The organism is Gordonia shandongensis DSM 45094 (assembly GCF_000423025.1).
Classification (GTDB): domain Bacteria; phylum Actinomycetota; class Actinomycetes; order Mycobacteriales; family Mycobacteriaceae; genus Gordonia; species Gordonia shandongensis.
The window spans coordinates 57672-109746 of the sequence record NZ_AUHE01000001.1 but is presented as its reverse complement, the minus strand read 5'-3'; the positions used below and the strand labels follow the sequence as shown (position 1 = coordinate 109746).

The following is a 52075-nucleotide window of genomic DNA, read 5'->3' as shown; positions in this document are numbered from 1 at the left end:
GTCGCCGCGGCGCGCCAGGATGGCGCCGCCCGCCTCTTCGACGAGACGGACGGTCTCGTCGAAGTCGTCGGGCGTCGACGGCGGATAGGTCATGTGGTCGGCGACGGGCGCGGCGATGTCCATGCCGATGACCGCCGCGCCCTCGCGTGCGAATCGCAGGGCGTGGTTACGGCCCTGGCCTCGTGCGATGCCGGTGATGTAGACGACCTGACCGTCGAACTGCCCCATGCTCGTTGCCTCTCCTCGTCGGTATGACGCGGCAACTGTAACACGTTCTAATTCGCGGTCGGGGTCGCTGCCGGGCGACCTCTCAGTCCTGCCAGACCGCGGCGGGATCGGTGGCCTCGCGGGCCGGACCGGTCGGCGTCTGCGTCGCCGACCGAGAGAAGCGAGGCGCCACCTGCGCCTGCATCACACCGTCGATCTCCACCAGCGTGCCGCGGGCGGCGAGATGCGGATCGGCCGGTGCCTCGGTGAAGTCGAGGATCGGCGACGTGCACGCGTCGGTCCCGTCGAAGATCTCGGCCCACTCGTCGCGGGTCTTGGTCTTGAAGGTCTCGGTGAAGATCGCCTTGAGTTCGCCCCACTTCGAGAAGTCGTTCTGGTGCGGCAGGGACTCCGGGTCCAGGCCCAGCCCCGAGATGAGCTCGGCGTAGAACTGCGGCTCGATCGCACCGACGGCCATCCACTTGCCGTCGGAGGTCTCGTAGACCTCGTAGTACGGGGCGCCCGTGTCGAGCAGATTGACGCCGCGACGGTCCTGCCAGAGCCCGGTGCCGCGGAAGGCCCACATCATCTGGCCGAGCGCCGAGGCGCCGTCGACCATCGCGGCGTCGATGACATCGCCCTTGCCGGACGAGGCGCGCTCGACGAGTGCGGCCAGGACCCCCATGACGAGGAACATCGAGCCGCCGCCGAAGTCGCCGACGAGGTTCAGCGGCGGGGTGGGCTTCTCATCGGCGCGACCGATGGCGTGCAGCATCCCGGTCAGCGAGATGTAGTTCATGTCGTGGCCGGCCAGCGCGGAACGCGGACCGTCCTGCCCCCACCCGGTCATCCGGCCGTACACCAGCGACGGGTTGACGGCGTGCAGGTCGTCGGGGCCGAAACCGAGGCGCTCCATGACACCGGGGCGGAAGCCCTCGATCACCACGTCGGCCTTGGCGACGAGCGCCAGGATGGTCTCCCGGTCGGCCGGGTTCTTCAGGTTGGCCTCCACGATGCGGCGACCGCGCAGCAGCGCATCGGCGGTCCGGCCGTCGGCGGTGAGCTCGCCGGGCCGCTGGATCCGCAGCACGTCGGCGCCGAGGTCGGCCAGCAGCATGGCGGCGTGCGGTCCGGGACCGATGCCGGCGAATTCGATCACGCGGACGTCGGCGAGGGGGCCGGACCGTCCCGAGGGTCGACGGGTGGGAGAACTCATGGGCGCAACTCCGATCGCGGGTCGTTAGACACATATATCGTGCTCTGTGTCACTCTCTGCCGGTAACCATACACACGCGACAGGAGGCCACTGGAGTGATGCATGGTTCGGGTCGGCCGATGTGGCCGGATCGACTTCGGGCCCAACTGTTCCGAACGACGACGCCGGCTCGGTAACGTGAGGCGAATGAGACCGGCGAGCGATGTGGCGTCCCGGGCATGGCCGGATCTGGTCGGGGAGTCCCCGACCGTCGTCGTGCCCGTCGGCGCCGTCGAACAGCACGGCCCGCACCTGCCTCTCGACACCGACGCCCGCATCGCGACCGAGGTGGTGCGCCGTGCCGCCGCCGACGCCGCGGTACTGGCGGCCCCCGCGATCGCCTACGGCGCCTCGGGCGAGCACGAGGGCTTTCCCGGCACCATCTCGATCGGGACCGACGCGTTGCACCACCTGCTCGTGGAGTTCGGACGCAGCGCCATGCGCTGGGCGGGACGGATCGTCTTCGTCAACGCGCACGGAGGCAACGCGCGTCCCCTGGCCGACGCCGTCGCACTCCTCCGCTACGAGGGCCGGGACGCGGCGTGGTTCCCGTGCACCTTCCCGTCCGCCGATGCGCACGCCGGCGCCACCGAGACGAGCGTCCTGTTGGCGCTGTCGCCCGACGACGTCCGGACCGACCTCCTGGCGCCGGGGAACACGGCACCCGTCGCGGAACTGCTCGACGAACTCCGTGCGGGCGGGGTGGCGGCGGTCGCGCCCTCCGGGGTGCTCGGCGATCCGACCGCGGCGTCCGCCGACACCGGCCGAGCGCACCTCGACACTCTGGTGGCCCGGTTGCGGCAATCGTTGCTCGCCTGGACGGTCGCCGACGACGGGAGGCTCCGGTGACCGGTCCGGAGACGACCGATCTGCCCGTCGGGTTCCAGGTCCAGATCGATCATCGCTGTGTCCGCCGCGGCGACCTGCGCAACCTCGTCGGCGGATCGCCCCTGCGGGTGATGAGGTTGTCGGACGCCGCGCTCGGAATGACGTCGGCCGACGGTCGCATCGAGGTGTGCGACGCCGGCACCCGCAGCCTGGCCCGCACCCTCCTCGACGCCGGGATCGCGCACCCGCGGCCGATGTCGGGGCCGCACGAATCCGACGTGACCGTGGTCGTCCCGGTGTACGACGATCAGGCGGGTGTCGACCGGCTCGTCGCCGCGCTCACCGGAGTGCGCGTGATCGTCGTGGACGACGCCTCACCGACCCCGATCACCGTCGCCGACACCGACGGTCGATGCCGCGTGCTGCGCCTGGAGCGCAACCGCGGCCCCGCGGCCGCCCGCAACGCGGGATTCGACGCCGCCGACACCGAGGTCGTCGCATTCCTCGACTCGGACACCGTCCCCGAACCGGAATGGCTCACCATCCTGCTCGGCCACTTCGCCGACCCCGCCGTCGCGATCGTGGCGCCGCGCATCGTGGGTCTGGCCGACCCCGTCGATCCGGCCGATGCGAGGCCCGGGGCCCTGCGACCGGTCGCCGCGTACGCCGACCGCTTCTCATCGCTCGACATGGGGGTCCGGGAGGGGCCGGTCCGGCCCGGAACTCCGATCGCCTATGTGCCCAGCGCGGCGATGGTGGTGCGACGCAGCGGATTCGGCCGCTTCGACGAGTCGCTGCGGGTGGCCGAAGACGTCGACCTGTGTTGGCGGACCGATGCCGCCGGGTGGCGGGTGCGGTACGACCCGCTCGCCCGCGTGGGACACGATCATCGGCGGTCGCTGCGAGCGCTGCTCGACCGTCGACGGTTCTACGGGACCGGGGCCGCCGAACTCGCCCGTCGCCACCCCGGACTCGCCGCACCGGTGATGACGAGCCTACCGCTGGCCGCCGCGGTGGTGGCGCTGCTGTCGCGGACCCGGCTCGGCGCGCTCGTCGGAACCCTTCTGTCGGGGTGGATCTTCAGCCGCATCCGCCGTCCCCTCCGCGGGGTCCCCGCGGGGGACCTCATCGCCGCGCGGAACACCGTCCGCGCGCTCGGCTACGGGATCCTCCAGGTGTGGTCGGCGGTCCTGCGTCACTACTGGCCGGCGACCGTCGTCGCACTGCTCGTCTCCCGTCGCTTCCGCCGCTGGGTCCTGACCGCGGCGGTCGCCGAGGCCGCCGTGACGTGGCTGGTCGACCGCGCGGTCGACCCCGGCACCCCGCCGATGGAGCCGGTCGGGTACTCGGTGATGCGTCGGCTCGACGACTTCGCCTACGGGCTCGGACTCTGGCAGGGCGTGGTCGCACATCGCGATCCGGCGGCGCTGCGTCCCGTCATCGTGCGCTGATGTCGCCCGATCCGTTCGCCACCGGTCCGTTCGCGGACGTGATCGTCGTCGGGGCGGGCAGTGCGGGATGCGTCGTGGCCGACCGGCTCGCCCGGGAGGGCACCGTGCTCCTCCTCGACGCGGGCCCCGCGACGCCGCCGCCGTCGGCGGTCACATCACTGCGGGCGCTCCCCGTCGGACCGGGGTCGACGCGGGTCGTCCGGTATCGCGACGAGCGGGGCCGCGACGTGGTGCGGGGTCGGGGGATCGGCGGGTCCTCCGCGGTCAACGGCGGCTACTTCCTGCGCGGCCACCGAGCCGACTACCGCGGGTGGCCGTGGCCCGCCGAGGCGGTCGCCGACGCCTTCACCGCGGCGGAGCGGATGATGCGGGTCTCGGCGTTCGCCGACGCCGAGCTGGGCACCGTGGCCCGCGCATTCGACGCCCACTGGGCGCCGCGAGGGCGGGCGGCCGAAGGCCCGTGGACGGCGGTGGGGCTCAACCGGGTACGCAGCAACCGCGTCGCCGGACACCGGATGACCGCCGACCGGGCATACCTCGGCCGCCCTCGCCGCTCGGTGCGCGTCCACGGAGACGCCGCGGTCGTCGGGCTGGAGATGCGCGGCGACCGCGTCACGGGCGTCCGCACGTCTGCGGGGACGCTGCGCGCCGGCAGGGTGGTGCTCACGGCGGGCGCCCTGGGCACGGCGGCCCTGCTGACACCGATCCTCGGCACGCTGGCGATCCGCGAGCACCCCGAGCACCTCGTCCGGTTCGAGCCGCGCCGCGCGATCACCGCGCCCGCGCTGCTGCAGTCGGTCGTCCACACCGCCGACGGCCTCGAACTCCGTTGTTACGGCGACGATTTCGCGGCCTTCATCGACGGCGTCGCGCCGACGGGAGTCCCGGTTGGCGTCGCCGATCTCGGCGCGGCCACGACCGGGTCGGTCCGTGCATCGCCCGCCGGCCTGCGAGTGGACCTCGGCGTGCCCGACGACGAGTCCGCCGAGCGCATCGGACGCGGTGTCGCGGCGGTCGTCGAGATGCTGGCGTCGCCGGCGTTCGCCGACCTCGTGCGGCCCGGGTCGATCCGCGTCGACGCGATGACGGGGCTCTCGTCCCACGCCTGGGGGACGCTGCCGGCCGGGGTCGCGACCGACGCGGCCGGTGCGGTCCCCGGGATCGACGGGCTGCACGTGGCCGACGGCTCCGTTCTGCCGGGCCCCCTGCACGCCGGCCCGCACGCCACCATCGTGGCCGTCGCGTCCCTGGTCGCCGACCGCATCGCCGCGGGCTGACGGGGTACGGGCGTCACGGATGCCGGCCGGTCATAACGGCTGTCGGGTCATGCCTGCTGTCGGGTCATGCCTGCTGTTGTGTCATGAATGCCAGGGACTCGCGACGGCCGCCCGGTATCCGCCGAGTGCGGCGGCGACGATCAGCGGCCGGACACGGTCCCACCCGTACGCCCCCGAGACGGGCCCGGCGTGCCCGCCTCGAGCCAGGGGTCGCAGCGTCACCCGGCCGCCGGCGCGGCGCAGGGCCGCGGCGAAGTCCTCCGAGACGCGGTATCGCACGGTGCGGTCGTTGCGGGCGTGGACCAGGATCATCGGGACGCGCGGGTTGAGCCGCTGAATCGGATTCACCGCGCGGTAGCGGTCCGGCTGCGCCGTCGGAGGGCCGCCGAGGACCTTGATCGAGTTACCGGTCGTCGACGCCGTCTGCACCATGTCGAGCGAGGCGGCCAGCGCGATCACCGTGCGCGGCACGATGATCGGGTCCGGGCCGGGCCCGTGCGGCGGGATGGTCTGCCGTGCCGCGGTGAACGCTGCGAGCTGCCCGCCCGCCGAATGCCCCATCGCGGTCACGTTCCCGGTGTCGAGCTGCGGGACGCGTCGCCCGAGTTCGGCCACGAAGTCGACGGCGCTCGCCACGTCCGAGAACGTCGTCGGCCAGCCGCCGCCGCTGCCCACGCGCCGGTACTCGATGTTCCAGACCGCGACACCCGACGAGGCGAGGTCGCGGGCCAGCCGCTCGAAGGTGCCCGCACCGATGGTGTCGAGCCAGCCGCCGCCGTGGATGATCGCCACCACCGGGACGCTGTGCGGGCGCACGCCGCCGCTGTTCCATCCGGGGAGCCGCGGCAGATGCAGCACGCCGTAGTTCTGGTCGGGATCGCCGCCCCCGCGGACCGGGTAGCGGATGGGGGTCACGCTGCCCGGTCTGAGCGCGGAAATGCTCGGCCCCGACTGCGACGCCGACTGCGCCGACCCCGACTGCGCGGACCCCGACTGCGACGGCGCTGCGGGTGTGCCCGGTGGCGTGTCGGTCGCCGAGCATCCGGTGACGATGAGGACGACGGTGAGCAGCAGGGCGCCGACGCGTGCCGGCGCCCGCACTCCCGTCGCGGGGCGGCGACCGCTCACGACCCGCATGCGTAGTCGTCGGTCTCGGTCCGCTGGTAGCCGGGCGGCACGGCGCCGGTGAACCGAATGGTCAAACGGGTGTAGAGGTACAGGTTGTAGCCGCATTCGCGCTGGCGTCCCATCTCCAGGGTCACCGGGTACTCGCCGGAGTCCCCCTCGGCACAGCTCCGGGTGCAGTCCCTGACGGAGGCGGTGGCCACACCGTTCGCCGTGGGGCCGCCCCACGTCTCGTCCCAGGCGATGTCGTGGACGACGAAGGCGCCGGTCGCGCAGCCGACGTAGACGGTCGCCGGACCACCGGGCCCCTCGACGCCGATGCAGTTCGCGTACCCCGACGCCCCGACCGTGATGTCGGCGTCGTCGAGTCCGTGCACCGAGGCCAGATAGCCGGTGCGATCGTCGATCGCCACCCGCAGACCACCCGGACGTGACAGTTGATGGACCGTGGCCGACACGGGCCCGTCCGGGGTGACCCGTTCGCGTTCCATGCTCCGGACACCGGTGTCGGGGATCGTCGCGAGAGCCCGCAGTATCGACGCCTGCGCCGACGACGGCAGGCCGGGGGTGAGCAGCAGCCGGACACCGCCGGTGAAGGGGTCGCGGTCGGGATCGCTGTCGGCGAGGACCCCGACCAGGTCCGCGGGCTTCCGGTCGAGCGATTCGGCGGCGTCGGCCAGTGGGACCGCGGTCCCGGCGATCATCGCCGTGGCGGACTGCTCGGAGTCGTCGACGGGATCGGGCGTCCCGGGGAGCTTCGGGGCGCCCGCGGCCTGCCACGCGCGCCAGTCGTCGGGCGACGAGAACGACGGGGGCGAGTCCTCGACGGTGGTGACCGCCGAGATCTGCATGTCGACACGGACGGTGCGGACCTCGGTGATCGAGTACCGCATGCCGTCGGACTCGTACGGGCGCGTCGTCTCGGTGCGCAGATACGCGGTCTCCGAGTCGGTGCGCGCCGAGGCCTTCTCCGCGGCGGCGGTGAGCACGTCCGCGGCCGTCGCCGGGGCGTCGTCGCCGTCGTCGTCGGCGCCGACGACCAGCCACACCGTGGCGGCGACCGCGACGACGATCGCGACGAGGCCGGCGATCATCGCCGACAGACGGAATCGGGGCAGTCGACGGATCATGATGTGCCGTCCTTTACAGGAGGGTCTTCCAGTAGGACCAGAACTCGAGGGTGATCATCGCGATCACGATCACGTAGTAGAGCGGCAGCGCCACCCACAGCCACTCGCGGATCGACCGGCCGCGCGCCGAGTCGGGCAACGCGCGGGAGATGCTGAGGATCAGCACCACGGGCATCAGAGTCCACACCACCATGCAGTACGGGCACAGCGCGTGGATCCGGTAGAGACTCTGGACGATCAGGTATCCGACGAACACCTGGCCCAGTGCCGCGACCACCGCCTGCCCGGTCCAGTACCACCGGGGCAGCTCGAAGCGCGCCACCGAGAAGACGGCGGTGACGATGACGACCGCGAAGGCGGGGAGCCCCAGCAGTGGATTCGGGAATCCGAGGAAGGCGCCCTGTTCGGTCACCATCACCGACCCGCACGAGATGATCGGGTTGATGCTGCACGCCGGCCGGTAGGACGGATCCTTCAGGATCTCGATGCGGTCGATGGTCAGCGCCACCGACGCCGCCATCCCGGCGATGCCGCAGATCAGCAGCACCCAGGCCGTCGGAACGGATGTCGGACGCAGTGCCGAGAAGAATCCGGCCCCCGCCGGTCCCGACTCGGGGCCCGCCTCGGGCCGCGAGCCGGACTCCGGCACGACGTCGGTGGTCGTCGTCTGCTCGTCCGACATCACTGTGCTCCCGCCGTCTTCAGGGTTCTACCCGTGTTCGGTTCTACTGCCCGGTTCCGCTGCCCCGGGGACTCACTGTCCCGCGACGGCCGCGTTCACGGCGCTCTCGAGGCCCTGCGGCGTGTTGCGCTCATCGCCGTCGATGGTCTTGCCGTTGAGCTTGACCCACGGCGTGCCCTGGAACTCGGAGTCGCCCATGATCTTGTCGCTCTGCTGAGCGATCCAGTCGCCGTAGCTGCGGTCGGTGACGCACGATGAGATGTCACCGGCTCCGGCGTCCTCGGCCAGCTCGATCAGCGTCTCGTTGGACAGGCCGTCGCTGCCCTCTTCGACCTGGTTGGCGAACAGCGAGTCGTGGAACTTCTTCCACGTCGACATGTCGCCGTCCCGCCCGGTCTTCTCCGCGACGCACAGCGATGCGTTCATGGTGTTCGCCGAGTAGTAGTTCTTGAAGTTCCGGTCGAGGAATGCGACGGTCCGGTAGTCGACGGCGACGTCGGGCCGCTCGGCCAGCTTGGTGATCGTCTGGCCCATCGTCTGCTCGTAGGAGTTGCACGCCGGGCACTGGAAATCCTCGACGATGGTGATGACGGCCTTGGGTTCGGCGCCCTTGGGGGCGCCGGTGAGGCGGATCGACCCGTCGGGCTGGACCACGGTGGGCACGGCGTCGCCGCTGACCGCGTTGGGATCGCCCGGCTTGTTGTTGTTCTTCACCACGAGCCACACCGTGATCGCGGCGATCAGGATGATCAGCACCACGCCGGTGCCGATCTTGAACAGCAGAGCGTTGCGCCGCTCGGCGTTCCGGGGATCCACGACGGTCCGGTTCTTCTGGGCCACGAGCTCTCATCCTCCGTTGGTCACTCACCTGGTGGATCCGCCGTCCGAGGCGCGCGGATCACATACTAACGAGCAGACTACTGGTACCTCCCTGAGAAACTCATGACAGATCCTCCGGATCGGGGACCGTCGTCAGGCAGGTGTGACCCAGGCGGTGATGTCGCAGTGGACGACCTCGGTCCCGGCGGTGTCGAGGATCCGGATCGCGATGACCACGTCGGCGCCCTCGGTGATCGCTGCGAAGTCGACCGGTTCGGCCAGTTCGGCGTGCGCGGTCAGGCGCGTCGTGGCCTTGGTGAGGTACCGGGTGTTCATGCCTTTCGGGATCCACCGGTGGCTTGCGGGCACCGTCGCCTCCATGAGCATGCCCATCGCGGTCTCGGCGAGATTGCACGCCGCGATCGCGTGGAATGTCCCGATGTGGTTGTGCACGCCGAACCATTTGGGCGCGCTCACTCGGCAGTAGCCGGGCGTCATCTCCTCGACGAGCGGCATGATCGTCCCGAAGTAGGGGACGCGGGCGACCATCCCGAGGGAGAACAGGACGTCGCCGAGGCGCCCCGACGGCAGCCTGCGCCGCAGCGCGTAGGTGGGACTCGCGGTATCAGTCATTCTCCGATCGTAGCCGTTGCGCGATGGTGCCGGGATTTGTGTCCGACGACGCGGTGCTGCATACTGTTCGGGTTGCCTCCAAGCGGGGCAGACGAACTTCCAGGGCCGTTCAGCGCGGACCCGGGCATGTAACGCGGAAACGCCTCAGGGCGGAAGCCGGACAGACACGCCCGACCGCGGGTACCGGAGGCGAGGTCGGCGGAAGCCGACGGCCGAATGCGAATTCGGCACCGTACAACGACAGTAGAACAGCGTCGATCCGCCATATGTCAAGGCGTGGTCATGTGGCCTCAGTTGCCGCCCGCGAGTCATTGCCGCGGGTGTGGAGTCACGCGGTGTTGTGCTGTCGAGAGATAACAGACGGAAGAGGACACAGCGTGGCGGGACAGAAGATCCGCATCAGGCTCAAGGCCTACGACCACGAGGCGATCGACGCTTCGGCGCGCAAGATCGTGGAGACCGTGACCCGCACGGGTGCGCGCGTGGTCGGCCCGGTGCCGTTGCCCACCGAAAAGAACGTGTACTGCGTCATCCGTTCGCCGCACAAGTACAAGGACAGCCGCGAACACTTCGAGATGCGCACGCACAAGCGACTCATCGACATCCTCGACCCGACGCCGAAGACGGTCGACGCGCTGATGCGCATCGACCTTCCGGCCAGCGTCGACGTCAACATTCAGTGACGGGGGATTGGAAACAATGAGCAAGCAGAATGCGACCAAGGGCATCCTGGGCACCAAGCTCGGCATGACCCAGGTTTTCGACGAGAACAACCGGGTCGTCCCGGTGACCGTCATCGCGACCGGATCGAACGTCGTCACCCAGCTGCGTACCGCAGACCGTGACGGCTACACGGCCGTTCAGCTCGCGTACGGCGCCGTCGACCCCCGCAAGGTGAACAAGCCGGTGACCGGCCAGTTCGCCAAGGCCGGTGTGACCCCGCGCCGCCACCTCACCGAGATCCGCGTCAACGACGTGGACGAGTTCGAGGTCGGCCAGGAGCTGGGCGCCGACATCTTCGCCGACGGCGCGAAGGTCGACGTCACCGGCACCTCCAAGGGCAAGGGCTTCGCCGGTGTCATGAAGCGGCACGGCTTCGCCGGCGCGAACGCCACGCACGGCGCGCACCGCGTGCACCGCTCGCCGGGTTCGATCGGTGGCTGCGCCACCCCGGGTCGCGTGTTCAAGGGCATGCGCATGGCCGGACGCATGGGCTCCGACAAGGTGACCACGCAGAACCTGACCGTCCACAAGGTGGACGCCGAAGCCGGACTGCTGTTGATCAAGGGCGCGATCCCCGGCCGCAAGGGCGGCATCGTGGTGGTCCGCGACGCAGTGAAGGGTGGCAACAAGTGAGCACCGAGACCACAACCAAGCTGACTCTCGACGTCCGCAAGGCCGACGGGTCCACCGACGGCACCGTCGATCTGCCGGCCGACCTCTTCGACGTCACCGCGAACATCGCGCTGATGCACCAGGTCGTCGTCGCGCAGCAGGCCGCCGCACGTCAGGGCACGCACTCGACCAAGACCCGCGGCGAGGTCGCCGGCGGCGGCGCCAAGCCGTACCGCCAGAAGGGCACCGGTCGCGCACGTCAGGGTTCGATCCGTGCACCGCAGTTCGTCGGCGGCGGTACCGTTCACGGTCCGCAGCCGCGCGACTACTCGCAGCGGACGAACAAGAAGATGAAGGCCGCCGCCCTGCGCGGTGCGCTGTCGGACCGCGCTCGCAACGAGCGGATCCACGTCGTCACCGAGCTGGTCGCGGGTCAGACCCCGTCGACCAAGTCGGCGCGCACCTTCCTCGAGCAGATCAGCGACCGGAAGAAGTTCCTGGTCGTGCTGTCCCGCGAGGACGTGACCGGATGGAAGAGCGTGGCGAACCTGTCGAACGTCGCGGCGATCGCACCGGATCAGCTCAACACCTACGACGTCCTCTACTCCGATGAAATCGTGTTCAGCGTCGAGACCCTGAACGCCTTCATCGAGCAGAACACCAAGAAGGAGGCCTGAGATGGCTACGCAGGCAGACCCGCGTGACATCATCCTGGCGCCGGTGATCTCGGAGAAGGCTTACGGGCTCATCGAAGACGGCGTGTACACCTTCCTGGTGCACCCGGATTCGAACAAGACTCAGATCAAGATCGCGATCGAAGCGATCTTCGATGTGAAGGTCACCAGCGTCAACACCGCCAACCGGCAGGGCAAGCGCAAGCGCACCCGCTACGGCTACGGCAAGCGCAAGGACACCAAGCGCGCCATCGTGACGCTGTCCGCTGACAGTAAGCCCATCGAGATCTTCGGGGGCGCGGTCTCCTGACCGCCCGCGAAGAAGAGTAGGGACTAAGACTCATGGCAATTCGTAAGTACAAGCCGACGACCCCGGGTCGTCGCGGGTCGAGCGGTGCGGACTTCTCCGAGGTCACCCGGTCGCACCCCGAGAAGTCGCTGGTGCGTCCGCTGCACGGACACGGCGGCCGCAACGCTCACGGCCGGATCACCACCCGGCACAAGGGCGGCGGCCACAAGCGCGCATACCGTCTGATCGACTTCCGTCGTAACGACAAGGACGGCATCAACGCCAAGGTCGCACACATCGAGTACGACCCGAACCGCACCGCCCGCATCGCGCTGCTGCACTACGTGGACGGCGAGAAGCGCTACATCATCGCCCCCAAGGGTATGAAGCAGGGCGACGTCGTCGAGAGCGGTCCGAACGCGGACATCAAGCCCGGCAACAACCTGCCGCTGCGCAACATCCCGACCGGCACCCACGTGCACTGCGTGGAGCTGCGTCCGGGCGGCGGCGCCAAGATGGCTCGCAGTGCCGGCGCCTCGATCCAGCTGCTCGGCAAGGAGGGGCCGTACGCGTCCCTGCGCATGCCGTCCGGCGAGATCCGCCGCGTCGACGTGCGCTGCCGCGCCACCGTCGGTGACGTCGGCAACGCCGAGCAGGCGAACATCAACTGGGGCAAGGCCGGCCGCATGCGCTGGAAGGGCAAGCGCCCGACAGTCCGCGGTGTCGTGATGAACCCGGTCGACCACCCGCACGGCGGTGGCGAGGGCAAGACCTCCGGTGGTCGTCACCCGGTCAGCCCGTGGGGTCAGCTGGAAGGCCGCACCCGTAAGAACAAGGCCAGCGACAAGATGATCGTCCGTCGCCGTCGCACCGGCAAGAACAAGCGATAATAGGAGGAGGTAAAAAATGCCACGCAGCCTGAAGAAGGGCCCGTTCGTCGACGACCACCTCCTGAAGAAGGTGGATGTGCAGAACGAGAAGGGCACCAAGCAGGTCATCAAGACCTGGTCGCGCCGCTCGACCATCATCCCCGACTTCATCGGTCACACCTTCGCGGTCCACGACGGCCGCAAGCACGTGCCCGTGTTCGTGTCCGAGTCGATGGTGGGCCACAAGCTGGGCGAGTTCGCCCCCACCCGTACGTTCAAGGGTCACATCAAGGATGACCGGAAAGCGAAGCGCCGGTAACCATGACTACTGAGACTGAAAACGCAGTGCAGAGCGCCAAGGCGACCGCACGGTTCGTCCGTGTCTCGCCGATGAAGGCTCGTCGCGTCCTGGATCTCGTTCGCGGCAAGAACGTCGACGAGGCCCTCGACATCCTGCGGTTCGCACCGCAGTCGGCGAGCGAGCCCGTGTACAAGGTGATCGCCAGCGCGGTCGCCAACGCCGAGAACAACGTCGGGCTCGATCGCCGGACCCTCGTCGTGTCGGAGGCGTTCGCCAACGAGGGCCCGACCATGAAGCGGTTCCAGCCGCGGGCCCAGGGACGTGCCTTCCGCATCCGCAAGCGCACCAGCCACATCACCGTGGTCGTGGCCGCTACGGAGGCCGGTGGTCGGCGTCGCCAGCAGAAGAAGACGAAGGGAGCCTAAAAGTGGGCCAGAAGATCAACCCGCACGGCTTCCGGCTGGGCATCACCACTGACTGGAGTTCGCGTTGGTACGCCGACAAGCAGTACGCGGACTACGTCAAGGAAGATGTCGCCATCCGCAAGCTGCTGAGCACCGGGCTCGAGCGCGCAGGCATCTCCAAGGTGGAGATCGAGCGCACCCGTGACCGTGTCCGCGTCGACATCCACACCGCCCGTCCGGGCATCGTCATCGGTCGCCGCGGCGCCGAGGCCGATCGCATCCGCGGCGACCTGGAGAAGCTGACGGGCAAGCAGGTGCAGCTGAACATCCTCGAGGTCAAGAACCCCGAGTCGGATGCGCAGCTCGTCGCACAGGGCGTCGCCGAGCAGCTGAGCAACCGCGTGGCGTTCCGTCGCGCGATGCGCAAGGCCATCCAGTCGGCGATGCGTCAGCCCAACGTGAAGGGCATCCGAGTCCAGTGCTCGGGTCGTCTCGGCGGTGCCGAGATGAGCCGCAAGGAGTTCTACCGTGAGGGTCGCGTCCCGCTGCACACGCTGCGCGCCGACATCGACTACGGGCTCTACGAGGCACGCACCACCTTCGGCCGGATCGGTGTGAAGGTGTGGATCTACAAGGGCGACATCGTGGGCGGCCGCCGCGAGCTGGCTGCAGCCGCACCCGCCGAGGATCGCCGGGGACCGCGTCGTCCCAGCCGGCCGCGCCGTGATGCGCGCGGTGCCCAGGGGGGTCGCGCCGCAGCGGCCGCCACCGAGGCCCCGGCTGCCGACGCTACGGCGTCTGCGCCTGCGCAGGCAGAAAACCAGGAGGGCTGAGGCAATGTTGATCCCTCGCCGGGTCAAGTACCGTAAGCCGCACCACCCGAGCCTGAAGGGCCGGGCCAAGGGCGGAACCAAGGTCACGTTCGGTGACTACGGTATCCAGGCCCTCGAAGGTGCCTACATCACCAACCGTCAGATCGAGTCGGCTCGTATCGCGATCAACCGCCACATCAAGCGTGGCGGCAAGGTCTGGATCAACATCTTCCCGGACCGGCCGATCACGAAGAAGCCCGCCGAGACCCGCATGGGGTCCGGTAAGGGCTCGCCCGAGTGGTGGGTGGCCCCGGTGAAGCCGGGCCGCGTGCTGTTCGAGATGAGCTACCCCAATGAGGAGACCGCTCGCGAGGCGCTGCGTCGCGCACAGCACAAGCTCCCCATGAAGACCCGAATCGTGACCCGAGAGGAGCAGTTCTGATGGCACTCGGAGTCGCTGCTTCTGAGCTCCGCGAGCTCAGCGATACCGACCTGGTCGCGCGTCTGAAGGAGTCGAAGGAAGAGCTGTTCAACCTTCGTTTCCAGATGGCCACCGGTCAGCTCGACAACAACCGCCGGCTGCGCACCGTGCGCCGCGAGATCGCGCGTGTCTACACCGTGATGCGCGAGCGCGAGCTGGGCCTGGCGTCCGGACCGGAAGGTGATGACGCGTGAGTGAGGACCAGAAGGTGAACACCGAAGAGCGTGGCAGCCGCAAGGAGCGGATCGGCTACGTCGTCAGTGACAAGATGACCAAGACCATCACGGTGGAGTTGGAGGATCGCACGCGGCACCCGCTGTACGGCAAGATCATCCGCACCACGAGCAAGGTCAAGGCGCACGATGAGAGCGAGACCGCCGGCGTCGGCGACCGCGTTCGCATCATGGAGACCCGACCGATGTCGGCCACCAAGCGCTGGCGTCTGGTGGAGGTGCTCGAGAAGGCCAAGTAGGCCGACTCGCATCGCACGCTCCGCAGAGCATGTACGCACACCGCCCGTCCCGGGAGACCGGGGCGGGCGGTGTTCTCTCGTGGTCGATCGGTGTCGGGCGGTCGGGGTGTCCGGCGTTCGGAGCGATGATTGAATGGATCCGACACGGGGATCGGCACGGGGGTGTGGAGAGGCACGCGATGACCTACCGGGACGCACCGGCATGACCGCTCCGGCACCGCCGTCGATGCTGCACCGGATCCAGATCGTCGGCTGGGCGACGATCGCCGTCGCGCACCTGGTGATTCTGATCGTGTCGATACCCGCGCTGACCTCCTACGCGGATGCGACGGCGTCGTGGTGGTCGTGGACCGGACTGGCGGTCGCGGTGACGTGCTCCGCGTCGGCGCTGCTCGGTGCGATCCGCGGGCGAGCGGCACCGATGGAACGGCTCGGCCTGCTGTGCGTCGTCGCGTACACGGTGCTGCTCGCGGCGTGGTTCGTCGGATGGAACGGCGACGGTGTCGAGGCTAAGCTCGGCGGACCGTCTCTTCCGGTGTGGATTCTCCTCCTGCCGCAGATCGGCGGATCGATCCTGGTCGTCTGCGGACAGTTGCGGGCCGCGGTGGTCGGGATGGTGTCGACCGGTGTGCTGAGCACCGCGGTCGTCGTGACGGCGGCGAGCGACGGCCGCTGGGTGCCGATGAGCATCGCGGCGTGGACCTTCGGACTCGCCGGTCTGTTCCAGGTGATGGCGTGGTCGCTGGTGGTGGGTGCGCAGCGGCTCGATCGCGAACGCGCTCTGGCCGCCCGCGACGCCGTCTCCCGATTGCGGAGCAGTGCCCACGACTCCGAACAGCGACGGGTGGACGCGATGGTCCACGACCGGTTGATCGCGGTGCTGCTGGCCGCGCGGCCGGGACCGGTCGACGAGGGTGTCGCGGCGACGGCGGAGGCCGTGCTCACCGAACTCGAGCAGTTGGCGGCGGGGCCGCGGACGGGCGCAGCGTGGATCTCATCGGACGAGGTCGCCGAGCGGATCGTGCGAAGCATCGACGACCTCGGCGACGGCGTGGAGGTGACGGTGAACGATCGCGCCGGCATGTACCGGTATCCGGCGCCGGTCGTCGACACCGTCGTCGACGCGCTCGGGGAGTCGATCCGGAACGTCCACCGACATGCGGGTCGCGACTGGTCGTGCGCGGTGCTGTGCCGGTTGCGGCCCGAGCAGATCACGGTCAACGTCGTCGACGACGGAGTCGGATTCGACGTCGACGACGTGCCGGCGAACAGAATCGGCGTCGCACTCGGGATCACCGAACGCATGCGGCAGCTCGACGGAGGTTCGAGTCGGGTCGCGAGCATTCCCGGCACCGGGACGCGGGTGGAACTCACCTGGCGACAGGATGCGGAGGTGCCTGCGCGATGATCGACGTCGTGGTTCGGGGACGTCGGCGTCTGCGTTCGATGTTCCGCGCGGGGGTGACCGACCGGCTCATCGGGCGCGGACCCGCCGTCGGGGCGCTGGCGGTCTACGCCGCGTGTCTGGCGTCCGTCCTCATCTCGATCGGTGTCAGCTATCACGCGTCGGCCCCGTACTGGTCGGGGGTGGCCTTCGCCTACGTCTTCTACGGTCTGGCGTGCGCGGCGTCGCTGATCCCGCGGCCCGCGGACTATTCACCGTGGAACGCCGCGGTGGTGATCGTCCTCGTTCTCGCCGCCCACGGCGCCCTGTGGGGCGCGGTGGCCTGCGATCGAACGGCGGCGATCATGCCGTACTCACCGGCCTTCCTCACCAGCAACGTCGCCTTCGTGATCCTGATCTTCCGCGGCCGCCTGGGGACGGCGTGGACCGGCATCGTGGGCTGCGTGGCCCTGGGAGCTCTCATCGGTCCGCACGTCGGGTCTCCCGAGTGGGGGCAGGTGGCGTTCCCCGGTTTCACGATCCTGCTGCTGGCGGTGTTGACGGCCACGTCGATCGGCCTGTGGCCGATGCTCGGCGAACTCGATGCGCTGCGGTTGCGGCGGGCTCGAGTCACCGATGCGCAGTGGTCGGCTCGGTCGGTCGAGGCTCGGCGTCGTGAACGGATCGGCCGCATCGACAGACTCGTGCGGCCGCTGCTCACGCGGATGGCCGACGGTGCGGTCCTCACCGACGACGACGTGACCGCTGCGCGGTTGACCGAGGCGAGGCTCCGCGACGGTATTCGGGCGGTCGCCTTGGACACCGACCGGATCCGTGAGGCGGCGTGGCGTGCGCGCGGCCGCGGTGTCTCGGTGACCCTGCTCGACGACGGCGGTCTGGACCGGTTCCCGCCGGGACGGCGGGCCGACATCGTCGAGGCACTCGAGGACCTGATCGAGCGTGAGCTCGAGCAGGTCGACGCCGACGGCGAACTCGTTGCGCGCGTGTCGCCGCACGGGCGGCGGCCGGTCGCCTCGGTGACGGTGGTGGGGGTCGACGGTGTGCACCGCTCCGAGTGCGATGCGGACGGTCGGATCGACCGGGAGATCCGGCTGTGAACGAACGGCGCATGCAGCGCGGGGCCGCGATCAGCATGGCGCTGACCACTCTGATCCTCCCCGTGTTGATGATCGGTCACTTCTTCTCCGTCGACGGCGTCGTCGACGGCTGGTGGGTGCCGGTGAGCCTCACCGCGGTCCTCGGGGCGGCGGCGATGCTCCTGGTGATCGGTGTGCGCGGCGACGCGGCGACGATCGGCCCCGGCGCGGTGGCGCTGGGGGCCGCGAACATCGTCACGCTGTTCCTGTGGATCCCGGCGTGGAGCGAGCAGGCCGCACCGGAGCTGATGGGGTCGCCGCCGGTGTGGCCGGCGAACACCGTGGTGCTTCCGGCGATCGTGTTGGCGACCGTGTATCGGCCGTGGGTCCCGTTCGGCTACCTGGTCGTGGGCCTCGGAACGCTGGCCACGGTGCAGCAACTGGCCAAACAGGGGCGGTTCGGCGATCTGGCGTATGTGAACGCGCTGCTCACCGCTTCGCTGATGGGTGTGCTCATCGCGCTGACCTACGCCGCGATGGGCGGCGTCCGCCTGGCCGACCGGCGGCGCGAGGACGTTCTGCACGCGACGTTCGCGTCGGCGAGTCGTGCCGCGCGGATCGCCGAGCGCGACCGGTGGGACGCGGTCGTCCGCGATCAGGTCGTCGCGGTCCTGCGCGGCATCTCGACCGACGAGACGGACCCGCGCGCCCGCGTGCAGGCCCGGGCGGCGCTCGACGCGCTCGACGGCACGGCCGCCCGGGCCGAGGCCGTGGAGCTCACGGGCGCCGAGACCCGGGTGCGGTTGCTCGACGCGGTCAATGCGCTCGGCGACGACACGATCGTCGAGGTCGACGTCCCCGACGTCGCGGTGCGCTACCCGTATCCGGTGGCCGAGGCGGTGACCGATGCGGCCGTCGAGGCGGTGACGAATGCGCGTCGCCACGCGGGACCGTCCGCGTCTCGCGCCCTGCTCGGCGTCCTCGACGGCGACCTCATCCGACTCCGCGTGGTCGACGACGGTGTCGGTTTCGATCCGAACCGCGTGGCGGCGGATCGGTCGGGCGTGGAGATGGGCATCCGGCGGCGGATGGCGAACCTCCCGGGCGGCGGCGGTTGGGTGCGGTCGGCGCCCGGCGACGGCACCGTGGTGTCCATCGAGTGGAGACGGTCGTGAGGCGGGCGAGGGACGGACGCGCGGTGTCGCCGATGGTCGAGATGCTGGGGTTGCGAACGCCGTTGGTGCGGCTGAGCCTCGTCGCCGTCATCTGCTCCTATGTCGCGGCCGGCCTGATCCTCGATCCGCTGGAGGTGGGGCCGCTGCGGCAGACGGCCGGGATCGGCGGCTCGGTGCTCCTCGCCGTCGCGTTGGTCGCGGCGGCGTCGGGCGGCGAGGACCCCCTGCGGCGTCGCGCGGTGGCGGCGGCCGCCGTGCTCGGTCCGGTCGGCATCGCGCTGGTGTGGTGGCACATCCCGGTCGGGCCCGCCGCCTGGGTGCGGCCGACCGCGCCGCTCACCGTCTACGCGGTGGTGGTGATCGTGCTGATTCTGCGGGGCCGGGTGCGGGCGGCGTGGGCGGCGTTCGGTGCGATGTCCGTCGTCGGGTTCATCGCCTGGGCCGCATGGGGGTGGGAGCCGGCCGTCGCCGTGCCGCCGGTGCTGAAGCTGTTGGTGGCCGCGGTGCCGGCGACGTTGATGATGATGTTCGCCCGGCCCCTGCTGCAGTTCGTGCACGTTCTGGACCAGCGTGAACTGCAGGCCGCGGCGCAGGACGCGGCCCTGGCGGCGACCCTCGATCAGCGCAGGTGCCGGGCCGCGGAGTTCGACGCCGAGGTGCGGCCCTTTCTGGAGCGGGTGGCCGGCGGCGAACGCTTCGACGCGGTGTCGGTGGAGCGGGCTCGACTCCTGGAGCATCGGCTGCGCGACACGGTGCGCGGTCGCGGCTGGCGGGAGCCGCGGGTCGATTCCGCGGTCGCCGAGGCACGCGCCCGGGGCGTCACGGTTCACCTGTTCGACGATCGGGTTCGCGCCCACGACGCCGGGTGCGACGCGAACGGGGTGGTGCACGATGAGCTCGTCGCCCGGCTGGCGGAGACCGACGCGGGCACGGTCACGGCGCGCATCCTGCCCGAGGGGCGCGGGTCGGTTGCCACCGTCACGGTCTCGGCGGGCGACCGGGTGCGGCGCCGCGTGTGTCGGACGTTCGGCGACGGCGGGTTGAGCTGGCGAGACGACTCCGGCGGCGCACCCGGGTCGGGTGCGCCGCCGGAGCGGAGCGAGGATGCGGACGGCGGCCGCGGGGCCGGACGTCCCGGGCGCTAGCTGCCGTGCTGCTTGTTCATCTCGGTCAGCGTGGTGACGGCGTCGGCCGAGAGCTTCCAGTCGTCGCCCTGCTTGACGAAGCCGAACGGCATCTCGATGGGCTTCGAGGTGTGGGGGCTGGCGATGGCCACCTTCGCCGTGGCCTTGTCGCCGGACACCTCGACGGACTTCACGGTGTAGATGTCCGGGGTGTAGCCGGCCTTCGCCGCGACCTTGTTGTAGGCGGCGAGCGCCTGGACGGTGCCGGGGACCGAGTCGTCGACGAGACCCTTGAGGTCGTCGGTCGAGGTCTCCTCGGAGAGGGCCGTGCGCAGGGTCTTCTGCGCGTCGTCCTTCGTCAGGCCGTCCGCGCTGGAGGGTGCCGAGCTGCTGTCGGACTCGCTCGCCGTGACCGGCGACGAGGAGGCGGTGGTCGCGTCGTCGTCGGAGTTCGAGCATCCGGCGAGCATGGCGACGACCGCGGCGGCCGACGCTGCTGCGACGACCGGGCGGCGGACGGCGGGGGACATCTTCATGGTCTTCTCCTGTGCGATCAGCGGATTGCTAATAAGGCGAGGCTAACATGTGTTGCGCTCAGTCTTCGCGGCGGGCGATCTCGACGGCATCGGCGAAAGTCATCGACAGATCGGCCACGGACGTCGTCATCAGTGCACGTCGCGACAGTCCGAGCCGTCCGAGGTCCGCGCCGATCGGGTGATCGCCGAGGGTCAGGCGCGCACCCCCGAGCCGCGTCCGGGTGCCCGACGTCGACGTCAGCCGCCACGGCGTCCGGCGCGTGACGCCGTCGAGCTGCGAGTAGGCCTGCAACACCGTGTCGCCCGAGGCGTCGGGCACCGGGATCCCGCGTCCCACCGAGAGCTCGGCGACCAGCTCTCCGTCGATGCTGATCCGGCCGCGTTTGGCGGCGGAGTCGTGATCGACGTCGAACTGCCCGATCACCTTGGGGAACCCCCAGATCCCGCGTCCCGCGGCGCGGGTGAAGTCACCGTCGACCGGGAGTTCGTGGATGAGCGCGTGGGCGTCGCCGGCGGCCAGCGAACGCAGCGCGGAGATCCTCGACGCCCGAGACCCGGGAGGCTGCACGAGGAAGCAGACGCCGAACTCGTTGTAGGGGCCGAGGTCGCCGTCGATGTAGTCGACGAAGACCAGCATGCACGGGGTGCGGCCGCGACGGATCTCGAGGGGGCGCAGGTCGGCGGCCCCGCGCGAGGCGATCGCATCGCTCACGGCGGCCGACGACGCGGTGAAGCCCGCGACGAAGCACCGGGCGGAGCGGATCTCGACGGGCATCGTCACCGGCGTGCCCAGGACGTCATGAACGGAAGCAGTGGTCACGGCCCCCACGCTACGGCGTCCAGGCCCGCCGCAGCAGCGGTTTCGCCGTCGCTCGAACGACCGAACGCGCGGTCTTTGTCGGAGGAGTCCGATACTTTTATTTAGCACGGTGGGTATGTCTCCTGTGCACGGGAGGTAGGGCGAATGAGAGTGACGACAACGATGGACGAGCGGGGTGAACCGGTGACGACGGGTCGAGTCACGACCGACCGCGTGGTGCGCGTCGGCATGGTCGACGACCATCAATCGCCGGTGTGGGGGATCGAGCGGATCCTCGAGCGGCACGACGATCTGCAACTGGTCTGCTCGGCACCCACCGTCGGCGACCTGCTCGAGAAGTCGACCGCCCTCGACGTCGTGATCCTCGACCTGCGCCTCAACGACGGCACCACACCCCGGGAGAACGTCAACAGACTCGCCGAACTCGACATCGTCACCGTCGTCTACACATCGGGGGAACACCCCGACCTGCTGCGGTCCGCGGCGCGCGCGGGCACGCTCGGCGTCGTCCTCAAATCGGCGTCGGAGGACGAGATCCTCGCCGCCATCCGAGCCGCCGGCAGCGGCGAAGGCGTGCTGACCACCGAGTGGGCCGCGGCGATCGACGGCGACCCCAACCTCGACGCCGTCGACCTGAGCCCGCAACTGCAGCGCGTCCTGACGCTGTACGCCTCGGGAGGGACGTCGGCCAGCGTCGGCCAGGAACTCGGTGTGGCACCGGACACGGTCAACGAATACCTCAAACGCATCCGCCAGAAGTACGCCGACGCGGGCCGACCGACCCGCACGAAGCTCGACCTGTTCAAGCGCGCCGTCGAAGACGGGTGGCTGCCGATGCCGCACCGCACCCGAGACGACGATTGACGGCGCGTCCCGATGACTCGGGGCTCTTCGTGACCGTGAGCGTCGCCGACGGCGACGACGTCGCGCGCCGTGAGTTCGGCGCAGCCCGCGGCCTCTGATCGGGTGTCCCCAGTTCTGGGTCTACCGGCGTCCGTCGAGTCTTCCTATCGTGAGAGACGATCCTGAGGCGACTTCCCGTCTCGGGGCGGAACGTCAGTAGTCGGGGGACTGTGACAGGAGGACGACGGTGAGCGTTGCAGATCTCGGGGTCGGCATCGAACGAGGACACCGACCGCGAATGATGAGCACGCCGACGCCTCGTGCGACGATGCCCCGACTGGCGGTCGCCGGACGGGCCCGGCCGGCCCTCTCGACCCGGGAGGTCGAGGTGCTGCTCGCGTGGATGGCCTCCGAGTCGAAGGAGGACGCGGCCCACCGCCTGTTCATCTCCCAGTCGACGGTGAGCACCCACATCTCGCGTATCCGTGCGAAGTACGCCGCCGTCGGACGGTCGGCGCCGACGAAGGCCCACCTGCTCGCCCGCGCCCTCCAGGACGGGTACACCTCGCTGGAAGAGTGGTGACCCGCACGCCTGTCATCGGAGACCGCCCGCCACCCCTCAGGGGCGGCGGGCGGTTCGCTTCTCTGGGGCGAACCTCTCTGGGTCGAACCTCTTTGGGTCGAATATCTCTGGGCCGGTCTCCTCTGGGCCGGACCTCCGACCTCGGTATCGACGGCCTGCGCAGCGAGAGCGACCGTCTGCTGGTCGCCATGGCGCGGTTCGTCGGCGCCGGCTACTGCATCTATGCGGTGCTGGTGATACCCGCCTTGATCGCGCAGGCGCGCGGTGTCGTCGCGGGCTGGGTACCGCCGGTCGCCGCCGTGCTCGCCTTCGGCCCCGGCATCGCACTGCTCGGCATCGCGCTCCTCGGTGACCCTGCTGCCGTCGGCCCTGCTGCGGTCGACCCTGCTGCGGTCGGGTGTCGGCGCCGGTGGATCACGGCGGCGGCCCTCGGATGTGCCGTCGGCCCGCCGCTGGCCGCCGCCGCGTGGGCCGCGGCCGGTGTCGGACACGGCACCGAGGCCGCCGTGTGGATGATGGACTTCGCCGGACTCGCGGCGCTCGCCGCCGTCCTCGTCCGGCCGGTATGGCAGGCGATCGCGGTGCTGGTGGTGGGCAAACTCTCCGGCGCGGCGGTCGCCGTGGCGCACACGACGGGCGTCGACGCCGCCGACTGCCTGCGCGAGGCCGCCTTCGGCATCGTCTTCACCTCGATCTTCGTCCTCCTGGCGGCCGCAGTCTTGCGGATCGGAGACGAACTCGACCGGTCGCGGCAGGAGGCCGGCCGCATCGTGTCCGCCGGCGTCGACACCGTGGAGCGGGCGCGGGTGGACGCGTTGATCCACGACCGCGTACTGGCGACCTTCGTCCTGGCCGCCGCCGACCGCGACGATCCGCGGGTGGCGGAGCAGGCGTGCGACGCGGTGCGCGCGCTCGACCGGCTCGTGGACGCCGTGCCGACCGATGACGACCCGGTGTCGGCCGTCGAGGCGGTCGCGCGGGTACGCGCCGTGATCAGCGGGGTGTCGGCGGACGTCCCGGTGACCGTGGAACTGAGCGAGCAGCCGGGGGCCTGCCCGCCCGGTGTCGTCGCCGCGCTCGCCGAGGCCGCCGCCGAGGCCGTTCGGAACTCCGTGATGCACGCCGGACGCGACGCCCAGTGCATCGTGCTGCTGACGGTCGACGACACCGGGATGCGAATCGTCGTCGCCGATGACGGGGTGGGGTTCGATCCGCACGCGGTGTCACCGGACCGACTCGGGCTGGTCCTGAGCATCCGCCGGCGGGTCGGGCGGCTCGCCGGCGGCCGGTGCGACGTCGCGAGCGTCCGCGGCCGGGGAACCACGGTGCGGCTCGGCTGGTGTCCCGACGGGCCGGACGCGCCGTGACGGCCACCGGAGTTCTCGGGCTCCACGGACGCGGGGCGGCAGCGGTCGCGGGCGTCGCGTGGGCGATGTTCGCCGTCATCGGACTGACCAGCGGTGACGTGACGGTCCCGGTCGCCTATGTCGCCGGACTCGGGGTCGTCGGGGCCGGCTGGGCGCTGCTCCTGCGCGCCCCGGACGATCCGATGCCCGGCGGCGCCGCCGTGGCCGCGGCCGCATCCGGCCCCGTCGCCGGCGGCGTGGCCGCGGGGTCGACGGCCGGGCAGGGGCACGCGGCGCTCCTGGCGTTGGGTGCGGTGCCCGCCGTGACGATGGCGCTGATCGCGGTCCGCGGCCGCCTCATCATCGCCTGGGGTGGAGTCGCCGCGACGGTGGCGGCAGCGGTGGGTGTCGCCGCAGCCGTCCACGCCGCCGGCGTGCGCATCGCGACGGTCCTGGCGCCCGGAATGGTGGGCGTGTGCCTGATGGCCACCGTGTTCGCCCTGCTCATCCGGCCGCGGGCGGCCCAGGTGGCGGCACTCCGTCGGCGTGGTGAGCGCGATGCCTCCGAACGGGCGATGCCCCCTGCGCGCGATGCGGCGATCGCGCGGCTCGACGCACAGGCCCGACCCCTGCTCGAGCAGCTCGCGGCCGGCCGTCGCCTCAGCGATGCGCAGGCGGCGGCGTGTGTGCTGCTCGAAGCGGAGCTGCGCGACCGCATACGCGCACCGGGCCTCGACGATCCGGCCGTCGCGGCCGCGGTGCGTGCGGCCAGGGTGCGCGGCGTCCGCGTCGTGCTCCTCGACGACCGTGTGCGCTGCGAGCACGCGGCGGTCGCATCGGCCGCGCTCGACCGGGTACGAGCGGCGGCGCTCGACGCCGTCGTCGCCGCCGCGGCCGGCACCCAGGTCACGATCCGACTCCTGCCCGAACGCCACGACGACGCGGCGACGATCGTCGTCACCGACGGGGGTGGGGCGCAGTACACCCGGGTCGGCCGCTGAGCGGCGTCGTTTCCGCTGGTCGGTGAGGCCGGAGGGATTTGTCCGCGAAGCCCGCGAGCCTCTACACTAGAGCGGTTGCCTGCGGTGCGTGCACCGCGAGTCGGCGGGCGAACCCATTGGGGTCTCTCCGGAATTCCGGAGAAGCCCCAGGCAGGCGCCCGTTCAGACGGCAACAGACCGTGTGCGTCGGGTCGGTAATCCGGCGGACATCAGTTCCAGGTCAAGGAGACTAGAAGCAGTGATTCAGCAGGAATCGCGCGTCAAGGTCGCCGACAACACCGGTGCGAAGGACATCCTCTGCATCCGTGTTCTCGGTGGATCGAAACGACGCTACGCCGGCGTCGGTGACGTGATCGTCGCCACCGTCAAGGACGCCATCCCCGGCGGCAACGTGAAGAAGGGCGAGATCGTCAAGGCGGTCATCGTGCGCACCGTCAAGGAGCGCCGTCGTCCGGACGGTTCGTACATCAAGTTCGACGAGAACGCGGCCGTCATCCTCAAGAACGAGAGCGATCCGCGCGGTACGCGCATCTTCGGCCCGGTCGGCCGCGAGCTGCGTGACAAGCGGTTCATGAAGATCGTGTCGCTCGCACCGGAGGTGATCTGACCCCATGAAGATCCACAAGGGTGACACCGTCATCGTCATCGCCGGCAAGGACAAGGGCGCCAAGGGCAAGGTCATCGAGTCCTACCCGAAGCGTGAGCGCGTCCTCGTCGAGGGCGTCAACCGCATCAAGAAGCACACCAGCGCCTCGGCCAACGAGCGCGGTGCGGAGTCGGGCGGCATCGTGACGCAGGAGGCTCCGATCCACGTGTCGAACGTGATGATCGTCGACGCCGACGGCAACCCGACCCGCGTCGGCTACCGCCGCGACGAGGAGACCGGCAAGAACGTCCGCATCTCCCGCAAGACCGGGAAGGACATCTGATATGACCACGAGTGAAAAGGTCCAGCCCCGCCTCAAGGTTCAGTACCGCGAGGAGATCAAGGGCAAGCTGAACGACGAGTTCTCGTACGCCAACGTGATGCAGATCCCGGGCGTGGTGAAGGTCGTCGTCAACATGGGTGTCGGCGACGCCGCCCGGGACGCCAAGCTGATCAACGGAGCCGTCTCCGATCTCGCGCTCATCACCGGCCAGCAGCCGGAGATCCGTCGCGCCCGCAAGTCGATCGCACAGTTCAAGCTGCGCGAGGGCATGCCGATCGGTGCGCGTGTCACCCTCCGCGGTGACCGCATGTGGGAGTTCCTCGACCGCCTCGTGTCGATCGCACTCCCGCGTATCCGTGACTTCCGCGGCCTGAGCGACCGTCAGTTCGACGGCAACGGCAACTACACCTTCGGCCTCACCGAGCAGTCGATGTTCCATGAGATCAACATCGACTCGATCGACCGGCCGCGCGGTATGGACATCACGGTCGTCACGTCGGCCACCACGGACGAGGAGGGCCGCGCGCTGCTGCGCGCCCTGGGCTTCCCGTTCAAGGACAACAACGCGAAGGACAACTGACATGGCAAAGAAGGCTCTGGTCAACAAGGCCAACAAGAAGCCGAAGTTCGCCGTGCGGGGCTACACGCGCTGCAACAAGTGCGGGCGTCCGCACTCGGTGTACCGCAAGTTCGGCCTGTGCCGCGTGTGCTTCCGCGACATGGCGCACGCCGGTGAACTGCCGGGCGTGCAGAAGTCCAGCTGGTGACTTCACGCCGTTAGGCATTCGAGCCGACCCCGCCTCCGATTCGGAGGCGGGGTCGGCTGCTGTCGAGCCTCGGCGCCGAGGCGTCGCGGTGAGGTCCGACGTCGCGAGACGACGATGAGGTGCGACGATGAGGGCATGATCCTCTCGTCGAACATCGACACCGCGGCATCGCTGGTGCATCACGCGGGGGAGTTCGTCGGCACGGCGGCGTTCGCGGCCTCGGGTGCGCTCCTCGCGGCGCGTCGCGGGCTCGACGTCGTCGGCATCTGCCTGCTGGCGGTGGCGACCGCGCTCGGCGGCGGGATCCTGCGCGATGTGCTCGGCGGTGAGACACCGCCGGTCGCGTTCACCGATCTGCGGTATGTCGCGACGGCCCTGGGCGTGGGGCTCGCGGTCTTCGTCTGGCACCCGCCCGCACGGCTCACCCGATGGCCGCTCGACGCCACCGATGCGGTGGGGCTCGGACTGTTCGCGGTCAACGGGACCGCCATCGCGTACGGCTACGGGCTCGGTGCCCCGAGTGCGGCGATGCTCGGTCTCACCACCGCGGTCGGCGGCGGCATCCTCCGTGATGTGCTGGCCGGATCGATACCGATGGTGCTGCGGGCCGACCATCACCTGTACGCCATACCGGCCCTCGGCGGCGCCGCGGCGACGGCGGCCCTGCTGTCCGCCGACATGTATCGGGCCTGGGCGGGGGTGCTCATCGCCGTCGCGGTCTGTGCCGTGCGGCTGGGCTCCCTCCGATTCGGCTGGCACGGCCCCCGACCCTGGTACATCGGCCGCGGATCGGCGAGCGACGACCGAGGGTGAGGGGCGCGAGCCTCCGGGGCGTCAGCGCCAGTAGCCGTTGGCGGCGGCGACGGTCTGGAAGTTGGTCGCGACCACCTGGGAGGCGGCGGTGAGGTTCTCCGCATCCGTGGAGTACTCCGGGCGGAGCCGATGCAGGACCTCGCCGTCGGGCTGGGTGTACTTGACACCGCGTCGACTCAGCGTGATGGCCAACTCGAAACCCTCCTGCGGGGTGTCGGTGATCAGTGTGGTCAGCCAGGTGTCGCTCATGGTGTCTCTCATCTCTCGTCGGTGATTCGTCCGATTCTCAGCCTATGCCCTCGCAGCGACGAACGGGTCGGCGAGCCGGTCGTCGCGGACCGGCTCGCGATCCCATAGAGTTGCCAGGGCATGGCGGTCACCGTCGCCGACGCTCGGTGACCGCACCACGGAACCGCACCACAGAGGAGGGGGAGCGATGCAGTCCAGACGAGGGCCTTCGCTGGACCATCTGCGCACCTTCCTCACCGTGTACCGCGCCGAGTCCTTCCGCGACGCCGCCCGCCGCCTTCGCGTCTCTCAGCCGACGGTGACCAACCACATCGCGTCGGTGGAGGCGTGGTTCGGTTCGGAGCTCTTCGATCGGCGGGTCAACGGCGCGGTGCCGAGTTCCACCGCCCACGAGCTGTACGCGTCGCTCGCAGAGCATCTGGACTACATCGACCGACTCGTCACCGGGTCGCCCGACGGCGGGGCGGTGCGGACCGTCTCGATCGGCGGTCCCCGCGAGTTCATCGCCCACCGGCTGCTGCCGGCACTGCGGGCCGATCGCGACAACCTCCCGAAGCTGAACTTCTCGCTCGGCGAGTCCCAGGCGCTGTTGGCAGACCTGGAGTCGGGCGTCCTCGACTTCGTCGTCTCGACCGTCCGACCCAAGAGTCCGGAGATCAAGGCGTGGCCGATCGCCGACGAGGAGTTCTGGCTCGTGGCGGCGCCCGAGGTGCCGTTGCGCGGGCGCACGCTCTCGGAACTCGCGACGGTCCCGATGGTGGCGTACAACGGTGATCTGGCGATCATCCGGCGGTTCTGGAACATCGTGTTCGGCGCCGACCCCAACTTCGATCCGGCGGTGGTCCTGCCCGATCTGCTGCTGGTGAAGCACGCCGTCCTCAACGGCTACGGGATGACGGTGCTGCCCAGCTACCTCGTCGCCGACGAGGTGGCCTCCGGCACGCTCGTCCGGTGGGACGAGGTCGCCGATCCGCCGCTGAACACCGTGTTCCTCGCCGTCCGGCGTGCGGCGCTCGACGTCCGCAAACAGCTCAGCGCCGTCGCCGACCTCATCATCGTGCGGGTCAAGGAGGATCACCCGTAGGGCCGATCCCCGCCACCGGCGGCCGCCGCTGTCAGAACCGCCAGGTGAACGTGTACCAGTCGCCGCGGTACTGCCGGACGGTGAGATTGAGTCGCTGGTACAGATCGGGTGGTGGACCCTGGCGCATCCGCGTCAATCCGACACGGTCGATGAACCCGTCGGGCATGACGAACAGGCAGAACTCCCCGCTGCGCTCGATGTCGGTGAACCGGTAGAGGCCCACCCGGACGTCCTCGGCGGGTACGCACGTGTCGGCGGCGTCGTTCAACGCCGACTCCGACAGCGCGAACTGCGCCCGCGACGGAAGCCCCGACCACAGGACGGCCGCCGCGCCGACGCCCACGATCACCGGTGCGACCATGAGCGGCCATCCGCCGCGATAGAGGAACAGGCCGGCGACCGTGAGGGCCAGCCACGCGCCGCCGAGAAGAGGAAGCCCCCAGAAGGAGACGACCAGCGGCCAGAAGAAGCCGACGACGCGCAGGGCCTCGAGCACCCCGACCACCGCCGCCGCCACCGTGAGACCGGCGATGATCGACATCGCGATCAGCCACCATCGGTCCGGACGCCGTCTCCCCCCGCTCCCCATATGACCGAGTATGCCCGATTTGGGTTCGGCCTGCGAAGTCTCTACACTGTTTCAGGTTGCCTGGGTGAACTGTGCCCCCGGGGCCCACAACTTCATAACGCCGACGGTGCCGGTGAAAAACCAAGGGCATCGACGGCGGGACATATGCACAACTATCCACTTCGTGGAAGGCCCACCGGGTGAGGCGGACGTCAGTTCGCACCGACCGCTGCATGGGAACCGCTACGAGAAAGGTTGACGGTCAACCATGACCATGACTGACCCGATCGCAGACTTCCTCACGCGTCTGCGCAACGCCAACTCGGCGTACCACGACGAGGTGTCGCTGCCGTCGTCGAAGATCAAGGTGAACATCGCCGAGATCCTCAAGCGCGAGGGCTACATCACCGACTTCCGCGTCGAGGACGCCGAGGTCGGCAAGAAGCTCACCATGACCCTGAAGTACGGCCCGACCCGCGAGCGCAGCATCGCCGGTCTGCGCCGCGTCTCCAAGCCGGGTCTGCGTGTGTACGCAAAGTCCACCAACCTGCCCAAGGTGCTGGGCGGCCTCGGCGTGGCCATCATCTCCACGTCGTCCGGCCTGCTCACCGACCGCCAGGCATACAACCAGGGCGTGGGCGGCGAAGTCCTCGCCTACGTCTGGTAGGGGGAACGAGAACATGTCGCGTATTGGTAAGAATCCCATCGAAATCCCCGCGGGCGTCGACGTCACGATCGACGGCCGGGACGTCACCGTCAAGGGACCCAAGGGCGAGCTGAGCATGACGGTCTCCGACCCGCTCACCGTCGCCGTCGAGGAGAACCAGATCGTGGTGAGCCGTCCGGACGAGCAGCGCGAGAACCGCGCTCTCCACGGCCTCAACCGGTCGCTGGTCAACAACCTCGTCGTCGGCGTCACCCAGGGCTACACCACGAAGATGGAGATCTTCGGTGTCGGCTACCGCGTGCAGGCCAAGGGTCGGGACCTCGAGTTCGCCCTCGGCTACAGCCACCCCGTGCCCATCGAGGCGCCCGAGGGCATCACCTTCGCGGTGGAGTCGCCCACCAAGTTCTCGATCTCGGGAATCGACAAGCAGCAAGTCGGCCAGATCTCGGCGAACATCCGCCGCCTGCGTCGCCCGGACCCCTACAAGGGCAAGGGCATTCGCTACGAGGGTGAGCAGATCCGCCGCAAGGTCGGAAAGACGGGTAAGTAAGACATGAGTGAAACAACTGTTCGCAAGCCCCTCGGCAAGGACGTGTCGACCCGTCGCCGCACCGCGACCAATCGTCGTCACTTCCGCCTGCGCAAGAAGGTCGACGGCACCGCCGATCGTCCGCGCATGGCCGTCAAGCGGAGCAGCCGCCACATCCACGTGCAGCTGATCGACGATCTGACCGGTCGCACCCTGGCCGCGGCCAGCACCATCGAGGCCGACGTCCGCGCAGCGGGCGGCGACAAGACGGCGCAGTCCGCCAAGGTCGGCGAGCTCGTCGCCGCGCGTGCCAAGGCCGCCGGCATCGAGACCGTCGTCTTCGACCGCGGAGGCAAGCAGTACCACGGCCGCATCGCGGCTCTGGCCGACGCTGCCCGCGAGGGAGGCCTGAGCTTCTGATGAGCATCGTGCAGATCAACATGACTACCAACGGAGGGGACCTCTGATGCCCGGACGTCAGCGTGATGGCGGCAACGGACCCGCCGGTAACAACAACACCAACGATCAGCGGGGCGGCGACCGCCGCGGCCGCGATCGGCGCGACAATCGCGGCCGCGAGCGCGAGGAGAAGAACCACCTCGAGCGCGTCGTCACGATCAACCGCGTCTCGAAGGTCGTCAAGGGCGGCCGTCGCTTCAGCTTCACGGCCCTCGTGGTGGTCGGTGACGGCCAGGGCATGGTCGGCGTCGGCTACGGCAAGGCCAAGGAGGTCCCGGCAGCGATTCAGAAGGGCGTCGAAGAGGCTCGCAAGAACTTCTTCCGCGTTCCGCTGATCGGCGGCACCGTCGTCCACCCGGTCCAGGGTGAGGACGCCGCCGGCGTCGTCATGCTCCGTCCGGCCAGCTCGGGTACCGGTGTGATCGCCGGTGGCGCCGTGCGTGCCGTGCTGGAGTGCGCCGGTGTGACCGACGTGCTCGCCAAGAGCCTCGGCTCGGACAACGCGATCAACGTCGTGCACGCCACCGTCGCGGCCCTCAAGCAGCTGCAGCGTCCCGAAGAGGTCGCCGCCCGCCGCGGACTGTCCGTGGAGGACGTCGCACCGGCAGGCATGCTGCGGGCTCGTGCCGCGGCCGCCGCGAAGCAGCAGGGAGCATAACCATGGCAGAGCTGAAGATCACTCAGATCAAGGGCACCATCGGTACCAAGAAGAACCAGCGTGACAGCCTGCGCACCCTTGGCCTCAAGGGCATCCGCAAGACCGTCACGCGCGAGGACACCCCGATCAACCGCGGTCTCATCAACGTGGTCCGGCACCTCGTGACAGTCGAAGAGGTGGACGCATGACCATCAAGCTGCATCACCTTCGCCCCGCACCGGGCGCGAAGACAGAGAAGACCCGCGTGGGTCGCGGCGAGGCCTCCAAGGGTAAGACCGCGGGTCGCGGCACCAAGGGCACCAAGGCGCGTAAGAACGTTCCGGCCGGCTTCGAGGGCGGCCAGATGCCGATTCACATGCGTCTGCCGAAGCTCAAGGGCTTCACCAACCGCAACCGTGTGGAGTACCAGGTTGTCAACGTCGGCGACATCGCGCGACTGTTCCCGGAGGGCGGCACCATCGGTGTCGCCGAGCTGGTGGCCGCCGGTGCCGTTCGCAAGAACCGCCTGGTCAAGGTTCTCGGCGACGGTGAACTGAACGTCAAGGTCGACGTGACCGCCGACAAGTTCACCGGATCCGCCAAAGAGAAGATCGCCGCTGCCGGCGGCACCGCGACTCAGGCCTGAGCCTTTCGTCGCATGATCCTCACGCACACCGGTCAGGCAGGCTGCGCCCTGGCGACGTTCACGTCGTGGCGCCGCTCGCCTGACCGGTTGCGCTTGGGGGACTGTTAGAGTTTTCCCCGTGGGCGTCCGTCGGGCGCCCGGGTTGTTTCCGAGTCGGCCGCGGTTGCGAGACGAGCTGACATGCCCACCGATTGCGGTGCTATAGGAGGAGTTAGTGCTTTCCCCCCTCGTGGCGGTCCTCAAGACGCCCGACCTGAGGAAGAAGATCCTCTACGTCCTCGGCATCATCGTGCTGTACCGCATCGGTGCCACGCTGCCGTCTCCCGGTGTCAACTTCCGGGAGATCCAGAGCTGTGTCGACGCGGCCAGCGCGGGCGACTCGGGCCAGATCTACTCGCTGATCAACATGTTCTCCGGCGGCGCGCTCCTGCAGCTGTCGGTGTTCGCGATCGGCATCATGCCCTACATCACGGCCAGCATCATCGTCCAGCTGCTCACCGTGGTGATCCCGCGGTTCGAGCAGCTGCGCAAGGAGGGCCAGTCCGGCCAGAACAAGATGACGCAGTACACGCGCTACCTCACGGTGGCGCTGGCCCTGCTGCAGTCGACGGGCATCGTGGCCCTCGCCGCGACCGGCAACCTCCTGCCGAGCGCGGGAGAGGGCTGTGACCCGACGGCGATCCTCCGCGACGACTCGATCATCGGTCTGTCGATCATCGTGCTGGTGATGACCGCGGGCGCCTGTCTCGTCATGTGGTTCGGTGAGCTCATCACCGAGCGCGGCGTCGGAAACGGCATGTCGCTGCTCATCTTCGTCGGCATCGCGGCCCGCATTCCCGCCGAGGGCAAGAACATCCTCGACCAGCGCGGCGGCCTCGCCTTCGGTCTCGTCTGCGTGGCGATCGTCCTCATCCTGGCGGCCGTCGTGTTCATCGAGCAGGGCATGCGCCGAATCCCGGTCCAGTACGCCAAGCGCATGGTCGGCCGGAAGATGTACGGCGGCTCGTCCACCTACATGCCGATCAAGGTCAACACGGCCGGCGTCATCCCGGTGATCTTCGCGTCGTCGCTGCTGTACATCCCGCAGCTGATCCTGCAGATGACCAGTCAGAGCGACACCGAGGCGTCGGAGTGGAAGGTGTGGATGCAGGACAACCTGATCAACCCGTCCAGCTGGTTCCACATCGTCACGTACTTCCTGCTGATCATCTTCTTCACGTACTTCTACGTGGCGGTGACCTTCAACCCGGAGGAGCGGGCCGACGACATGAAGCGGTACGGCGGCTTCATCCCGGGCATCCGCCCGGGACGGCCGACGGCCGAATACCTGAGCTACGTGCTCAACCGGATCACGCTGCCCGGCTCCCTGTACCTGGGCATCATCTCGATCCTCCCGAACCTGTTCATGGATCTCAGCAGCGGCACCGGCCAGAACATCCCGTTCGGCGGTACGGCACTGCTGATCATCGTCGTCGTCGGACTCGACACGATCAAGCAAGTGAACAGCCAGTTGATGCAACGCAAGTACGAAGGGTTCCTGAAGTGAGACTCGTCATCCTCGGACCGCCCGGAGCGGGCAAGGGCACACAGGCCGAACTGATGTCGGAGGCGCTCGGCATTCCGCACATCTCCACCGGCGACCTGTTCCGCGCGAACATCTCGCAGGGGACACCGATCGGCGTGGAAGCCAAGAAGTACCTGGATGCGGGCAACCTGGTTCCGCCGGAGATCACCGTCAACATGGTGCGCGACCGGGTCGCCGAACCGGACGCCGCCAAGGGATTCATCCTCGACGGCTTCCCGCGCTCCACGGAGCAGGCGGTGGCGCTCGAGGGCATCCTCGAGGGCCTCGGCGCACAGCTGGACGGGGTCCTGTCGTTCAAGATCGACACCGACGTGGTCGTCGAGCGGATGCTCGCCCGCGGTCGTGCCGACGACACCGAGGACGTGATCCGCAACCGGATGGCGGTGTACGACGCCGAGACCGCTCCGCTGCTCGACCACTACGCGGGTCAGGTCACCGAGATCGACGCCGTCGGCAGCGTCGACGAGGTGCACCAGCGGGTCCTCACGGCGCTCGGCAAGGCCTGACGCGACGGTGGGCTTCCGCAAGCCGAAGGACGTCCCGTTCAAGACCTCCGGTGAGCTCGACGCGATGGAGGCGGCCGGCGCGATCGTCGGCCGCGCCCTCGTGGCCGTCCGCGACGCGGCGAAACCCGGAGTGAGCACGCTGCACCTCGACGAGGTCGCCGAAGCGGTGATCCGCGACGCGGGTGCGGTGCCGTCGTTCAAGGGCTACCACGGCTTCCCGGGATCGATCTGCACCTCGGTCAACGAGGTGGTCGTCCACGGGATCCCGAGCGCCGACACGGTGCTGTCCGTCGGGGACCTCGTCTCGATCGACTGCGGGGCGATTCTCGACGGGTGGCACGGGGATTCGGCGTGGACCTTCGGTGTCGGCGAGATCAGTGCCGCGGATGCGGAGCTGAGCGACGCGACGAGATCGTCGATGGAGGCCGGGATCGCGGCCATGGTCCCCGGCAACCGGCTGACCGACGTCTCGCACGCGATCGAGCTCGGCACGCGGGCGGCGGCCGAGAGATTCGGACGGGCCTTCGGCATCGTCGACGGATACGGCGGTCACGGGATCGGCCGCGAGATGCACATGGAACCGTTCCTCGCGAACGAGGGCAAACCCAATCGGGGGCCGCGGCTGGTCGTCGGCTCCACCCTCGCGATCGAACCGATGCTGACGCTGGGCACCACGGAGACCTCCGTGCTCGACGACGACTGGACGGTCGTCACCGACGACGGCAGCCGGTCGGCGCACTGGGAGCACACCGTGGCCGTCACCGAGGACGGTCCGCGGATCCTCACCCCGCGACCCTGAGCCCGGGTCGCCGGCGGTTCACCTCTCGACGCCCGTCGCTGCGGCGTCCGGTGCGGTGATTCTCGAGACCGATCTCGTCATCCGGGCGCTCGTCGGCGAGTATGTTGGCGGCAGATCACCGATGAGAGCGAGGATCGATCATGGCGCCGGCCGCACCCACGTGGAAGCATCTGGCGGTCGTCGTCGGCGTCGTCGTCTTGATCGCGGTGATCGCGACCGGGGTGATCCTCCTGGCCGTCGATCCGGACGAGTCGACGGCCGACGACCACCCCGACAATGCGGCGGTCGAAGCCCGGTACCGGGTGTTCGCGGACGCCGTCAGTCGACGGAGCGCAGACCCGGGGATCTGTTCGGGCCGTCGCGAGGCCGCCGAGAAGCTGTCGGAGGCACGCGGCTGGCTCAGCGGATTGGGGACCGCGGGCAGTGAGGTCCGCAGTGAGGTCCATACGGTGCACGTCGACGGCGACACCGCGACGGTGGACGGCTCACTCAACTCGATGGGTACCGACCTGCCCCTGCCGCTCGACCTCCGCAGGGTCGACGGCGTCTGGTGCGCCTGGCGCTGATCGCGGCTTCACGCCGCCACCGCGACTCTGCCGGACCACGCCGGCGACGAGGACGGCGGCGGTCAGCCACACGTAGCCGTCGCCGATGAGATGCTGCCACCACGACCAGGTGAGCTCGAGGTCGTCGCGGGCGGGCATGAGCCAGTGCGGTCCGACGGCGAACAGGACGGCGGCGAGAGCGACGGTTGCGGCGAGCCACGGCGACCTGCGGCGTGCGGCGAGCGCGCTGACGCCGACCATGAGCGCCGGTGCCGCCCACACCCAGTGGTGCGACCAGCTGACGGGGGACACCAGGAGCACCACGCCGGCGTTGACCAGGAGTGCCGCCACGTGTCGGCCGGAGGCCAGGAGACGGTGCATCCAGTAGGCGGCCAGCGCGACGGCGACCAGCGACAGCCCGATCCAGAGTGCCGTCGAGAGCGTCTCGTTCCAGCCGAAGCGGAACACCGCACCCTTGATCGACTGGTTGCTCGTGAACCACGGGGCGCCGATGCGGCCGGTCTCCCGGAGCGTCTCGAACCAGTACGTGGACGAGTCGGACGGTGAGATGAGCCAGGTCAGACCGATGGCTCCGGCGGCGGCCGCGATCGTCGTCCCCAGGGCTCGCCAGTCGCGGCGCAGGGCGAAGTAGAGCAGGAAGCCCGCGGGGGTGAGTTTCACAGCCACGGCGATGCCGATGAGCAGCCCGCGCGGCCAGCCCCGACCGCGGTAGAGCACGTCGAAGACGATCATCACCATCAGCAGGATGTTCACCTGACCGAAGCCGAGGTTCTCGCGGACCGGCTCGATGAACGAGAAGACGGCGACCGCCGCCACCGAGATCGTCGCGATCCGGCTGCCCGGGAGGGTCGGGTACAGGCGACGCAGCACCATCGCCAGCGTCGCGCCGAGGGCGGCGAGGGTCGCGGCGAACATGACCGCGTCGGCGGCGGCGACGGGGATCATCGCGAGCGGTGCGAACAGGATCGCCGCGGTCGGGGGATAGGTGAACGGCAGGTGTGTGCCGTCGACGGAGGGCAGGCGCCGGCCGTACAGGGCGTCGCCGTCGAGCCAGACGCGGGCCCCCATCCGATACACGTGCAGGTCGAGGAATCCGTGCCAGACGTTCAGCAGCAGACCGGCCGTCGTGGTGACGGCCAGCAGGACGATCGCCGCGATGAGCAGTCGGCGCGCGCGGCTCGACCCGGGACCGGAGGAGTGGCTGGACACCGCGACAGCGTAGCAACCCACGTCAGCGGGGTCGGGACGTCCGGTGGGTCTGCGGGGTCAGGTCTCCAGGAGGATGGTGACGGGGCCGTCGTTGACCAGCCGCACCCGCATGTGCGCGCCGAATCGACCGGTGGCGACCGTTGCTCCCGCCGCGCGGAGCTCGTCGACGACGTTCTCGACGAGCGGTTCGGCGACGGCCCCGGGGGCGGCCGCATTCCACGACGGTCGCCGCCCCTTGTCGGTGTTGGCGTACAGGGTGAACTGGCTGATCACCAGGATCGGGGCGTCGAGGTCGGCGGCCGACGCCTCGGGGCGCCCCTCGCCGCCGTCGAGGATGCGCAGCCGCCAGATCTTGTCGGCGAGACGGGCCGCCGACCTCGCGTCGTCGTCGTGGGTGACGCCGACGAGTGCGACCAGACCCGTCCGTTCGCCGTCCGTCCGGTCGTCCTCGAGATCGAGCAGGCCCACCTCCTCGCCGTCGACGGTCACCGAGGCGGAGGTGACCCGCTGAATCACGGCGCGCACGTCAGCGCCGTCCCGGCCGCGTCGTCGCTGTCACTGGTACAGGTTCTCCAGCCGGTCGCGCATGAGGATCGCGGTCAGCCAGCCGACCACCGAGACCACGATCGCACCGAGGATCGCCGACCAGAAGAAGTCGTCGATCACCAGGCCGTGATCGAAGACGGTGTTCGTGGCCCAACTCGTGATCGACAGCATCAGCGCGTTGATGACGATGTGCACCAGGCCGAGACTGAGGATGTACAGCGGAATCGACAGCACCTGGACGACCGGTTTGACCACGGCGTTCACCACACCGAAGACCGCGGCGGTCGCCAGGACGATGCCGGTCTTGCCCCACCACGACTCCACACCGCCGAAGTGGAAGTAGACGCCGATGCCGGGGATCGACGCAGCGACCCACAGGGCGAGGCCGGTCAGGGCGGTCCGGACGAGGAATGCGCGCATGGCTCCAATATCTCACGAGTGATCCAGACGGATGGAGTACGGCGTTGATCGGGGGAACTCAGACGGTCTCGGCGCAGGGCTGTCGAGCTCCGACATGTCCGCGCGCCGCATCTGGATCGCACCTTGACGAAGGATACCGATAAGTAACATAATCACGGAGTGTGAGGATCATCACGCCGCGGGATGCGGGTGGTGTGAGATCAATCGAGAGGACGAGGCGTGCGGAGATTCTGGCGGCGGACGATCGCTGTTCTCGTGTCGGGCGCCATGGCCGTCGGGGTGGCTGCGGCGGTCGGTACGTCGGCCAACGCTGGTCCGACAGGCATCAGTCCGGCGGCATGGACTCGGAGTCACGACGGTCCGCAGCGCTACCCGGGAATCGCGGTGATCCCGAGCGTTCCGATCACGATGTCGGACGGGACGGTGCTCCGTGCCGACGTCTACCGGCCTGCAGACGCCGCGAATCGGCCCGTCGACACCAAGCTCCCCGTCATCGTGAACATGACCCCATACAATAAACTGATCACGATGCTCGCAGAAGTTTTCTACAACTTCCCGGTGTTGCAGCCCACCATCACCAACCTGCTCGGAATGCTCAGCCTGCGCGGCACACCGATCTCCGGTGCCGAGGAGATCACCAAGATGCTCAGCGGCGGACTGCCCAGCGTGTTCTCGGTAGACCAGAAGCTGGTACGCAGCGGCTACACGCAAGTCGTCGTCGACGTGCGCGGCACGGGCACCTCGCAGGGTGTCTGGCAGGTGTTCGGGCCGCGCGAGCAGAAGGACACTCTCGAGGTCCTCAACTGGGCACGCCACCGGCCGTACTCCAACGGGAAGCTCGGGATGAGCGGCTACTCGTACTCGGCGATCAACCAGATGCAGGCCGCAGCCAAACGGCCGAAAGGCCTCGAAGCGATCTTCCCGGCCGCGCCGATGACCGACATCGTCGCCGACGTCGTGGCCCCCGGGTCGGGTTTCGGCGCGGGCTTCCTCGGGTTGTGGCTGACCCTGGTCAACAGTGCCAAGTTCATCCCCGACTTCCCGAGCCTGTTGCGCGGCCAGTTCGACGTCAAGGCACTCGTGCAGCGCCTGCAGAATCCCGCAGTCTTCTTCGACGCATACCTTCAGGGGCTCTTCGCGCCGACCGTCGGCAGCCTCACCGGCGCCGCGAAGGATCTGGTCAGCATCAACTCGACCTACCGCAAAGCGCTCTACACCGACGCCGCCAAGATCGACATCCCGACGTTCGTGACCGGTGGTTGGCACGACCTGTTCACCAATATGGAGTGGCGGACCCTCTCGCAACTGTCGGGGCTCACGTCCGACAAGAAGAAGCTCATCATGGGCGACTTCATGCACATCACCGGCGGGTGGGACCAGAACCGGCGGGGAGCCCCGCCGGCCATGGACGTGCTGCAGAAGGCATGGTTCGACAAGTGGCTCAAGGGAGTCGACAACGGGATAGACCGCTACCGTCCCGCGACGAGCCACCAGATCGGCGGCGGCTGGGTGCAGTCCGACCAATTCCCCCGGCCGGGGCAGGAACATCGACGCCTCTATCTGACACCGCGGCGCAGCGGGACCTCCCCGACCTCCGTCCGCGACGGCTCGCTGTCCGACCGGCCGACGCGCACCGCCGCCAAGTGGACCGTCGCGCCGGGAATCACCACCCTGTGCTCCAACGACGCCACACGTGACCAGACGGGCCTCCCGCTGCCGATCGACGCCTGCTCGCAGGACAATCGGATAGCCGAACGCGGTGCACTCACCTTCACCTCTCCGAAGGTCGCCCGGACCACGAGCGTCAACGGCCCGCTCAACGTCCACCTCCGAACTCAGGTGGATGCGCGCGACGGATTCTTCTCAGTGGTCGCCAGCGACGTTGCGCCCGACGGCAGCAGTCACGTCATCAGCACCGGATCGATGACCGTCTCAGTCCGCGACCAGCTCGTACCATCGAAGTCCGGCTACGCGCCGAACGGAGATCTCACCGACCCGTACTACGCACTGGACGCCTACAGCCTCAAGCCCGTCAAACCAGGAGCCATCACGACCCTCGACGTCGGACTCCTCGGGACCGACGCCCTCCTCAAGCCGGGGCATCGTCTGCGGGTTTCGGTGTACGCGCTCAACGCGCCTCGTGCGGTCTCGTTCGGTCCGATCTCTCACGCGAGTCAACTCAAGCCCGAGCACATTCTGCTCGACCCGCATGCGCCGAGTTGGATCACCGTGCCGAGCAACCGGCCCATCGGGTGACCGGCGTTGGGAAACCGCAGCGCACGGTTTGGATGAGAGACGCGCCTCGCGTACAGTAGAACGTCGGTGCGTCGTGCGCTCACGCGCGCCCGTGTCCGGCACGCCTCCCTCGGGGGACGACGGACCGGGGTGGCCGTGCGATATCGCCACCGTAGCGGATAGACGAAGCAGAAGGACCGGTCTGACACGGAAGTCGCCGGGGAATCGCGGAGGATATGGCGAAGAAAGATGGGGCCATTGAGGTCGAGGGTCGTGTGATCGAGCCTCTGCCCAATGCAATGTTCCGCATCGAGCTGGAGAACGGGCACAAAGTGCTCGCCCACATCAGCGGCAAGATGCGGCAGCACTACATTCGCATCCTCCCCGAGGATCGCGTGGTCGTGGAGCTCTCGCCCTACGACCTCGCTCGCGGACGCATCGTCTACCGGTACAAGTAACCCTCGCGCGAGACGTCGCCGACCGTCGTCGACGAGTCGCCGTCGTGGAGTGCCCATGGCATAACGCCGCCGAAGATAAAGGGAGAAGCTGACGTGAAGGTCAAGCCGAGCGTCAAGCCGATCTGCGAGAAGTGCAAGGTGATCCGCCGCAACGGTCGGGTCATGGTGATCTGCGAGAACCTGCGTCACAAGCAGCGTCAGGGCTGATCGCTTCTCAAGGTCGCTTGAGAGAACAACTGAACATCGTCACGACTAGGAAACTTCCAGCACCAGCAACCGCAGACGCGCGGATGCCCACCCCCGGTTCAGAGGCCGGGGCCCGGCGCAGAGTCCGGGACGGACTGGGAGCAGACCTCTGAAACAGTGAAGGAATCGCCACATGGCACGTGTTGCAGGTGTGGACCTCCCCCGCGAAAAGCGGCTGGAGATCGCACTCACCTACATCTACGGAGTTGGTCGTACCACCTCGCAGGAGATCCTCGCGGCAACCGGCATCTCGCCGGACCTGCGCGCCAAGGACCTCACCGATGGTGACGTCGCCAAGCTTCGTGAGTACATCGAGGCCTCGGTCAAGGTCGAGGGCGACCTGCGCCGCGAGGTGCAGGCCGACATCCGCCGCAAGATCGAGATCGGCTGCTACCAGGGTCTGCGACACCGTCGCGGCCTGCCGGTCCACGGTCAGCGCACCAAGACCAATGCCCGCACTCGCAAGGGCCCGAAGAAGACCATCGCCGGGAAGAAGAAGTAATGCCGCCCAAGTCACGTAGCGCAGGCCCCAAGAAGGGCACTCGTCGTCGCGATAAGAAGAACGTCCCGCTGGGCCACGCCCACATCAAGTCGACGTTCAACAACACCATCGTCTCGATCACCGACCCCGAGGGCAACGTGGTCAGCTGGGCCAGCTCCGGCCACGTCGGTTTCAAGGGTTCGCGTAAGAGCACCCCGTTCGCCGCTCAGCTCGCCGCCGAGAACGCGGCCCGCAAGGCACAGGAGAACGGCGTCAAGAAGGTCGACGTCTTCGTCAAGGGACCGGGTTCGGGTCGTGAGACCGCCATCCGGTCGCTGCAGGCGGCAGGCCTCGAAGTCGGCACCATCTCCGATGTGACCCCGCAGCCGCACAACGGCTGCCGTCCGCCCAAGCGGCGCCGGGTCTAGCGGGAAAGGGAGGAAGAAGAAACAATGGCTCGCTATACCGGCCCCGCCACCAAGAAGTCCCGTCGCCTTCGCGTCGACCTGATCGGCGGCGACCAGGCGTTCGAGAAGCGTCCCTACCCGCCCGGCCAGCACGGTCGTGCGCGGATCAAGGAGACCGAGTACCTGCTCCAGCTGCAGGAGAAGCAGAAGGCTCGCTTCACCTACGGCGTCATGGAGAAGCAGTTCCGGCGCTACTACGAGGAGGCGAATCGTCGCGGCGGCAAGACCGGCGACATCCTGCTGCAGATCCTCGAGACCCGCCTCGACAACGTCGTGTACCGCGCCGGCCTGGCACGGACCCGTCGTCAGGCTCGCCAGATGGTCAGCCACGGCCACTTCACCGTCAACGGTGTCCGCGTGGACGTGCCCAGCTACCGCGTGAGCCAGTACGACATCATCGACGTCCGTCCGAAGTCGTTGCAGACCACGCCGTTCCAGATCGCCAAGGAGACCCTCGGCGAACGTCCGGTTCCGGCCTGGCTGCAGGTGGTCCCGTCGACGCTGCGCATCCTCGTGCACTCCGTGCCCGAGCGTGCTCAGATCGACGTCCCGCTCACCGAGCAGCTCATCGTCGAGTTCTACTCGAAGTAAGAGCCGCTCGCGCATCCGTCGAGCAGCAGCAGCTGCTCGGTCCACCCCTCGTGGCCGTCAAATAGTGGGCGGCCGAAGGAGAATCCCACCTCATGCTCATCTCACAGCGACCCGCTCTGTCCGAAGAGGTCATCGCCGAGAACCGCTCGAAGTTCACGATCGAGCCCCTCGAGCCGGGCTTCGGCTACACGCTCGGCAACTCGCTGCGGCGCACGCTGCTGTCGTCCATCCCGGGCGCAGCGGTCACCAGCATCCGCATCGACGGTGTCCTGCACGAATTCACCACCGTCCCCGGAGTGAAGGAAGACGTCACCGACATCATCCTGAACCTCAAGGGACTCGTGGTGAGCTCCGAAGAGGACGAGCCGGTCACCATGTACGTGCGTAAGCAGGGGCCGGGTGCCGTCACCGGTGCGGACATCGTGCCGCCCGCCGGCGTCACCGTGCACAACCCCGACCTGCACATCGCGACCCTCAACGACAAGGGCAAGCTCGAGATCGAGCTCGTCGTCGAGCGGGGCCGCGGCTACGTGCCCGCCGTGCAGAACAAGGCCACCGGCGCCGAGATCGGCCGCATCCCGGTCGACTCGATCTACTCGCCGGTCCTCAAGGTGACCTACAAGGTCGAGGCCACTCGTGTCGAGCAGCGCACCGACTTCGATCGTCTGGTGCTCGACGTCGAGACGAAGAACTCCATGACCGCCCGCGACGCCCTGGCGTCGGCCGGCGGCACCCTGGTGGAGCTCTTCGGTCTGGCCCGTGAGCTGAACGTCGAGGCCGAAGGCATCGAGATCGGACCCTCGCCCGCCGAGGCCGATCACATCGCCGCCTTCAGCCTGCCGATCGAGGATCTGGAGCTCACCGTCCGGTCGTACAACTGCCTCAAGCGCGAGGGTGTTCACACCGTCGGCGAGCTGGTCGCACGCACCGAGTCGGACCTCCTCGACATCCGCAACTTCGGCCAGAAGTCGATCGACGAGGTCAAGGTCAAGCTCCACAGCCTGAGCCTGTCCCTCAAGGACAGCCCGGCCAGCTTCGATCCGTCGCAGGTCGCCGGGTACGACCCGGCCACCGGCACGTGGTCGGACGAGGCGCCGTTCGACGCGGACGGCGGCGAGGATTACGCCGAGACCGAGCAGCTGTAACTGCCTGAACTCAACCACCGGTTCCGCGGCGCGTAGCGTTCAGGGAACCGCCGACATACAGGTTCTTTCACTGACCTACGGACTTCCGGTCGCGAGATCGAGAGTCTCCCCTAGGAGTAAGAAATGCCCAAGCCCACCAAGGGTGCCCGTCTCGGCGGGTCGGCCAGCCACCAGAAGGCGATGTTGGCGAACCTCGCCACGGCGCTCTTCGAGCACGGTCGAATCACCACCACCGAAGCCAAGGCCAAGCGGCTGCGCCCGTACGCCGAGAAGCTGATCAGCCACGCGAAGAAGGGCCAGCTGGCCAATCGTCGCGAGGTCATGAAGGACATCCGCGACACGGAGATCGTCCACGTCCTGTTCGCGGAGATCGGTCCGTTCTTCGCCGACCGCGACGGCGGCTACACCCGCATCATCAAGACGATGCCGCGCAAGGGCGACAACGCCCCGATGGCGGTCATCGAGCTGGTGCGCGAGAAGACCGCATCGTCCGAGGCCAACCGCGCCACCCGCGCGGCGGCGTCGAAGAAGAAGGCCGCGGCCGAGCAGAACGTGGTCGAGAGCGTCGAGGCGGAGGCCACCGAGGCCGAGGTCGAGAACGCCGAGGCCGTGGCCGAGGCCGCTGACGAGAACCAGGCCGCCGCGACTGCCGATGACGCAGCCGAGGCCGGGGTCGACGTCGACGGCACCGACGACAAGTAAGTAGGGCTCGTCGCCAGACGAATCCACCGACGAACCCGTCGGCACCGTGACGCGGTGCCGACGGGTTCGTCGTCTGTCAGACGGGACCGTTGGGAGTCAGGAGGAACCCGTGAACGAGGACGCCGACACCGACGGCGAGCACGCGGACGGGGTGCGCAGGGACGGTGACGAGCAGGTGCGGCTTCGACTGCTCATCGGCTACGACGGCACCGACTTCTCCGGCTGGGCCGTGCAACCGGGGCGGCGCACCGTGTGCCAGACGGTGCAGGACACGCTCGGCACCGTGCTCCGCGTCCCGGTCCGCCTCACCGTCGCCGGACGCACCGACGCCGGCGTCCACGCGACGGCGCAGGTGGCCCACTGCGATGTGCCGGCGTCGTCACTGCAGACCCGGTCGATCGACGGCGACCCGTCGCGGCTGGTGCGGCGGCTGGCCAAGATGCTGCCCGACGATGTGCGGGTCCTGCGGGTCGACGTGGTCTCCGCTGACTTCGACGCACGGTTCTCGGCGGTGGCGCGGACCTACGAGTACCGACTCAGCGACGCCCCGTGGGGAGCGGACCCGATCCATGCCCGGAACACCGCGGACTGGAGTCGGCCGCTCGACGTCGACGCGATGAACGAGGCGTCGGCGCGTCTCGTGGGGTTGAACGACTTCGCCGCGTTCTGTCGTTTCCGCGAGGGCGCGACGACCATCCGCGAACTCCAGGGTTTTCGGTGGCGTCGTGCCGGTGCCGTCGTCATCGGGGAGGTCCGCGCGGACGCGTTCTGCTGGTCGATGGTGCGTTCCCTCGTGGGCGCGGTCGCATCCGTCGGGGACGGACGGCGCACCGTCGACTGGTGTGCGGGTCTGCTGGCAGAGCGCACCAGATCGTCACAGGTCCCCGTCGCCCAGGCGCGGGGGCTCACGCTCACCGGTGTGGACTATCCGCCGCCGGAGCAGTGGGCCGCCCGCAACGAGCGCACACGGGACGTCCGCGATGCCGCAGACCTCGCGAACAATGCCGATGACGCCGACAACGCTGATGGGTGCTGCTGAGGGCGGCGCCTCACACCTGCGATCGGCGGACCGGCGGATTCCCGAAGTCGTCGGCGATGACCGCGGCCAACTCCACCAGGCTGCGGCGGGTCGATCGGCGCAGCAGGCCGAGATCGATCTCGGCGCCCTCGGCGAGGTGATCGTCGAACCCGATGGTGTGCACGGCTCGGCAGCGGGTGAGGAAATGCTGGGCCAACTGGTCCAGATCGATCGTGGACGCGCCGGGTCGCGCTGAGCTCAGCACGACGACGCAGCGGTCGATGAGGTGGCCGTAGCCGTGGCCGGCGAGCCAGTCGAGGGTGGCGCCGGCGCTGCGCGCGCCGTCGAGCGCGGGCGACGAGACGAGGACCACGGCGTCGGCGGTGGCGAGCACACCGCGCATCGCACTGTGGCTCATGCCGGTCCCGCAGTCGGTGATGATGATGTTGTAGAAGCGCTGCAGGATGGTCAGGACCCCGCGGTACTCGTCCTCGCTGAACGCCTCCGCCGCCGCCGGGTCGCGTTCCGATGCGAGGACCTCCAGCCGGTTCGCCGCCTGCGACGTGTGAACACGGACGTCGGAGTACCGGTGCACGGAGGGATCGGCCAGGAGGTTCCGCACCGTTGACGGTGTCTGCAGGGGGACCCGCTGCGCCAGGGTCCCCAGGTCGGGGTTGGCGTCGACGGCGATCACCCGGTCTCCTCGCAGGGAGGCGAATGTGGCGCCCAACCCGACGACGGTGGTGGTCTTGCCGACGCCGCCCTTCAACGACAGCACCGCGATGCGGTAGTCGCCGCGGATCGGGCGACGCAGCCGTTCGATCAGCTGCTGGTATTCGATCTGCGCGGTCGACTCTCCCGGGTTCACCATGCCCGCGGTGAGGGTGTGGACCGCGCGTCGCCACCCGTGCGCCGGTGCGTGACGCGCCCTGCGGAGCAACGCGACCTGGTCGAGTGCGGGGCCGACGGCGCGCCCGGGCTGCGGGCCGGCGGCGCGGGCGGGAGAAACGGGTGTCGGTGTCGGAACGGGGATCGGGGCCGGAACGGGGATCGGGGTGGGAACGGGTGGCGGCGGAGGAACGGGTGTCGGTGGAGGTCCGGCGACCGGTCCGGGACCGGGCATCGTCGTCGGATGTGCCGCGACCGCACCGCCGAGCAGGGCCGACAGGTCGATGTCGGCGGCCGGCTGCGCGGACAGCCACGGCGGGGCGTCGGCGATGCGCTCGATGTTCGGATCGTCGGTGTCGTGCACGGTCATGGGTCCCCCTCGTACGTCGGTGACCGAGCGGTCACCGTGTCTCGCCGACGGTAATCACCGCATCGACCGACACGCCCGTGAATCGGGGGATGGAACCGAATCGGATCGGGGCGCGTCTAACTCGCATGACGGGAGAGGAACACGACTCGGAACGTACATCTGGATCCGGTAACCCGCGCGGACCGGCGGTCCCGGGACATCCCGGAGCGGAATCCGGGGGATCGGGCGACGACGGTTTGATGTCGGTCGCATCGCGGACGGGAACCATCTCCGTCACGTGCACCGCTGCCGGACTCCCGGTGCGGATGACGCTGGCCTCGGCGGCGATGAGACGATCGCCGGCGGCATTGGCCGAGGAGATCCTCGCCCTGTGCCGGCTGGCGGGCACCGCAGCCGGAGTCCACACCCGCGAGGCGCTCGGGGCCGGCGGCGTGAGCGCCGATGCGCTCGCGCTCCTCGGGCTGCCGTCGCGCGACGACCTGGTGACGGCGGAGGCCGCGGCCGACCGGTGCGGTGCGCGGAGGCGACGATGACCGTCGACCGGTTCGGGACGGGGAACGCCGCGATGGATGCCCTGCAGGATCGAGCTCGGGATCAGCTCGGCGCCCTCGAGGACGTCGGACGTCGACTGTCGTCGCTGCGAGCCGTCGGTGTCGGAGACGACGGCCGGGTGCGGGTGGAGGTGGACGGCCACGGCGCGATGATCGACTTGACGATTCTCGACGGAGCCGGCGGCGGTCGGGCCGCCCGGCTCGCCGAGGCGATCGTCGGGGCGGCCATCCGAGCCGCGACCGAGGTGTTCGCCGTCCGCGGCGAGATCATGCGGGAGTTCTGCGAGGAGTTCGCCGACCTGACCGGAACCGATCTGACCGGAACCGACCCGACCGGTGAGTCGCTGGAACCGAATCGTGGTCCGGTGCGTCCAACGTCATAGGGGACCACACCCGCCTCCGGGGAGCATTCGGGGCGGTCGAGCATCAAGGGGGAGATGTGAACCAGGTGAGTGTGCAGCCCGAGACGCTGCAGACCTTCGGCGCCACGGCCGCCGCGTTGGGCGGTGCGACGGCGGCGGCGGGGGCTCTCGACACCGTCGCGGTATCGGCGGCGGTGACCGCGGTGTTCGGCCTGATCGGGCAGGAGTTCGCGGTCGCCTACGGGGTGGCCCAGGCGAATCACCTCGCGTCGGTGGAGCAGTTGGCCGCCGCGCACACCGCCATCGCGGCATCGGCGCTCGGCGGACTCGACTCGTTCGCCACCGCCGACGGCGTCGGGGCGACGGGGCTGGTGCTCTGATGAGCACCGAGGTGGGCGTACCGCCCGCCGCACCGGAGGTCGCGAGCGTCCCGGCCGACGGATGCGGCCCGCCTCTCCCGTCGTCCGAGACGATGCCGCACGAGTGCCCGAGCGAGACTTCTGTGCCCCGGGATCCGGTGCAGGACGTGCTGTCGGGACTCGGGATCGGCCCGCTTCCGGGACCGTCGGGTCCGGGTGGCGACGTCGTCGGGCTGCCCGGGGTGCCGGGGCCCGTCGGGCTCGACCCGAGCATGCTGATCAAACCGATCCTCGATCTGCTCGCGTGTTTCGGCACGGGACGGCTCGGCGGTCCCGGGAGTGCCGATCAGGCGCACCGGCAGATCGCGGGGGTGCTCGAGCGCGGAGTGTCGACGCTGACTGGCGCGGCGAAGGCGATCGACGGCGGCTGGACGGGAACGGCTGCGGGGTCGGCCGTCACGGCGGCGACCCGGACGGCAGCGGAGTCCGGTGCCCTGGCCGCACAGGGATCGGGAATGGCGTTCGACCTCCAGGCGGCCGCGGGCATCGTGGCGACCGGAGCGATGGAGCTCCAGGGGGTCGTCGCCGAGACCGCTGGACTGTTGGCCGCCGCGGCCCCGACGCTGCTGACCCCGCCCGGTCAGGCGGCGGCTCTCGGCATCGCCGCAAACGGGCTCGCGCAAGGGCTGGCGGTCGTCGCGGCGACCCGCGCACAACTGGCCGGACCGACCTCCGACATGGTGCGCAACGGTGCACCGGTGCCGATCACCCCGGTTCCCGGGGCCGGCGGTGAGGGCGGCGCCCGGGCGGCCGCCGACCTCATGACCGGAATGCTGCCGTTGGTGCAGGCCGGAGCGCGGTTCGCGGTATCGCTGCTGGCGGGAGCCGGAACGGACGGGTCCGCCTCCGATGCGCCGGCCCCGGACACGTCGGCATCGGGGCTCACCCCGGCGGGCACCCGACCGGCGGGAGTCGGCGGTGCCGGTTGCCCGCCGACCTGCGCCGCGGGGACCCCGGCGACGACCGTGCCGAAACCCCCGGGTGCGACGGTCACGGGCAGCGCCGGCCCGGCCGGCGGCGGGGGACCCGTCGGCGGCGGACCCGCGGTGCCCGAGGTGAACACCCCCGAGGCGCCGCTGGCGCAGTGCCCGGTCACGACGAACGCCGTCGCAGCTGTCACCTCGTCGACACCGGAGGCCCACACCGCCACCGAGGCCGCCGGACCCGCGGGACCGATGACGGCGACGCCGGCGGTGGCGCCGAGTGTTGCCGCCCGGCCGTCGGACGGCCCGAGCGGACCGGCGCTCGCGGCGTCGTTCACCACCGGTGCGGGTGCGACCCCGCCGGAGACGCCGTCGGGGCCGCCGGAATCACCGTCGGTTTCGCCGGAGTGGCTCAGCGCGGCCTCGGCCGAAGCGCTGGAATTCGATGCCGCGCTCGTGCTCGGCATCGGCCAACGAGATCTTGCCGGGTCAGTCTGATCCGGCAGTACAGGGGAGGAGACATCCATGAGGGGACTCAATCTCGACCTCGTCGCCGGACAGGCGTCGGCGAAGTCGATCAAGGGCGTCGTCGACGAGATGCACCGGGTCATCACCCAGGTCCAGAAGTCGGCGATCAGCGGGCAGGCCGGTTGGGACGGCAAGGCGTCGAACGCCTTCGGGACCACGCACACGGACTGGCACGGCATCGCCACCCGTCTGCAGATGGCGCTCGACGAGATCGAAGTCAAACTCACGGTGGGGTTCCGCGGCTACGAGGACGACGACGTCACCGTCGCGGGACAGATCAGCAGCAGCGGCGGCGGCGCACCCGCGCCACTGTCGATCTGACGTCACCGCGCCGGACGTCACCGGACAGACGGTAAACCATCACCGATCAGACAGCAGGAGGATCCTCATGTCGGGAATCATCAGGTACGACTTCGAATCGCTGGGTGGCCTCTCGGGCGACCTCCGCGGGCATTTCCAGCGGCTCGAGGTGCTCTCCGGACAACTCAAGAAGCAGGTCACGGCACTGGCATCGCATTGGGACTCGGGCGGAGCAGCCCAGTATCAACAGGCGCAGGCGGGGTGGGACCGCGTCTTCGTCGACGCGCGGATGCGGCTCGACGCACTCGGCACCGGCGTCGGCAAGGCGGCGACGACCATGAGGGAGACCGACGTCCGGGTGGGACGGACCTTCACCGCGTGACGCGACGGGGCGGGCGGCACGGTGCCGCCCGCCCCGCCGCACCCGGCCCGCGGAACGGCGTCAGTCGCCGGTGTGCCCGCGGAGCAGTTCGCGGAACGGGGTGACCGGCCCCAGATCGTCGGTGCCCGCGGATCGTCGGGGCGCGTCCGGGATCTCGGTGGGGCCGCCGAAACCCGCGACCGCCGACGTCGTCACCAGACGCCCCGCCAGCTCCGCCCCCGCCCGGCGGATGCGGGCGCCCAACTCGGGGGATCCGAAATCCTCCGTGGCCGCGAATACCGCGGTGGGCACCGTGTCGGCACGCAGGTAGGCGAGCAGGGGGCGGACGGCGTGGTCGAGGACCAGACTGTGTCGCGGTGTGCCCGCGGTGGCCGCGATCAGCGCCGGCACACCCGTGAGGGCCGCCGGGTCGAGGGTGTCGAAGAACATCTTGAACAGTCCGCTGTACGACGCCGCGAACACCGGCGTCACGGCGACCACGCCGTCGGCCGCCGCCACGCGCTCATGCGCCGCGACGAGCTCGGCGGGCGGGACTCCGCTGGTCATCATCGTCGCCATCGGGGCAGCGAGCGGACCGAGTTCCAGAACGTCGACCGCGATCTCCTCGCCCCGCGCGGTGACACCGGCGGTCACGGCGTCGGCGAGTTGATCGGCCAGCAGGCGGGTCGACGACGGCGTCGACGTGCCGGCGCTGATCACCAGCAGCGTGCGGGCCATGTCAGTTCGTCCCCGCGACGGCGACGGACTCGGCGGGCTGCACCCGCCGGTGCGGCGAGTCGGGACCCTGTGCGACGAGGGTCTCGTGGATCGGGGGATCCGACGGGACGTGGGCCGGCCGGCGGAGCTCGAACTCCTTGCGGAGCGTCGGCACCACGTCGCGGCCGAGCATCTCGACCTGTTCGAGGACCTGGTCGAGGGGAAGCCCGGCGTGGTCGACGAGGAACAGCTGCCGCTGGTAGTCGCCCGCGTAGTCGGCGAACGACAGCGTCTTGTCGATGACCATCTCGGGAGTGCCGACCGTCAACGGCGTCATGTCGGTGAACTCTTCGAGCGAGGGGCCGTGCCCGTACACCGGCGCGTCGTCGAAGTAGGGGCGGAAGCGTCGCTTGGCTTCGGCTTCGGTCGCGGCCATGAACACCTGGCCGCCCAGACCGACGATCGCCTGATCGGCCGAGCCGTGTCCGTAGTGCTCGAAGCGACGGCGGTACAACTCGACCATCTGCCGGGTGTGCTCGGCGTTCCAGAAGATGTTGTTGTGGAAGAACCCGTCCCCGTAGAAGGCCGCCTGTTCGGCGATCTCCGGGGACCGGATCGACCCGTGCCACACGAACGGCGGGGTGTCGTCGAGGGGTGCCGGGGTGGCGGTGAAACCCTGCAGCGGGGTCCGGAAGCGGCCCTCCCAGTCGACGGAGCGCTCCCGCCACAGTCGCCGCAGCAGGTGGTAGTTCTCCACGGCCAGTCCGATGCCCTGACGGATGTCCTTGCCGAACCACGGATACACCGGACCGGTGTTGCCGCGACCCAGCATCAGGTCGGTGCGGCCGTCGGACAGATGCTGGAGCATCGCGAAGTCCTCGGCGATCTTCACCGGGTCGTTGGTGGTGATGAGCGTGGTGGCGGTGCTGAGCCGGAGTCGCTCGGTGCGTGCCGCGATCCAGCCGAGCATCGTCGTGGGGGAGCTCGGCACGAAGGGCGGATTGTGGTGCTCGCCGGTGGCGAAGACGTCCAGCCCCACCTCCTCGGCCTTCAGCGCGATCGCGGTCATCGAGGCGATCCGCTCGTGCTCGCTGACGGTTGTGCCCGCGACGGGGTCGGCGGTGAGATCGCCGACGGTGAAGATTCCGAACTGCATCGGTGCCGCTCCTCGTATGGTGCGTCTGCCTCTCAGACGTCTCACCGAGTGTAACCGGACCGTAGTCCGGTTAATTCCCGGCGGGGACGCCCGACCCCGGAACGCACGCCGCGCCGTTCGGCACCGATACGCTTCTGGACGAGTTCGGCCGCACCGGTGGCCGTCGCCGCCAGGGAGGTCGGAATGTCGACAACCGCATCGAACGAAGACGATTCGACGCACGGC

General features: G+C 69.3%; 71 protein-coding genes (2 of these 71 only partly in view). 54 read left to right on the top strand and 17 right to left on the bottom strand.

Annotated elements, in window-relative coordinates:
* Positions 1–228: the 5' portion of a mycofactocin-coupled SDR family oxidoreductase gene (locus G528_RS0100615; RefSeq protein ID WP_026917272.1), read on the bottom strand. Its footprint begins 573 nt before the window's first position; only the first 228 of its 801 coding nucleotides appear in the window; it begins with the start codon at positions 226–228; the stop codon falls past the left edge of the window.
* A gap of 82 nt (positions 229–310) precedes the next feature.
* Complete coding sequence (locus G528_RS0100610) at positions 311–1423, bottom strand: CaiB/BaiF CoA transferase family protein (protein WP_026917271.1); 1113 nt, start codon at positions 1421–1423, stop codon at positions 311–313.
* A 186-nt stretch (positions 1424–1609) separates the two neighbouring features.
* Here G528_RS0100610 and mftE point away from each other — a divergent pair, with 186 nt between their 5' ends.
* Genes mftE through mftG form a run of 3 tightly spaced genes read left to right on the top strand, consistent with a single transcriptional unit; the run spans position 1610 to position 5018 of the window.
* Complete coding sequence (gene mftE, locus G528_RS18760) at positions 1610–2311, top strand: mycofactocin biosynthesis peptidyl-dipeptidase MftE (protein WP_026917270.1); 702 nt, start codon at positions 1610–1612, stop codon at positions 2309–2311.
* A complete protein-coding gene (gene mftF / locus G528_RS0100600; RefSeq protein WP_026917269.1) occupies positions 2308–3741 on the top strand; it encodes a mycofactocin biosynthesis glycosyltransferase MftF in 1434 nt (477 codons plus the stop codon). Before mftE ends, mftF begins: the two co-directional genes overlap by 4 nt.
* The gene (gene mftG / locus G528_RS0100595; protein ID WP_026917268.1) at positions 3741–5018 is read left to right on the top strand and encodes a mycofactocin system GMC family oxidoreductase MftG; all 1278 of its coding nucleotides are present in this window, start codon (positions 3741–3743) and stop codon (positions 5016–5018) included. The genes mftF and mftG overlap by 1 nt, the downstream gene beginning before the upstream one ends.
* Positions 5019–5099: 81 nt before the next feature.
* Here the strand turns inward: mftG and G528_RS15945 are convergent, their stop codons facing one another.
* The 5 genes from G528_RS15945 to G528_RS0100570 all read right to left on the bottom strand — a co-directional run bounded on the left by G528_RS15945 (position 5100) and on the right by G528_RS0100570 (position 9407).
* On the bottom strand, positions 5100–6146 hold the full coding sequence (locus G528_RS15945; protein ID WP_169515204.1) for an alpha/beta hydrolase family protein: 1047 nt from the start codon (positions 6144–6146) through the stop codon (positions 5100–5102).
* Complete coding sequence (locus G528_RS0100585; protein WP_156890310.1) at positions 6143–7273, bottom strand: hypothetical protein; 1131 nt, start codon at positions 7271–7273, stop codon at positions 6143–6145. Before G528_RS0100585 ends, G528_RS15945 begins: the two co-directional genes overlap by 4 nt.
* Before the next feature lie 13 nt (positions 7274–7286).
* The gene (locus G528_RS0100580; protein ID WP_026917266.1) at positions 7287–7955 is read right to left on the bottom strand and encodes a vitamin K epoxide reductase family protein; all 669 of its coding nucleotides are present in this window, start codon (positions 7953–7955) and stop codon (positions 7287–7289) included.
* Between the two features lie 72 nt (positions 7956–8027).
* Positions 8028–8795: a DsbA family protein gene (locus tag G528_RS0100575; protein WP_026917265.1), complete on the bottom strand. Its 768-nt coding sequence runs from the start codon at positions 8793–8795 to the stop codon at positions 8028–8030.
* Positions 8796–8927: 132 nt separating this feature from the next.
* Positions 8928–9407, bottom strand: a complete 480-nt coding sequence (locus G528_RS0100570; RefSeq protein ID WP_026917264.1) for a hotdog fold domain-containing protein — start codon at positions 9405–9407, stop codon at positions 8928–8930.
* Positions 9408–9784: 377 nt separating this feature from the next.
* On the opposite strand from G528_RS0100570, the gene rpsJ reads away from it, so the two are divergent.
* The 15 genes from rpsJ (at position 9785) to G528_RS15935 (ending at position 19845) form a co-directional block, all read left to right on the top strand.
* Positions 9785–10090, top strand: a complete 306-nt coding sequence (gene rpsJ, locus G528_RS0100565; RefSeq protein ID WP_003938093.1) for a 30S ribosomal protein S10 — start codon at positions 9785–9787, stop codon at positions 10088–10090.
* 16 nt (positions 10091–10106) lie between these two features.
* Positions 10107–10763: a 50S ribosomal protein L3 gene (gene rplC, locus G528_RS0100560; protein WP_026917263.1), complete on the top strand. Its 657-nt coding sequence runs from the start codon at positions 10107–10109 to the stop codon at positions 10761–10763.
* Entirely contained in the window at positions 10760–11419 is a 660-nt protein-coding gene (gene rplD, locus G528_RS0100555) for a 50S ribosomal protein L4 (RefSeq protein WP_026917262.1), read from the top strand. Before rplC ends, rplD begins: the two co-directional genes overlap by 4 nt.
* Before the next feature lies 1 nt (position 11420).
* Entirely contained in the window at positions 11421–11726 is a 306-nt protein-coding gene (gene rplW, locus G528_RS0100550; RefSeq protein WP_026917261.1) for a 50S ribosomal protein L23, read from the top strand.
* A 32-nt stretch (positions 11727–11758) separates the two neighbouring features.
* Positions 11759–12595, top strand: a complete 837-nt coding sequence (gene rplB / locus G528_RS0100545; protein ID WP_026917260.1) for a 50S ribosomal protein L2 — start codon at positions 11759–11761, stop codon at positions 12593–12595.
* 16 nt (positions 12596–12611) lie between these two features.
* A complete protein-coding gene (gene rpsS, locus G528_RS0100540) occupies positions 12612–12893 on the top strand; it encodes a 30S ribosomal protein S19 (RefSeq protein WP_026917259.1) in 282 nt (93 codons plus the stop codon).
* 2 nt (positions 12894–12895) lie between these two features.
* Positions 12896–13300 carry a 50S ribosomal protein L22 gene (gene rplV, locus G528_RS0100535; RefSeq protein WP_026917258.1) on the top strand — a complete coding sequence of 135 codons (405 nt, stop codon included), beginning with the start codon at positions 12896–12898 and terminating at the stop codon, positions 13298–13300.
* Positions 13301–13302: 2 nt separating this feature from the next.
* Positions 13303–14112: a 30S ribosomal protein S3 gene (gene rpsC, locus G528_RS0100530; protein WP_026917257.1), complete on the top strand. Its 810-nt coding sequence runs from the start codon at positions 13303–13305 to the stop codon at positions 14110–14112.
* Positions 14113–14116: 4 nt separating this feature from the next.
* On the top strand, positions 14117–14533 hold the full coding sequence (gene rplP / locus G528_RS0100525; RefSeq protein ID WP_026917256.1) for a 50S ribosomal protein L16: 417 nt from the start codon (positions 14117–14119) through the stop codon (positions 14531–14533).
* Positions 14533–14766, top strand: coding sequence for a 50S ribosomal protein L29 (gene rpmC, locus G528_RS0100520; protein WP_026917255.1), 234 nt, complete (start codon positions 14533–14535; stop codon positions 14764–14766). Before rplP ends, rpmC begins: the two co-directional genes overlap by 1 nt.
* Entirely contained in the window at positions 14763–15044 is a 282-nt protein-coding gene (gene rpsQ, locus G528_RS0100515; protein WP_026917254.1) for a 30S ribosomal protein S17, read from the top strand. The genes rpmC and rpsQ overlap by 4 nt, the downstream gene beginning before the upstream one ends.
* 202 nt (positions 15045–15246) lie before the next feature.
* Positions 15247–16452 carry an ATP-binding protein gene (locus G528_RS15940; RefSeq protein ID WP_051198150.1) on the top strand — a complete coding sequence of 402 codons (1206 nt, stop codon included), beginning with the start codon at positions 15247–15249 and terminating at the stop codon, positions 16450–16452.
* Complete coding sequence (locus tag G528_RS17950) at positions 16449–17546, top strand: glutamate--cysteine ligase family protein (protein ID WP_051198149.1); 1098 nt, start codon at positions 16449–16451, stop codon at positions 17544–17546. Before G528_RS15940 ends, G528_RS17950 begins: the two co-directional genes overlap by 4 nt.
* A gap of 11 nt (positions 17547–17557) precedes the next feature.
* Complete coding sequence (locus G528_RS0100500; protein ID WP_035718573.1) at positions 17558–18700, top strand: sensor histidine kinase; 1143 nt, start codon at positions 17558–17560, stop codon at positions 18698–18700.
* Complete coding sequence (locus G528_RS15935; protein WP_156890309.1) at positions 18697–19845, top strand: hypothetical protein; 1149 nt, start codon at positions 18697–18699, stop codon at positions 19843–19845. Before G528_RS0100500 ends, G528_RS15935 begins: the two co-directional genes overlap by 4 nt.
* Here G528_RS15935 and G528_RS0100490 read toward each other — a convergent pair.
* A complete protein-coding gene (locus G528_RS0100490) occupies positions 19842–20360 on the bottom strand; it encodes an MTB12 C-terminal domain-containing protein (protein WP_026917251.1) in 519 nt (172 codons plus the stop codon). The two genes, G528_RS15935 and G528_RS0100490, sit on opposite strands and share 4 nt — an antisense overlap.
* Positions 20361–20418: 58 nt before the next feature.
* A complete protein-coding gene (locus G528_RS0100485) occupies positions 20419–21180 on the bottom strand; it encodes an acetoacetate decarboxylase family protein (RefSeq protein ID WP_026917250.1) in 762 nt (253 codons plus the stop codon).
* A gap of 162 nt (positions 21181–21342) precedes the next feature.
* Here G528_RS0100485 and G528_RS0100480 point away from each other — a divergent pair, with 162 nt between their 5' ends.
* From G528_RS0100480 to G528_RS0100435, 9 genes are all read left to right on the top strand, one after another.
* Positions 21343–22044: a response regulator transcription factor gene (locus G528_RS0100480; RefSeq protein WP_035718512.1), complete on the top strand. Its 702-nt coding sequence runs from the start codon at positions 21343–21345 to the stop codon at positions 22042–22044.
* Between the two features lie 280 nt (positions 22045–22324).
* Positions 22325–22606, top strand: coding sequence for a response regulator transcription factor (locus G528_RS0100470; RefSeq protein ID WP_425402202.1), 282 nt, complete (start codon positions 22325–22327; stop codon positions 22604–22606).
* A 188-nt stretch (positions 22607–22794) separates the two neighbouring features.
* A complete protein-coding gene (locus G528_RS0100465; RefSeq protein WP_051198148.1) occupies positions 22795–23973 on the top strand; it encodes a sensor histidine kinase in 1179 nt (392 codons plus the stop codon).
* Complete coding sequence (locus tag G528_RS15930) at positions 23970–24953, top strand: hypothetical protein (protein ID WP_156890308.1); 984 nt, start codon at positions 23970–23972, stop codon at positions 24951–24953. The genes G528_RS0100465 and G528_RS15930 overlap by 4 nt, the downstream gene beginning before the upstream one ends.
* 238 nt (positions 24954–25191) lie before the next feature.
* Complete coding sequence (gene rplN / locus G528_RS0100455; protein ID WP_026917246.1) at positions 25192–25560, top strand: 50S ribosomal protein L14; 369 nt, start codon at positions 25192–25194, stop codon at positions 25558–25560.
* A 4-nt stretch (positions 25561–25564) separates the two neighbouring features.
* Positions 25565–25882 (top strand): 50S ribosomal protein L24, encoded by a 318-nt coding sequence (rplX, locus tag G528_RS0100450; RefSeq protein WP_026917245.1) that lies wholly within the window; start codon positions 25565–25567, stop codon positions 25880–25882.
* Position 25883: 1 nt separating this feature from the next.
* Positions 25884–26462: a 50S ribosomal protein L5 gene (gene rplE / locus G528_RS0100445; RefSeq protein WP_026917244.1), complete on the top strand. Its 579-nt coding sequence runs from the start codon at positions 25884–25886 to the stop codon at positions 26460–26462.
* A gap of 1 nt (position 26463) precedes the next feature.
* The gene (locus tag G528_RS0100440) at positions 26464–26649 is read left to right on the top strand and encodes a type Z 30S ribosomal protein S14 (protein ID WP_006895617.1); all 186 of its coding nucleotides are present in this window, start codon (positions 26464–26466) and stop codon (positions 26647–26649) included.
* A gap of 135 nt (positions 26650–26784) precedes the next feature.
* A complete protein-coding gene (locus G528_RS0100435; protein ID WP_026917243.1) occupies positions 26785–27462 on the top strand; it encodes a trimeric intracellular cation channel family protein in 678 nt (225 codons plus the stop codon).
* 21 nt (positions 27463–27483) lie between these two features.
* On the opposite strand, the gene G528_RS0100430 is transcribed toward G528_RS0100435, so the two are convergent.
* Positions 27484–27711 carry a hexameric tyrosine-coordinated heme protein gene (locus G528_RS0100430; RefSeq protein ID WP_026917242.1) on the bottom strand — a complete coding sequence of 76 codons (228 nt, stop codon included), beginning with the start codon at positions 27709–27711 and terminating at the stop codon, positions 27484–27486.
* Between the two features lie 187 nt (positions 27712–27898).
* Here G528_RS0100430 and G528_RS0100425 point away from each other — a divergent pair, with 187 nt between their 5' ends.
* Positions 27899–28795, top strand: a complete 897-nt coding sequence (locus tag G528_RS0100425) for a LysR family transcriptional regulator (protein ID WP_035718507.1) — start codon at positions 27899–27901, stop codon at positions 28793–28795.
* A 31-nt stretch (positions 28796–28826) separates the two neighbouring features.
* Here the strand turns inward: G528_RS0100425 and G528_RS17945 are convergent, their stop codons facing one another.
* On the bottom strand, positions 28827–29336 hold the full coding sequence (locus G528_RS17945) for a hypothetical protein (protein ID WP_051198145.1): 510 nt from the start codon (positions 29334–29336) through the stop codon (positions 28827–28829).
* A 295-nt stretch (positions 29337–29631) separates the two neighbouring features.
* Between G528_RS17945 and rpsH the strand changes: the two genes are divergently transcribed.
* The 10 genes from rpsH (at position 29632) to G528_RS0100370 (ending at position 35757) form a co-directional block, all read left to right on the top strand.
* Entirely contained in the window at positions 29632–30030 is a 399-nt protein-coding gene (gene rpsH / locus G528_RS0100415) for a 30S ribosomal protein S8 (RefSeq protein ID WP_026917240.1), read from the top strand.
* A gap of 13 nt (positions 30031–30043) precedes the next feature.
* Positions 30044–30580, top strand: a complete 537-nt coding sequence (rplF, locus tag G528_RS0100410) for a 50S ribosomal protein L6 (RefSeq protein ID WP_026917239.1) — start codon at positions 30044–30046, stop codon at positions 30578–30580.
* Between the two features lie 3 nt (positions 30581–30583).
* Positions 30584–30979, top strand: coding sequence for a 50S ribosomal protein L18 (gene rplR / locus G528_RS0100405; protein WP_026917238.1), 396 nt, complete (start codon positions 30584–30586; stop codon positions 30977–30979).
* 46 nt (positions 30980–31025) lie between these two features.
* The gene (gene rpsE, locus G528_RS0100400; RefSeq protein WP_026917237.1) at positions 31026–31676 is read left to right on the top strand and encodes a 30S ribosomal protein S5; all 651 of its coding nucleotides are present in this window, start codon (positions 31026–31028) and stop codon (positions 31674–31676) included.
* Positions 31677–31678: 2 nt separating this feature from the next.
* Complete coding sequence (gene rpmD, locus G528_RS0100395; protein WP_026917236.1) at positions 31679–31864, top strand: 50S ribosomal protein L30; 186 nt, start codon at positions 31679–31681, stop codon at positions 31862–31864.
* Positions 31861–32301, top strand: coding sequence for a 50S ribosomal protein L15 (rplO, locus tag G528_RS0100390; protein WP_026917235.1), 441 nt, complete (start codon positions 31861–31863; stop codon positions 32299–32301). Before rpmD ends, rplO begins: the two co-directional genes overlap by 4 nt.
* A 214-nt stretch (positions 32302–32515) precedes the next feature.
* The gene (gene secY, locus G528_RS0100385; protein WP_026917234.1) at positions 32516–33847 is read left to right on the top strand and encodes a preprotein translocase subunit SecY; all 1332 of its coding nucleotides are present in this window, start codon (positions 32516–32518) and stop codon (positions 33845–33847) included.
* The gene (locus G528_RS0100380) at positions 33844–34392 is read left to right on the top strand and encodes an adenylate kinase (protein WP_026917233.1); all 549 of its coding nucleotides are present in this window, start codon (positions 33844–33846) and stop codon (positions 34390–34392) included. The genes secY and G528_RS0100380 overlap by 4 nt, the downstream gene beginning before the upstream one ends.
* Positions 34393–34399: 7 nt before the next feature.
* Positions 34400–35191 (top strand): type I methionyl aminopeptidase, encoded by a 792-nt coding sequence (gene map / locus G528_RS0100375; protein WP_026917232.1) that lies wholly within the window; start codon positions 34400–34402, stop codon positions 35189–35191.
* 140 nt (positions 35192–35331) lie between these two features.
* Positions 35332–35757, top strand: coding sequence for a hypothetical protein (locus G528_RS0100370; protein ID WP_026917231.1), 426 nt, complete (start codon positions 35332–35334; stop codon positions 35755–35757).
* Here G528_RS0100370 and G528_RS15920 read toward each other — a convergent pair.
* From G528_RS15920 to G528_RS0100355, 3 genes are read right to left on the bottom strand one after another with little or no spacing between them, the layout of a single operon-like run.
* Positions 35677–36966, bottom strand: a complete 1290-nt coding sequence (locus G528_RS15920; RefSeq protein WP_084637958.1) for a glycosyltransferase 87 family protein — start codon at positions 36964–36966, stop codon at positions 35677–35679. The genes G528_RS0100370 and G528_RS15920 overlap by 81 nt on opposite strands.
* A gap of 57 nt (positions 36967–37023) precedes the next feature.
* Positions 37024–37491: a D-aminoacyl-tRNA deacylase gene (dtd, locus tag G528_RS0100360; RefSeq protein WP_026917230.1), complete on the bottom strand. Its 468-nt coding sequence runs from the start codon at positions 37489–37491 to the stop codon at positions 37024–37026.
* Between the two features lie 30 nt (positions 37492–37521).
* Positions 37522–37932, bottom strand: coding sequence for a phage holin family protein (locus tag G528_RS0100355; RefSeq protein WP_026917229.1), 411 nt, complete (start codon positions 37930–37932; stop codon positions 37522–37524).
* Positions 37933–38199: 267 nt separating this feature from the next.
* Here G528_RS0100355 and G528_RS0100350 point away from each other — a divergent pair, with 267 nt between their 5' ends.
* The 9 genes from G528_RS0100350 to truA all read left to right on the top strand — a co-directional run bounded on the left by G528_RS0100350 (position 38200) and on the right by truA (position 45296).
* Positions 38200–40188, top strand: coding sequence for a CocE/NonD family hydrolase (locus tag G528_RS0100350; RefSeq protein WP_051198144.1), 1989 nt, complete (start codon positions 38200–38202; stop codon positions 40186–40188).
* A 215-nt stretch (positions 40189–40403) separates the two neighbouring features.
* Positions 40404–40625 carry a translation initiation factor IF-1 gene (gene infA / locus G528_RS0100345; protein ID WP_004023539.1) on the top strand — a complete coding sequence of 74 codons (222 nt, stop codon included), beginning with the start codon at positions 40404–40406 and terminating at the stop codon, positions 40623–40625.
* 93 nt (positions 40626–40718) lie between these two features.
* Positions 40719–40832 (top strand): 50S ribosomal protein L36, encoded by a 114-nt coding sequence (gene rpmJ, locus G528_RS0100340; protein WP_026917227.1) that lies wholly within the window; start codon positions 40719–40721, stop codon positions 40830–40832.
* 172 nt (positions 40833–41004) lie between these two features.
* Entirely contained in the window at positions 41005–41373 is a 369-nt protein-coding gene (gene rpsM, locus G528_RS0100335; protein WP_026917226.1) for a 30S ribosomal protein S13, read from the top strand.
* Positions 41373–41780 (top strand): 30S ribosomal protein S11, encoded by a 408-nt coding sequence (gene rpsK / locus G528_RS0100330; protein ID WP_026917225.1) that lies wholly within the window; start codon positions 41373–41375, stop codon positions 41778–41780. Before rpsM ends, rpsK begins: the two co-directional genes overlap by 1 nt.
* A 24-nt stretch (positions 41781–41804) precedes the next feature.
* Positions 41805–42410 (top strand): 30S ribosomal protein S4, encoded by a 606-nt coding sequence (rpsD, locus tag G528_RS0100325; protein WP_026917224.1) that lies wholly within the window; start codon positions 41805–41807, stop codon positions 42408–42410.
* Between the two features lie 92 nt (positions 42411–42502).
* On the top strand, positions 42503–43555 hold the full coding sequence (locus tag G528_RS0100320) for a DNA-directed RNA polymerase subunit alpha (RefSeq protein WP_026917223.1): 1053 nt from the start codon (positions 42503–42505) through the stop codon (positions 43553–43555).
* A 123-nt stretch (positions 43556–43678) separates the two neighbouring features.
* Positions 43679–44257: a 50S ribosomal protein L17 gene (gene rplQ, locus G528_RS0100315; RefSeq protein WP_026917222.1), complete on the top strand. Its 579-nt coding sequence runs from the start codon at positions 43679–43681 to the stop codon at positions 44255–44257.
* Positions 44258–44408: 151 nt separating this feature from the next.
* Complete coding sequence (truA, locus tag G528_RS0100310; RefSeq protein ID WP_026917221.1) at positions 44409–45296, top strand: tRNA pseudouridine(38-40) synthase TruA; 888 nt, start codon at positions 44409–44411, stop codon at positions 45294–45296.
* Positions 45297–45306: 10 nt separating this feature from the next.
* Here truA and G528_RS0100305 read toward each other — a convergent pair whose 3' ends face one another.
* On the bottom strand, positions 45307–46533 hold the full coding sequence (locus G528_RS0100305) for a MinD/ParA family ATP-binding protein (protein WP_156890307.1): 1227 nt from the start codon (positions 46531–46533) through the stop codon (positions 45307–45309).
* A 239-nt stretch (positions 46534–46772) separates the two neighbouring features.
* Between G528_RS0100305 and G528_RS0100300 the strand changes: the two genes are divergently transcribed.
* From G528_RS0100300 to G528_RS0100275, 6 genes are all read left to right on the top strand, one after another.
* Positions 46773–47066 carry a hypothetical protein gene (locus tag G528_RS0100300; protein WP_035718505.1) on the top strand — a complete coding sequence of 98 codons (294 nt, stop codon included), beginning with the start codon at positions 46773–46775 and terminating at the stop codon, positions 47064–47066.
* Positions 47063–47467 carry a YbaB/EbfC family DNA-binding protein gene (locus G528_RS0100295; RefSeq protein ID WP_245569628.1) on the top strand — a complete coding sequence of 135 codons (405 nt, stop codon included), beginning with the start codon at positions 47063–47065 and terminating at the stop codon, positions 47465–47467. Before G528_RS0100300 ends, G528_RS0100295 begins: the two co-directional genes overlap by 4 nt.
* 65 nt (positions 47468–47532) lie before the next feature.
* The gene (locus G528_RS0100290) at positions 47533–47826 is read left to right on the top strand and encodes a type VII secretion target (RefSeq protein ID WP_245569627.1); all 294 of its coding nucleotides are present in this window, start codon (positions 47533–47535) and stop codon (positions 47824–47826) included.
* A complete protein-coding gene (locus tag G528_RS15915; RefSeq protein ID WP_051198143.1) occupies positions 47826–49286 on the top strand; it encodes a hypothetical protein in 1461 nt (486 codons plus the stop codon). The genes G528_RS0100290 and G528_RS15915 overlap by 1 nt, the downstream gene beginning before the upstream one ends.
* Positions 49287–49313: 27 nt before the next feature.
* A complete protein-coding gene (locus tag G528_RS0100280; protein ID WP_026917216.1) occupies positions 49314–49637 on the top strand; it encodes a WXG100 family type VII secretion target in 324 nt (107 codons plus the stop codon).
* Positions 49638–49704: 67 nt separating this feature from the next.
* Entirely contained in the window at positions 49705–49998 is a 294-nt protein-coding gene (locus G528_RS0100275; protein ID WP_026917215.1) for a WXG100 family type VII secretion target, read from the top strand.
* A gap of 60 nt (positions 49999–50058) precedes the next feature.
* Here the strand turns inward: G528_RS0100275 and G528_RS0100270 are convergent, their stop codons facing one another.
* Complete coding sequence (locus G528_RS0100270) at positions 50059–50715, bottom strand: CE1759 family FMN reductase (protein ID WP_026917214.1); 657 nt, start codon at positions 50713–50715, stop codon at positions 50059–50061.
* Between the two features lies 1 nt (position 50716).
* Entirely contained in the window at positions 50717–51850 is a 1134-nt protein-coding gene (locus G528_RS0100265) for an LLM class flavin-dependent oxidoreductase (protein WP_026917213.1), read from the bottom strand.
* A gap of 183 nt (positions 51851–52033) precedes the next feature.
* On the opposite strand from G528_RS0100265, the gene G528_RS0100260 reads away from it, so the two are divergent.
* On the top strand, positions 52034–52075 hold the beginning of the coding sequence (locus G528_RS0100260) for a cation diffusion facilitator family transporter (RefSeq protein WP_051198203.1). 906 nt of this gene lie beyond the right edge of the window; only the first 42 of its 948 coding nucleotides appear in the window; the start codon lies at positions 52034–52036; its stop codon lies off the right edge, out of view.

What these genes read in the sequence shown, in the direction of transcription:
- G528_RS0100610 (WP_026917271.1), bottom strand. Translation starts at nt 1,423, where the DNA reads ATGAGTTCTCCCACCCGTCGACCCTCGGGACGGTCCGGCCCCCTCGCC.
- mftE (WP_026917270.1), top strand. Translation starts at nt 1,610, where the DNA reads ATGAGACCGGCGAGCGATGTGGCGTCCCGGGCATGGCCGGATCTGGTC.
- mftG (WP_026917268.1), top strand. Translation starts at nt 3,741, where the DNA reads ATGTCGCCCGATCCGTTCGCCACCGGTCCGTTCGCGGACGTGATCGTC.
- G528_RS0100585 (WP_156890310.1), bottom strand. Translation starts at nt 7,273, where the DNA reads ATGATCCGTCGACTGCCCCGATTCCGTCTGTCGGCGATGATCGCCGGC.
- G528_RS0100580 (WP_026917266.1), bottom strand. Translation starts at nt 7,955, where the DNA reads ATGTCGGACGAGCAGACGACGACCACCGACGTCGTGCCGGAGTCCGGC.
- G528_RS0100570 (WP_026917264.1), bottom strand. Translation starts at nt 9,407, where the DNA reads ATGACTGATACCGCGAGTCCCACCTACGCGCTGCGGCGCAGGCTGCCG.
- rplC (WP_026917263.1), top strand. Translation starts at nt 10,107, where the DNA reads ATGAGCAAGCAGAATGCGACCAAGGGCATCCTGGGCACCAAGCTCGGC.
- rplW (WP_026917261.1), top strand. Translation starts at nt 11,421, where the DNA reads ATGGCTACGCAGGCAGACCCGCGTGACATCATCCTGGCGCCGGTGATC.
- rplB (WP_026917260.1), top strand. Translation starts at nt 11,759, where the DNA reads ATGGCAATTCGTAAGTACAAGCCGACGACCCCGGGTCGTCGCGGGTCG.
- rpsS (WP_026917259.1), top strand. Translation starts at nt 12,612, where the DNA reads ATGCCACGCAGCCTGAAGAAGGGCCCGTTCGTCGACGACCACCTCCTG.
- rplV (WP_026917258.1), top strand. Translation starts at nt 12,896, where the DNA reads ATGACTACTGAGACTGAAAACGCAGTGCAGAGCGCCAAGGCGACCGCA.
- rplP (WP_026917256.1), top strand. Translation starts at nt 14,117, where the DNA reads ATGTTGATCCCTCGCCGGGTCAAGTACCGTAAGCCGCACCACCCGAGC.
- rpmC (WP_026917255.1), top strand. Translation starts at nt 14,533, where the DNA reads ATGGCACTCGGAGTCGCTGCTTCTGAGCTCCGCGAGCTCAGCGATACC.
- G528_RS15940 (WP_051198150.1), top strand. Translation starts at nt 15,247, where the DNA reads ATGACCGCTCCGGCACCGCCGTCGATGCTGCACCGGATCCAGATCGTC.
- G528_RS17950 (WP_051198149.1), top strand. Translation starts at nt 16,449, where the DNA reads ATGATCGACGTCGTGGTTCGGGGACGTCGGCGTCTGCGTTCGATGTTC.
- G528_RS0100500 (WP_035718573.1), top strand. Translation starts at nt 17,558, where the DNA reads ATGCAGCGCGGGGCCGCGATCAGCATGGCGCTGACCACTCTGATCCTC.
- G528_RS0100490 (WP_026917251.1), bottom strand. Translation starts at nt 20,360, where the DNA reads ATGAAGATGTCCCCCGCCGTCCGCCGCCCGGTCGTCGCAGCAGCGTCG.
- G528_RS0100480 (WP_035718512.1), top strand. Translation starts at nt 21,343, where the DNA reads ATGGACGAGCGGGGTGAACCGGTGACGACGGGTCGAGTCACGACCGAC.
- G528_RS0100470 (WP_425402202.1), top strand. Translation starts at nt 22,325, where the DNA reads ATGAGCACGCCGACGCCTCGTGCGACGATGCCCCGACTGGCGGTCGCC.
- G528_RS0100465 (WP_051198148.1), top strand. Translation starts at nt 22,795, where the DNA reads ATGGCGCGGTTCGTCGGCGCCGGCTACTGCATCTATGCGGTGCTGGTG.
- rplX (WP_026917245.1), top strand. Translation starts at nt 25,565, where the DNA reads ATGAAGATCCACAAGGGTGACACCGTCATCGTCATCGCCGGCAAGGAC.
- rplE (WP_026917244.1), top strand. Translation starts at nt 25,884, where the DNA reads ATGACCACGAGTGAAAAGGTCCAGCCCCGCCTCAAGGTTCAGTACCGC.
- G528_RS0100440 (WP_006895617.1), top strand. Translation starts at nt 26,464, where the DNA reads ATGGCAAAGAAGGCTCTGGTCAACAAGGCCAACAAGAAGCCGAAGTTC.
- G528_RS0100435 (WP_026917243.1), top strand. Translation starts at nt 26,785, where the DNA reads ATGATCCTCTCGTCGAACATCGACACCGCGGCATCGCTGGTGCATCAC.
- G528_RS0100430 (WP_026917242.1), bottom strand. Translation starts at nt 27,711, where the DNA reads ATGAGCGACACCTGGCTGACCACACTGATCACCGACACCCCGCAGGAG.
- G528_RS0100425 (WP_035718507.1), top strand. Translation starts at nt 27,899, where the DNA reads ATGCAGTCCAGACGAGGGCCTTCGCTGGACCATCTGCGCACCTTCCTC.
- G528_RS17945 (WP_051198145.1), bottom strand. Translation starts at nt 29,336, where the DNA reads ATGTCGATCATCGCCGGTCTCACGGTGGCGGCGGCGGTGGTCGGGGTG.
- rpsH (WP_026917240.1), top strand. Translation starts at nt 29,632, where the DNA reads ATGACCATGACTGACCCGATCGCAGACTTCCTCACGCGTCTGCGCAAC.
- rplF (WP_026917239.1), top strand. Translation starts at nt 30,044, where the DNA reads ATGTCGCGTATTGGTAAGAATCCCATCGAAATCCCCGCGGGCGTCGAC.
- rplR (WP_026917238.1), top strand. Translation starts at nt 30,584, where the DNA reads ATGAGTGAAACAACTGTTCGCAAGCCCCTCGGCAAGGACGTGTCGACC.
- rpsE (WP_026917237.1), top strand. Translation starts at nt 31,026, where the DNA reads ATGCCCGGACGTCAGCGTGATGGCGGCAACGGACCCGCCGGTAACAAC.
- rpmD (WP_026917236.1), top strand. Translation starts at nt 31,679, where the DNA reads ATGGCAGAGCTGAAGATCACTCAGATCAAGGGCACCATCGGTACCAAG.
- rplO (WP_026917235.1), top strand. Translation starts at nt 31,861, where the DNA reads ATGACCATCAAGCTGCATCACCTTCGCCCCGCACCGGGCGCGAAGACA.
- G528_RS0100370 (WP_026917231.1), top strand. Translation starts at nt 35,332, where the DNA reads ATGGCGCCGGCCGCACCCACGTGGAAGCATCTGGCGGTCGTCGTCGGC.
- G528_RS0100355 (WP_026917229.1), bottom strand. Translation starts at nt 37,932, where the DNA reads ATGCGCGCATTCCTCGTCCGGACCGCCCTGACCGGCCTCGCCCTGTGG.
- G528_RS0100350 (WP_051198144.1), top strand. Translation starts at nt 38,200, where the DNA reads ATGGCCGTCGGGGTGGCTGCGGCGGTCGGTACGTCGGCCAACGCTGGT.
- infA (WP_004023539.1), top strand. Translation starts at nt 40,404, where the DNA reads ATGGCGAAGAAAGATGGGGCCATTGAGGTCGAGGGTCGTGTGATCGAG.
- rpsM (WP_026917226.1), top strand. Translation starts at nt 41,005, where the DNA reads ATGGCACGTGTTGCAGGTGTGGACCTCCCCCGCGAAAAGCGGCTGGAG.
- rpsK (WP_026917225.1), top strand. Translation starts at nt 41,373, where the DNA reads ATGCCGCCCAAGTCACGTAGCGCAGGCCCCAAGAAGGGCACTCGTCGT.
- rpsD (WP_026917224.1), top strand. Translation starts at nt 41,805, where the DNA reads ATGGCTCGCTATACCGGCCCCGCCACCAAGAAGTCCCGTCGCCTTCGC.
- G528_RS0100320 (WP_026917223.1), top strand. Translation starts at nt 42,503, where the DNA reads ATGCTCATCTCACAGCGACCCGCTCTGTCCGAAGAGGTCATCGCCGAG.
- rplQ (WP_026917222.1), top strand. Translation starts at nt 43,679, where the DNA reads ATGCCCAAGCCCACCAAGGGTGCCCGTCTCGGCGGGTCGGCCAGCCAC.
- G528_RS0100305 (WP_156890307.1), bottom strand. Translation starts at nt 46,533, where the DNA reads ATGACCGTGCACGACACCGACGATCCGAACATCGAGCGCATCGCCGAC.
- G528_RS0100300 (WP_035718505.1), top strand. Translation starts at nt 46,773, where the DNA reads ATGTCGGTCGCATCGCGGACGGGAACCATCTCCGTCACGTGCACCGCT.
- G528_RS0100295 (WP_245569628.1), top strand. Translation starts at nt 47,063, where the DNA reads ATGACCGTCGACCGGTTCGGGACGGGGAACGCCGCGATGGATGCCCTG.
- G528_RS15915 (WP_051198143.1), top strand. Translation starts at nt 47,826, where the DNA reads ATGAGCACCGAGGTGGGCGTACCGCCCGCCGCACCGGAGGTCGCGAGC.
- G528_RS0100280 (WP_026917216.1), top strand. Translation starts at nt 49,314, where the DNA reads ATGAGGGGACTCAATCTCGACCTCGTCGCCGGACAGGCGTCGGCGAAG.
- G528_RS0100275 (WP_026917215.1), top strand. Translation starts at nt 49,705, where the DNA reads ATGTCGGGAATCATCAGGTACGACTTCGAATCGCTGGGTGGCCTCTCG.
- G528_RS0100270 (WP_026917214.1), bottom strand. Translation starts at nt 50,715, where the DNA reads ATGGCCCGCACGCTGCTGGTGATCAGCGCCGGCACGTCGACGCCGTCG.
- G528_RS0100265 (WP_026917213.1), bottom strand. Translation starts at nt 51,850, where the DNA reads ATGCAGTTCGGAATCTTCACCGTCGGCGATCTCACCGCCGACCCCGTC.